The following is a 55,581-nucleotide window of genomic DNA, read 5'->3' as shown; positions in this document are numbered from 1 at the left end:
ACTCGCTCCGCGAGGAGCCGGGCGGCGCATTCAGCTTCGCGGTGCGTCTGGACGACAAGGGCCGCCCTGGCTCTGCCCGTTGAGGTACGCCGTCGCCACCGCGGTGTGCACGGCGGCGCCGACGGCCAGGGCCTGCTCGTCGTACACCACCTGGCTGGAGTGGTTGTCGGGGGCCTGCAGCGGGACCTGGCCGGGCGGGCAGGCACCCAGGAACGCCATGGCGCCGGGAGTGCGCTGCAGGACGTAGGCGAAGTCCTCGGCGCCCATGATCGGGTGGTGCAGAGGGTGCACACGCTCGGGGCCGAGGAGCCGTGCGGCGGTCCGCGAGACGAAGTCGGCGAAACCGGGGTCGTTGGACACCACCGGTGTGATCTCCGTGAGTTCGAGTTCCGCGGTCATGCCATGGGCCGCCGCGACGCCGTTGGCCACGCGCATGATGCCGTCGCGTACGGCCTTGCGGCTGCTGTCGGACAGGCTGCGGAAGGTTCCGGAGATCTGTGCCGTTTCGGGGATGACATTGAGCGCGCTGCCGGCCGCCACCTGGGTCACGGTCAGGACGGCCGGGTCGAAGACGCTGACCGTACGCGTCATCATCGTCTGCAACGCCTGGACGATCTCGCACGCCACCGGGACCGGGTCCAGCCCCCGGTGCGGGGCCGCGGCGTGCGCGCCCCGCCCCCGGACGGTGATCCGCAGGGTGTCGGCCGCCGCCGACTGCGGGCCCGGCCTGAGGTGGACCGTGCCCGAGGTGTGCCGGGTGGTGATGTGCAGCGCGAAGGCCGCACCGACCGCGGCGCCGTCGTCGGTGTCCAGCACCCCTTCGTCGATCATGCGCTGGGCACCGCCGCAGATCTCTTCGGCGGGCTGGAACATGAACACCACCCGGCCCGACAGCTTTGCCCTGCGTGCGGCCAGGAGCCGGGCCGCGCCGACGAGCATCGCGGTATGGGTGTCGTGCCCGCAGGCGTGCATGACGCCGGGAATGCGCGAGGCGAACTCCAGTCCGGTGTTCTCCTGCTGCGGGAGGGCGTCCATGTCGGCACGCAGCAGGATGGCAGGACCCGGCGCCGAACCGTTCAACACCGCCACTACGGAGGAGAGTTGGCGCCCGGTGGTCACCTTCAGCCCCAGGCCGGACAGCGCCTGCAGGACGGAACGCTGGGTGCGGGGGAGGCCCGTGCCGAGCTCGGGATCGCGGTGCAGGGAGCGCCGTAACGCGATCATCTCCGGCAGGAGCCGCCGAGCGTCTTCGAGCAGCGCACTGTCATATTCCATGCCCCCATGATGAGATCGCGCCTCCCGCGCGGCCAGGGGTAGGGCACTTCGCCGCCCTGAGTCCCGGCCGTCCTGCGCACTGGCCGCGCCGCGTCCCGGCCAGGGCGCGGCCGGGACGCTGATGGCGCTGCCCCGCTGCTCTCAGCGCACCGTACGGAAGAAGGCCCGGATATCCGCGACGAGCAGTTCGGGAGCCTGAAGTGACGCGAAGTGGCCGCCGGTGTCGAACTCCGACCAGTGCGTGATGTGGTGCGACAGCGCCGCCAGCCCGGGAATGGCCCGGTCGCCGAGGAAGTTGGCCACCCCGGTGGCCACGCCCGACGGGGCGGGACGCTCGCCCCAGCCGTCCGCGCCGGCTTCGAAGTAGAGGCGCGCGGCCGACCCGGCGGTGGAGGTGAGCCAGAGCGTGGTGACATTGGCCAGCACCGCGTCGCGGGCGGCCGACGGCTGCTTGGTCTGTGTGGGGTCGTGGTCGACGAACCACTCCAGATTCCAGGCGAGTTGCCCGGTGGGGGAGTCGTTGAGGGCGTAGGCCAGGGTCTGCGGGCGGGTCGCCATCTGCGTGGCGTAACCACTGTGCCCGTACCACCACATCTCGTTCTCCTGCGCCTGCTCGCGCTCGGCCGCGGAGAGAAGGTCCAGCTCGTGCGGACCGCTGGCGGTCGCCGCATTGGCCAGCGCGTTCACGTGTACGCCGATGACGTTGTCCGGGCACACGCGGCCGACTTCGGGAGAGACGATGGCACCGAAGTCGCCGCCCTGGACGCCGTACCGCTGATATCCGAGACGCTGCATCAACTCGGCCCAGGCGCGGGCGATACGGTTCGTTCCCCAGCCCTTCTCCCGGGTGGGCCCGGAAAAGGCGAATCCCGGGACGGACGGCGCGACGACATGGAATGCGTCGGCCGGATCTCCCCCGTACGAACGCGGGTCGGTCAGCGGACCGAGAATCTCCAGGAAGTCGCTGACCGTACTGGGCCAGCCGTGCGTGATCAGCAGCGGGGTGGCTTCCGGCTCGGGGGAGCGCACATGCAGGAAGTGCACCTTCTGCCCGTCGATGACGGTGGTGAACTGCGGGACCTCATTGAGCCGCGCCTCGTGTGCCCGCCAGTCGAACTCCTCGGCCCAGTACGCGACCAGCTCCTTGAGATACGGCAGGGCGACACCGTAATCCCACCCCGCCCCCGGAAGCTCATCGGGCCACCGCGTGCGGACCAGCCGCTCCCGCAGATCATCCAGATCGCCCTGCGCGATATCGATCCGAAAGGGGGTGATGTCCGTGCTTGCTGCGCTGTGTTCCATGCACCGCACGCTAGAAGCCCTTGCGGTCAACGAGCGACCGCAATCCGCCGCCCGCCCAATCTTTCCCCCGACGCCACTCCTCCGCGGCTACCGGCCCTGGTCACTCGCCCGCAGCATCCGGAGCTGACCGATCTCCGCGGCATTCTTCATCAGCTCGGAGTTCACCCAGCCGACCATATGGGCGACCGTGTGCTCGGAATCGACCGGCCAGGGAAAGGGGGCCGCGGCGTCCAGATCGGCATCGGTGAGCCGCTCCAGCACCGCCAGCCACTCCTCACGCAGCCCCCGCAGCCATGCGATGGCCGCATTTCCCTCCCCTGGCCAGGTGACCTCACTGCGCTCCGGAGGCGTCCGCCCCTGCGCGTGATCGACGGCCGCCCCCCACCACCAGCCGATATGCCAGCTCACCCAGCCGATCGTGGGCACCGGAACGGGGTCGGGCTCGGAGTCCGCCCAGTCCGGCACCCACCTCCCGTCCGCATCCGGCCGCACCGTCCAACTGTGGGACGAGGCCTCCCACAAAAAGTCCTCGGGTCCGAGCCGCTCCAGGTGGTACTCGAACAACGACCAGGTCAACTCGAACTGCCAGCGCAACAATTCACCACGGGATACATGCACCGGGCGACCTTGGCACACCACCACCCCCGCCCCAAAACACTTATCTGCCGCCCCCGGACTCAGGGCCGGAGCGCCGCCAGCAGATCGACCACATAGACCTCCTCGACCGTCCCGCCGGGGAAGGCTTCGTACAGACGAGCGCGTTCGTCGGCGAGAAAGGCCTGGGGTCTGGTTTCGCCGAGAAAAGGACGAGCGGCACGTCGGGAAGGGCGCGGCGGCACTGCGCCGCCATGCGCTCGCCCGGTTCGATCGCGATCACGTCGGCTCCGCGTTCGTACAGCAGGGCGGTGGCGATTCCGGTACCGGCACCGACGTCGGCGACCCTGGCGCCCGCGAGGGGGCGTCCTGCGCATTCCTCGACGGCGTCGAGGAGTTCGGGCGGGTACGAGGGACGGCCGGCGGCGTACTGGGCGGCGGCCGTTTGGAACACGTGGGCGCGTGACGTAGCGGTCATCCGCCCATCCTCGGCTATCGATGCGCCTGTGCTCCGCCGATGCACGGGCAGGAGAATTCCGCCGGCCACAGCCAGGAGAATTCCGTCGGCCGTCAGGCGTCGAGCCATGCCGCGATGCCGTCGAGCAGATAGTCCAGGCCGGTGTTGAAGGCGGATTCCGCGTCGGTGTCGGCGGCGTTCTGGATGACCTCGGCGAGGGTGGGATAGCGGCCGGTGGCGAGCATGCGGTCGAGGTAGGGGCGGGAGGCGGACTGCCACTGCTGTTCGTTCAGACCGGTGGTCCGTTCGGCGCGCAGCTCGGTGATTTCCTTCCTGATCGCCCCGACCAGAAAGGAGTTGACCGCATCGGCGGCGCCCAGAACGATGTCGATATCGGAGAATCCGGGTGCGCGGCGCAGCGCGGCGAGTGACATTTCGAGGTGGGCCAGCGCATGAGGGCCGAGATGCGGCCGGCCGCCCAGCAGGTCGGGGAACCACTGGTGGCGGAGCGCGGCCTGGCGGGTGGCGTGGGCCAGGGAACGCAGGGCGCCGCGCCAGTCCCCGTCGGTGGGCTCGGGCGCGGAGATCTCGCCGTACACCGCGTCCACCATCAGGTCCAGCAGCTCCTCTTTAGTGGACACATAGCGGTACAGCCGCATCGGACCCGCGTCCAGCGCCGCGGCGACCTTGCGCAGCGACACCGACTCCAGCCCGTCCGCGTCCGCGAGCTCGATCGCGGCCCGCACGATCCGGTCCCTGCTCAGCGGGCTCGGCGCCGGCCGGCTCGCCGGCTCGGGCCGCTCCCACACGAGCGTCGGCTCGCCGCCCTCGGCCTCTCCTCGTACCGCCATCACGCCTCGTCTCTCGCCGGTCACCGCATTGGGGAATCCAGGAATCCAGGAACCCGGGGTCCCGGGGTCCCGGGGGTCCCGGGGGTCCCGGAAAAACTGACTTAACGATACGCCGTGCTGTTCGATACGTTGTATCGACGGATACGCCGTATCGCTCTCGGTGATCCCGCAGCGCGCGCAAGCGACGGAGGCCATGGCAGCCGCAGGCAGCGCGACCGGCGCGGGATCACGGGGACAGAGCACCACGGAGAAAGCGACAGAACATGCCCAGTACCTCAAGCAGCACACGTACACCGCGCATCGCCATCGTCGGCGCCGGTCCCGGCGGTCTGACCCTGGCCCGCATCCTGCACATCCACGGCATCGACGCCGTCGTCTACGAGCGCGAGGCCTCCCGCGCCGCGCGCACCCAGGGCGGCATGCTCGACCTGCATGCGGAGAGCGGACAGCGGGCCCTGCGCGAGGCCGGTCTGGAGGCCGAGTTCCTCGCCGTCGCCCGCCGCGAGGGGCAGGACATGCGCCTGCTCGACCCCGCCGGCACCCTGCTGTTCCGGCACGACACCCCCGATGACGCCCCGATGGACCGCCCCGAGGTCGACCGCGCCGACCTGCGCAACCTCCTGCTCGACTCCCTTCCCGAGCGGGCCGTCGTCTGGGGACGCGCATTCCAGTACGCGAGCCCCGAGGGCGACGGCTACCGACTCCACTTCGACGACGGCACCACCGCCGAGTGCGATCTGCTCGTCGGCGCGGACGGCGCCCGCTCGCGCGTGCGCCCCCTGCTCACCGACGCCGAGCCCTCCCACATCGGCGTCAACTCGGTGGAATGCGGCATACCCGATATCGACCGCACCCACCCCGACCTGGCGGCCATGGTCGGACGGGGCAACTACTGGGCCATCGGCGACAACCAGGCGCTGGCGGCTCAGCGCAACGGCGACGGCCGCGTCCGTATTCATCTCAGCTTCCGTAACGGCGAGGACTGGCTCAGCACTTGTGGCATTCCCTTCGAGGACCCCGACCGCGCCCGCGCGGCGCTGAGGGAGCTGTTCGCCGACTGGGCCCCGCAGTTCGACGCCCTGATCCAGGCCTGCGACGGCACCTTCGTGCCGCGCCCGACCACCGTGCTGCCCATCGGCCTGACCTGGCCCAGCAAGCCGGGCGTCACGCTCCTCGGCGACGCCGCCCACCTGATGCCGCCCGTCGGCGAGGGCGCCAACATGGCCATGCTCGACGCCGCCGAACTCGCCCAGGCCCTCGTCGCCGCCCCCGGCGACCTGGACACCGCCATCAGCACCTACGAAGCGGCGATGTTCGGCCGCGGCGCCGCCGCCGCGAAAATGTCCGCGGAGATCATGGACACCGTCCTCTCCCCGGAGGGAGCACAGGGGCTGCTGCGGTTCTTCCAGGGCGAGGGCGAGGGCGAGGGTGCCGGTGACGGCGAGGCGCCCGCCCAGTGACCCCGCCCCCGGCCGGGAATGCGCCGGGCCCCGGCCGCTGTTGGGCCGGAGCCACGTCGTGATCACGCCCCTGGAGGGAACCCGATGACTGTCCTGGTCACCACGCCGAACGGTGCCGTGGGGCGCTATCTGACCGAAGCGCTGCGGGGCCGGAGCGATGTGCGGTTTCTCGTACGTTCCGAGGCGAGATCTTCCGTGGCGATGCCACCGACGCGGCGGACGTACGGGCCGCGGTCGCCGGCGTGGACCGGCTCTACCTCGCGCACCCCTTCGCCGAAGACCAGACAGTCGCCGAGGCGAACCTCGGCGTCGCCGCCATCGAGGCCGGTGCGCGCCGGATCGTCAAACTTGGCGCCCGGGCGTTCACCGGCGAGGGGTTCGTCCCGGACGGTGTCACTGGGGCGCATGACGTCATCGCCGACCGGCTGCGCAGCGCCGGTGTACCGGAGTTGACCGTCCTGCGGCCCGACCGATTCCTGCAGAACTTCCTCCCGTCGGCCGCTGCGATCGCCGAGGGCACGCTGGCCGATCCGGCAGGCCCCGGCGCCCGGGGTTATGTGGACGTACGGGACATCGCGGAGGTCGCGGTCGCCGAGCTCCTCGCGGAGCGCCCGGTCGGCGGCGACATAGAGATCAGCGGCCCGAAGTCGCTGACGCTGCCGGAGCTCGCCGACTGCTTCGGCGCCGCTCTGGGCAGGCCGGTCCGGTACGTCGACATCCCGCTCGACGCCGCCTGGCGGGCCGAGTTGGCGGACCGCGGAGTCCCGCCGCGGGTCATCGAGGGTCTGCACGACCTGTACGCGAACTACCGCCACGAGGGCGTGGCCGGTCTCGGCGACGGCGTCCAGCGCGTCCTCGGCCGCTCGCCACGCTCGGCCGAGGACTTCGCTGCCGAGCTGCTCGTACCCGCCGTATCCGGGGCATAGGGCAGGGAAGAGGGAAGGGGGCGGGACGGTTCGCCACCGGCTCCTCCCTGCGCCGGCATCTGTTCGCCGTGACCGGCATCTCGCCGTCGGCCTACCGCCGGACCTTCCGTGCCACCGCGCGTACGGGCCCACGGGCGCGACACTGACATCTGCGCCCGGCGCCCACTACTGTCGCGCGATGGACAACCGCCGGATTCCGCTCCTGTGGCTCTGCGGCCCGCCGGGAGTCGGCAAGTCGACCGTCGCGTTCGAGGTCTTCTGCCGGCTCAGCCGGTCCGGAATCCGGGCTGCCTATCTCGACACGGACCAGATCGCGCTCTGCTATCCCTCGCCGTTGGAGGAATCGCACCCGCTCAGGGCCCGTGGCCTGAGCGCCCTCTGGCCGAACTTTTGGGCCGCCGGGGCCCAGTGCCTGATCGTGTCCGGAAACGTGTCGACGCCCGAAGAGGCCCGCGCGTACGCCGACGCGCTCCCCGACACCGCGGTGACACTGTGCCGGTTGCGCGTTGGCAGAAGCGAACTCGCCAAGCGGTTCACCGACCGGGGATGGCACACCGAGAGGGTGGCGGAGGCGCTGGCCGAGGCCGACGCACTGGACCGGGGCGCCTTCGTAGACCTGTGCGCGGACACCGACGGACTGCCCGTGGCCGACGTGGCCCGGACGGTGTGCGAACGGACCGGCCGGCCGGGCGCCCCGCGGGACACGGGCCCCGTCGCGCCCGTACCGCCACCCGCCACCGCGCTCCTTCCGCCTTCCCCGCACCGGTGTTGTGGATCTGCGGCCCCACCGGAGTCGGCAAGTCCACGGTCGCTTTCGAGGCCTTCACACGGACCTTCCGCGCCGGAGTCACAGCGGCCTGCATCGATCTGCAGCAGATCGGCTTCCTAGAGGAGGCGTGACGGGCGTCGGTCGGTGCTCGCAGCCGTACTAAGCAGCGCGTGTATACGTCCCTTGTATACCCGGCATGTATAGTCCCGGCATGATCACTTCCCTTCCACGACCGACCGCCGTCTCCCCGGCCCGGCCGCCGCGCGCAGGCCGGCGCTGGGACCGACTCGCGCTGGCGGGGAGCGCGGTGGCCGCGCTCGCGGTGGGGCTGTCGTCTCCCCCCAACTCATCGCAGCAGGCGTGGGGTCTGGCCGCCGCGCTCGGGTACGGCTGCGCCGCCGTGATCGCGGCGAGGTCGGCCACGCCTTGGGCCCGTACCCCCGCCGTGACCGCGGTCATCGGCGCGGCCGTCATCCCCCTGCTGTACCTGACGGTGATCGGTAAGGCGCAGATGGAGGTCGGCGTCGTCGAGCGTTCGGCGGACCTGCTGTTCTCCTCCGGCACTCCGTACAACGCCCAGCCGCACGCCGTGCCGGATTTCAACCCCTACCTCCCCGGCATGGCGCTCTTCGGGATACCGCACCTGCTGCTGGGCGATACCCCCTTCGCGGGCGCCCGGTTGTGGTTTCTCCTCGGCTTCCTCGCGGCAGTGATCGCAGCCGTACGCGTCCTCGCCAAGAGCCCGGTCGCCGCACCGGGCCGCATCCCGAGCGGCAGCACCGGCGCGACCGGGGTTCTGTGGCTGATCGCCTGCCCGGTCGTCGCCCTGCCGCTCGCCATCGGTGGCGTGGACCCGCCCGTCATCGGGCTGATGTGCCTGGCGCTGGCCTTCGCCCAGCGGGGCGACGCGGGGCGCGCGGGCCTGGTCCTGGGAGCGGCGGCCGCGCTGAAGTGGACCGCCTGGCCCGCCATCCCCGTGCTCATCGCCCTGCTCGCGGTGACCCGCGGAAAGCGCGCGGCGTACGCAGGCGCGGCAGGAGCCCTCGGGGTCGCGGTGCTCTGTGCCCTGCCCGTGGCACTGGTGGACAGTGGAGCGTTCTACCAGAACGTCGTCCTCTACCCCCTCGGCCTCGGCCCCACGGCGTCATCCGCCCAGAGCCCCTTGCTCGGCCACCTGATCGTCTCGCTCGTACCCCACGGCAAGGCGGTCACCGTGGCCCTCATCGCGCTGAGCGCCCTGGCCGTAGGGGCATCCCTGCTGATCCGCCCGCCGCGGAGCGCCGTCGCCGCCGCCGACCGGCTGGCGCTCGGACTACTCCTGGCGATAGCTCTCTCCCCGGCGACCCGCATCGGTTACGCCATCTACCCCGTCGTCCTCCTCACCTGGCCCCGCTTCGCGCAAGCCCTGACGACGGACAGCCCCAGCCCTGCCGCTCACACACCCCAACCGGCCGCAGCACAGCGCACCTTGGAAAGCGCCGGAGCTTCACCCTCGTGAGTTCAGGCGCTTCACTCTCCTGAGTTCAGCGAAATCCGCCTGCGGATCGCACAGCCGGGGACCGGGGGTGTCATCACTTCTCCTCGGTCCTGCCGTCGCCCTTTTCGTGCTGGAACAGTTGCTCCACGATGCCCAGTACCGCGACCCGGGCCTCGGCGGAAAGCTGCCCCGCTCGCATGGCGATCTCCCTGACCCCGTGCTCTTCCTGAAGGCGGCGCCACAGTTCGTCATCGGCGTCCATGCCACAGGGAGCCCCAGCTTTGTGAGCCTCCTGCGATGAGGACTGGGTGCCGTCCTCATCGCTCTCCGCCCCCTGGAGGCGGTTGAGGCGCTTTTCGACGGCGAGCACCGCGGGATGGTTGTCCGGTTTGAGAAAGTAATCCACGTGCCCGATCCCGAACAGCTCGGCCAGGCTCTGTGCCTTCTCCACCGAGGGGACGGAGCCTCCGTTGCGCAGTCTGCGGATGTACTGCGCGGTGACACCGACGTGGGCGGCGATCTCGGCGTCCGTGTACGACCGCCGGCCCGCGGGATGGACGGCATCCACCAGTCGTTGCAGCCGACGCCCGAACAACCTGGCAGTTTCGGCACCTTGCGAGGGCGTCGTGGTCGGTTCGGGCCGGTGGGTGGTCATGGGTGTCGATCGTAGGCGGCGGCGTCCGGCTCCAGAACCCGAGGGGGGCCACGACTTACCAGGCCCGGCGCCAACCGTAAAAACTCGGCCATTTCTGCGTCGCGCCTCGGCCCCTGAACTTCCGCCCCAACCAAGGAAATAGGGGCCGATGGATACGTAACCGTGCCATAGCCGCAGTATGGGATATGGTGCGGCCACCGCCGCGTGAATGAGGAGTACGCGAACGCCCGCGACCAGTGGTCCACGGGAGGGACGACGTGAAAGAACGCGAGTTACGCAGGCGCTGTAAGCGCATATTACGGGCCCTGGACATCCAGCCGCCGCTGCAAGTGGACGTGCTCTGCCAGCACTTGGGAGAACGCCGGGGCCGCCCGATTCAGCTGGTCGCCCAACCGCTCCCCATCCCCGGCCCCTTCGGCCTATGGGTGGCCACTCAGACGACCGACTACATCCTGTATCAGCAAGAAACCAGCAAAATCCATCAGGACCACATCATCCTGCACGAGGTGGGACACATCCTGGCGGACCATCAGAGCGACGGAATAGGCGACGATCTCGAGCACCAGGACATTCCGGGGATCGCGCAGGGAATCATCAAGCGGGCGCTTCGCCGCACGTCGTACGACGAGGAGTACGAGCGCGAGGCGGAGCTGGTGGCCACCATCATCCTGGAGTGGGCGTCCGTGCTGGACCGGGTGGCTCCCCGCACCGCGAAGAGCCCTTCCGTACAGCGGGTGCAAGCCGCACTGGGCGATCGGCAGGGGTGGCTGTAACCATGCTGATGGCCGTACTCGGCGTGGTCCTCGTCCTGGCGCTCGGCTGGAAGTTCTACCAGGTCTTCAGAGCGCCGCACGACCGACCGCTGCGCGCGGTGACCCTCTGCATCACCTGCGCAGCCATTTCCTTCCCGTTCGGACTCCGGGCCGGCGCGCAGGCCTTTGACTCCCTGGCCGGTGACGGGGCGGCCAAACTCCTGCAGAACGCACTGCTGCTCGGCACCGTCTACTGGCTGATGTGCTTCTATCTGTATTCGGCCGCGGACGGCGAAAGGGGGCGAATCCGAGCCCGCAAAGAGGCCGTCGTCCTCGCTCTCGCCGTCGGCATCATCACCCTCGCCACCGTGGTGACTCCGCCCGTCGAACGCAGCCACACCTACTCCACGGCCAACATGCAGTCCACCGCGGTCGCCGCCTTCTACCTGGCCGCCGGACTCTATTTGGTCTATGCCCTCGCCATGGCGCTGCGGTGGACCTGGCGCTATGCCCGGGTATCGCAACGCCCGTTGTCGACCGGCCTGTGGCTCGCGGCCCTCGCCATGGCAGCCATGGTGTTGGCCGGCACGGCCCGCGCCGTACTCATCGTCATCCGCTGGTACGGCGCCGGCGTCCCACCGGTGCTGATCATTGGCGCGAAACTGCTTCTCGACATTGCCATCCCCGTCTTCGTCGTCGGTGTGAGCTATCCCGGTGTGGCCACGCGCCTGGCCGCGCTCCGTGTCTGGTGGCACCACCGCCGGATGTACCGGCGCCTGCATCCCCTGTGGTCGGCACTGCACCAGGCATTCCCCGAGGACGCACTGAACCGCGTCCCGTCCGGCCGCTGGAGCGAGGCCCTGCGGATACGAGGCGTGCACCGCCGCTATTACCGCCGTGTCATCGAGTGCCGCGACGGACTGGTGCGGGTGAGCCCCTACCTCGTACAACCGGATTTCGAGGCCGGTGCCATTGCCACCGCTTCCCCGGAAACGCTGGCCGACCGTATACGGACCGCCTTGCGCGCACATGCGCAAGGCGCTCCCGCGCCGTCACAAGCGGTCCCCGTAGCATTGCCGACCGAGGACAACCTCGATGCCGATGTACGTCAACTCGCGGAGATATCGGATGCGTTACGCACCGCCTGACGCGAGCGGCGGCATACGGAGAATCCCCCTACGGCAATCCCCTCACGAAACAGGAGCTATCGGCACATGGAGTGTGTGATCACGGCAGGGCAGGTGCTCGTCGGCCCCAACGGCGACGGTGTCGCGGACGGCGCCGTGCTCGTCAAGGACGACACCATCGTGGCCGCCGGGCCGCGGGCCAAGGTCGAGGCCCTCGCTCCGCAGGGCGTGGCCAGGGCCTCCTTCCCGGACGCCACCGTGGCCCCGGGGCTGATCGACTGCCATGTGCACCTCGCCCTGGACGCCGGTACGGACCCCGTGGGCGAGCTGCAGAACACCGACGACGCCGGACTGCTCCTGGGCATGGCGGGCAGAGCACGGCAGCTCCTGAACAGCGGTGTCACCACCGTCCGCGACCTGGGCGACCGCAACGGCCTCGCCATACGCCTGCGCAACGCCATCGCCGACGGCGCCCTGCCGGGGCCGCGCATCCTGGCCGCCGGTACACCCCTGACCGCGCCCGGCGGTCACTGCTGGTTCATGGGCGGCGAAGTCGCGGGCGAGGACGCCATTCGCGACCTGGTGCGGCGCAATGTGGCCGACGGCGCCGAAGTCATCAAGGTGATGGCCACCGGCGGCGGGATCACCCGCGGCGGGCCCGCGATCTGGGAATGCCAGTTCACTCCCGACGAACTGCGCGTTGTCGTGGAAGAGGCCCGCGCGGCCGGACTGCCCGTGGCCGCACACGCGCACGGCACGGACGGAATCGCCGCCGCGGCGGCCGCAGGGGTCGACACGATCGAACACTGCACCTGGATGGCCAAGGACGGCTTCGACGTACGGGACGACCTCGTCGCCGACATCGCGGCCAAAGGCATCCGGGTCTGCCCGGCGGCCAGCCCCAACTGGCGCGGCTTCGCCGAGCGATTCGGCCCGGAGCGCGCCAAGGAACTCTTCGCCCGTGTGCGCTCGATGAGCGACCGGGGCGTACGCCTCATCGCGGGTACGGACGCGGGAGTCTCGCACGCCGTCTTCAACGACTTCGTCTCCAGCCTGGAATTCTTCCAGCACATCGGATTCAGCCCCGCCCAGATCATGGACATGGCCACCGTCGAAGCGGCACGCGCCCTGCGGATCGACGAACAGACCGGCCGGCTCGCGGCCGGCTATCGCGCCGACCTCCTTGTGGTGAACGGCAACCCGCTCGAAGACCTGCAATCGCTGCGCGACGTACGCCTGGTGATGAGCGGAGGACGGCCCCACATCCCCGAGAGCGCCGCACTCCGTCCCGGCGGAAGCAACTGACACCCGCCGACGAGCGAATTCCCGGACTCGACGAGCCCCTGCTATCCGCGGATTGGTCGCTTTTGTGTTCGCCACCTGCGCAGAGTGCCGGGCGCGCACGGCATAGTGGGCGATCCCCAACATGTCCCGAGAGGGTCAAAACGCTCACATCGGACAATGCCAACGACCGTGGCTTTGAGGTCTGCCCTGATGCATGTGGCACGAGTTAAAGAATCAACCCGGATAGATTGCGGCGATGCAGGGCAGGCTCAAGAGACAGCCGCTGTAGGGGGATCGGGGCGCGTTCATTCCAACGCGCTACGCCTGCAGCGGTAGTTAGTGCACGGTCGCCTGGGCGCATCCCGCTCAGCGGGTCGCTCTCTTCAGGGGCCGCGCACACCAACGCAGGCCATGGGACGGAGCCTTGCCCTGTCCCCTGAACTCAATGAATGTGCACGAGAGAGTGAGAATTTCCTCTGCGTGGTGTACGTGTCCCAATCCGAGCCGTATCATTCGGACCATGGCACAGAAGATCGTAACCCTCTACATCGACGACCTCACCGGCGAAGAAGCTGAGGAGGCAACCACTCACACTTTCTCGCTCGACGGTGTGGCATACGAGATCGACCTCGGCCCGGACAGCTACGAGCAGCTGCTCCAGGCATTCGGTCCTTTCGTCAAGGCCGCACGCAAGACGGGCCGCATCAAGGGTGCGTCCGGCGCCCGTAAGGTCAAGGCTGGAGGCAGCGACGACACCGCAAAGATCCGAGCTTGGGCCAAGGCGAACGGCTACAGCATCAACGACCGCGGGCGTGTGCCTGCCGATATTCGCGAGGCATACGCCAAGGCCAGCTGAACACCTGAGAACGATCGACAGTCCCTCGCCACGGTGAGGGACTGTTTTGTCGTCCGGGCGCCGGTCGTCACGGCCGCCCACGAGCCGGAGTTCCGGCCGCCCGTGATTCCGGCATATGCGATCATGACGAATTCAACGCCTCAATCGGACGCCGAACGTCGCGCTCTCTCGGGAAAGGCGCCACCGGCGATTTAACGGCCCCCGTAGAGACGGAGGGAGTCTCCTCCAACTCGTGGCACCTGACGGCGTCGCACCGGGGCCGGATCTTCGCCCCCGGTGCGACGGAACACGGGCGGAACGCGATGGCGCTACGGCCGCTTGCCGCAGAACTCCGCTTCGAAGACGTCCTGGTAGAGCTGGCCGTCCTCCAGCCAGTCGCCGTTGATGTGGAAGGTGAGGCTGTGCGATCCGTCGGCGGTGGTGGCCGAGCTGGTCAGGGAACCCCAGACGATGCCGTCGTGGCCGTACACCTTCTTGCCGCAGGAGAGGGTGCGCACGATCAGACCGAGTCCGTAGTCGTAGAAAGTGCCCGTCTTGACGGTGGTCACAAGCTCCTTCTGCTGCGCGGGCCGGAGCAACTTGCCCTGCATCAGCGCGCTGTAGAAGCGGTTGAGGTCACCGGTGGTACTGATGACCTCGCCGGTGGCACCGGACCAGGCGGGGTTGTACTCCGTGGCGTCGTAGATTTCCGGACCGGGGTCGGTGGCGTACAGCTTGGAGTAGCCGATCGCATGCGGCTTGGGCAGCTTCGGATTGGTACCGGGGAAGGATGTCTCACTCAGGCCGAGGCGGTTGATGATGCGCCGTGTGGCCTCGGCGCCATAGGACGTGCCGGTGGCCTTCTCGATGACCATGCCGGCCAGGACGAAATTGGTGTTGGAGTAGTTCCAGCCCGTGCCCGGTTCGAAATCGGGCCGGTACTTGAGCGCCATGTCGACGATCTGCTGGGGCGTACGCGTCTCATAGCGGTGGGCCAGGAAGCCCGGACCGTTCATGTACGCGTGCCACTCCGGCGTGGACACCATGTCATGGATTCCGCTGGTGTGGTTCAGCAGCTGACGAATCGTGACCTTGTTGCCGTCGTAGCCATTCCCCTTGAGGACGCCGGGCAGCCATCGCTCCACGGAATCGTCCAGACTCAGCTTCCCCTCGCCCTCCAGCTGGAGCAGTACGACGGTGACGAAGGTCTTGGTCAGGCTGCCCGCGCGAAGGTGGTCAGCGGCCGAGCGCTTGCGCTTGCTCGCGGTGTCGGCATATCCGGCCGAGCCGAACCAGCTGCCCTCGGCGGACTTCGTCTGCCCCGCAATCCCGGGCATACCGCCCTTTGCGCGCAGGGCGTCGAGAGCGGCTTGCGTGGCGGAGTGCGTCTGGTGCGGCTCCGCGGCGACGGCCGCGCCGGGCGCACACGTCAGTACGGAAACGGCAGCGGCAATTGCGGCCGCGGCGCGCAGCCCGGCGGCGGATATGCGTGAAGGGCGCCGCGACGGCGTTCTGGTGCGCGCGGTGGCCGGGATCGGTTCGTGAACGGTCATTGCAGTCAGCGCTTTCGGTTCGTCGGTCGTGGATCGCGGCCGTCGGCCGCCGAGATACGGGAGAGCGGCCGCTCAGTGCAGCCGAATCCCTCCGTTGCCATTGATGATCACGTCGTAGTCGCCCTTCAGGCCACCCTTGCCGACATGGCACTGGTACCCGGTCGGCTTGTCGACCGGAACCAGACGGGCCTCGGGAATGTCATCGCAGGTCAGCGACTTCCTGACCGTTTCCCCGATGGTGGCGTACCGCTGCCACGCCGTGGCGTGCACGCCTTCGCGAGTGACCACACCGCCCTTGGTCGGAGTGGCGGTGTACTGCATCAAGATGAATCCGCCCTTCGTTTCCACGCGGAAGGGCACCTCGACTCCCATGTACTTGACGGTGCACATGAAGGTCTGAGGCTTGTCGCCGACCTCCTTGGTGTCGCAGGTACTGCTCGTCGGCTTCGCGACGCCGCCCATGGCGAGCACCCGCGTTTCGAGGCTGTACTTGATCTGCTCCAGCGCCGGCGCCTTGTCTCCGGGCGCGGGACGCTGCGCCGTGGCCTTCTCACCCGCTGCCGCCGTCGGGCTGGCCACCGGCACACCCTTGACCGGCTCCGCCTTCGACCCACAGGCGCTCACCCCCGCGACCGCCAGCACAACCGCCGCCGCCGTACGCACCCACGTCTTGCAACTCACTGCTGCTTCCCCGTTTCACACTGCTGATGGAACGGTTGATCATAGATACGCCAGGGCCGGACCCCTCAATCGGCACCATCACACCCCCGTACCGGCGACGCCCCGCTACAGGACCCCACCTCTGAACCGGACTCCAGCGGCAGCTCAATGCAAACAAAGTGTTCACAATGGATAGTTGACGCCAACTCGTGTGCTGACCCATCCTGATCACATGGCATCGACTTCCGACCAGACCGCGGACCCCTTCACGCCCCCGAACCCGGACCAAGCGCGAGCACAACGCGTCTACGCGTCCCTGTTCCGCATCGCCGAGCGGCATGCCGCCACCGACGCCCAGCGGCAGCGCCAGGTCCACCCCACCGTCATAGCGCCGCACGAGGCCATCCGGCTCGTGTCGTTCCTGCTCAGCGGAGCCGCACGGCCCGAGGAGGGCGAGCCCGAGGTGGACCAGGCGGACATCACCGCCGCACTGAGCCTCGTGCCGCGCGCCCGCGGAGAGATGGACGAACTGGAGGCCGGTCTTCTCCAGATGGCGCGTGGCCGCGGCATGACCTGGCCGGAGATCGCTTTCGGGCTCGGGCTCGGCACCCCGCAGGCCGCCCGACAGCGCTACGAAAGGCTGGTCGGCCGTACCGCCGTCGACGCGGAGCAGGACCGGGAGTAGAGCAGCGCCGTCGTGACGGGCCGGGGTACGACGAGCAGCGAACCCCGCATCCCCACCGCGGATTCCAGGGGAGCGATGCTCTTGGAGCGGCGCTACAGTCACCCTCGCCGTACCCCTGTAGCGTGAAAGAGGAGCGAGTCCCCATGCGCATCGTCATCAGCGAGTTCATGAGCCTGGACGGCGTCGTACAGGCGCCGGGCGGAGCGGAAGAGGACACCGACGGCGGCTTCGCCCACGGTGGCTGGTCGCACCCGTTCTTCGATCCGGAGGTAGTGGGCGGCGCATTCGACGACGCGATGTCGACGGCCGAGGCGCTGCTGTTCGGGCGCCGTACGTGGCAGACGATGGCCGGGGCATGGCCGGAGCGGGCCGGAGACCCCTTCGCCGACAGGATGAATTCCATCCGGAAGTACGTCGTGTCCGGGACGCTGAACGACGACCAGCTCACCTGGAACAACACCACGCTCATCCCCGGAGACCAGGCCGTCGCCCGCATCCGGGAACTGCGCGGGACCGGTGACGGCGACCTGTTGGTCATGGGGAGCCCCTCCCTCGCGCGCACTCTCCTGAGCGAGGGCCTGGTCGACGAACTCCGCCTCATGATCATGCCGGTGCTGCTCGGCGGCGGTAAGTCGATCTTCCCCGCCGACGCCGCACTGCGCACGCTCGAATTGGTCTCCAGCGTCACCAGCAGCGCGGGCGTGAACGTGTGCACCTACCGAACGGTTGACAAGGCATAAGGGACGGGGCAGGGGGGCAGGACGGGCCGGATCGAAGGAACCGGCCCCTTGGCCTGATCGCGAATCAAAAACGGCGAAGGCCCCCGCCTCGTAAGAGTGCGGGGGCCTTGCTTGCCATGGAGCGCCCGGCAGGCCTTGCACCTGCATTTCCCACCGGTTGGTGGACGTCTTTCCTTGGACCACAGACGCGTGACTCCCGTGCGGTGCACCGAAGTTACCTCCAGAATCATACAGGGCCCGCGGCGTCGCGATGACCACGCAGGCCTCGTACGCACCGGCTGCACTCGCCACCGCCCATGCGCCGACCGGTCATCTCCGCTGCGCCTCCCGCCCTGCCAACGGCTCATCCTCGTCACGGCGTCGCCCGCGGTGCCGCGCCACGGCGTCATTGTTGGCGCAGCGCACCGAACAGTAGACGCGCCTGCCGTTGCGGGACGTGTCGACGAACGCCAGGCCGCAGCCGTGACGCGCACAGCGCCCCAGCCGGTCGGCTCCCGCGAAGCACACCATGTACGCGAGTCCGGCCGCGGTGACGGCCCGGATATGGGCGGCGGCGTCCGCATCCGCGGCGCTGTAGTGGAGATGCGGCCGGCCGTCGTGCAGTGAGATCTGGGGCGTACTGGAGGCGTCGGCGAGCAGCGCGTTGACCAACTGGCATCGCTCTTCGAGGCCTTGCGGCCCGAAGCACCCGGACAGGCGCCGGCTCCACCTCCAGATCTCGTCGGCCTGTGCGGTGGTGAGTACGCGGCGAACGATGCCGTGCGCGGCGAGTACCGGTTCGAGGCTCTGCGGCCCTGGTGGCTCGGTCAGGTTGACCAGGTCCGTGGCCAGCCGGGCGGCTTCCCCTCCGTAATGGTTGAAATGCATAAGGCGATTACAGCACCGTGTGGGGACGCCGAGTCCCTACGGGGCCTCCCGGCAGGCGTAATCGACCGCACGTCCTGTCACCGGAGAACGCTGAGAGGACCGGAAGGGACGGGAGAAACGTGAGGGTGCACAAGCCCAGCCGACTGCAAGGCGCCACCGCAGCACCGGCGTTGATGCTGGCTCAGATCGTCAGCCTCCAAGCGGGCTCGGCAGTGGCCAAAGACGCGTACGAGACCGTCGGCCCCACAGCACTGGCGGGTATGCGGCTGCTCTTCTCCGCCGCGATCCTCTGGTCGCTGGTCCGTCCTCGGCTGCGAGCGATCACCACCGGGCAATGGCGGGCGGCGATCGCCCTCGGCCTCATCATCGCGGCCATGAACCTGGCGTACTTCCAGGCCATCGGCCACCTGCCGATCGGCGTCGCCGCCACCTTGGAACTCCTCGGCCCACTCGCCTTGTCCATCGCCCTCTCCCGCCGACTGGAACACCTCGCAGTGGCGGCGGTGGCGCTCATCGGCGTGATCCTCCTGGCCGCCCCGGGCGCCTCACTTCCCGTCACCGGACTTGTGCTCGGCGGCGCGGCCGCACTGTGCCGGGCCGCCTATGTGCTGCTGAGCCGCCGCGTCGGCCACCTCTTCTCCGACTGGACGGGCCTGGCCCTGGCCCTGGCCTGCGGCGCCTGCCTGCTGACACCGATCGCCGCCGCCCAGAGCGGCGACGCGATAGCCGCCCACCCCACCGCCCTCGGCACCGGCCTCCTGGTCGCCGTACTGTCCTCCCTGATCCCGTACCTACTGGACATGACGGTCCTCAGGCGCATCGACACCCGCGCCTTCGGAGTCCTGCTCGCACTCAGCCCGGCCGTGGGCGCGCTCGTCGGCTACGTCCTCCTGCACGAGCAGTTGACGGCACGCCAGCTGTGCGCCTTGGCGCTGGTCGTTCTCGCGGGCGCGTGGTCGGTACGCCGCACGAACCGTACGGACGTACCTGCCGACAGCACCGACACACCCGCCGTCCGCAATGGAGTCGGACCCAAGCGCCGTACACGACACCTGAGTTGAAGTCCGTGCGCCAGAGCCATCGCCCCCGGCCGCAGCGCCATGCCCCACCCCCGCGGAACATCCCGCAACGAGATTGTCAGTGGCATGGTGCACGATCAGTGCATCGACGTTTCGAAGGAGATGGGGCCCGCGATGGCGATCACCAACCAGCAGGTGGCGCAGCACAAGTTCCTGCAGCAGCTGTACGCGGACGAGTACTTCCCGGACCACGTCCTGGACAAGGGCACAGCGATCCTGCTGAGACTGTGCGAGCGCATCGAAGCCGACCAGCCGTCGGACCTGGCCGCGCTGTACGCGCTCACCGAGGCGGCGACGGAGGAATTCAACCTGCTGGAGACCGAGTTCGAGGAGGAGGGGAGCGAGATCGAAACCGTCGCGCGCGAGGAGATAGCCGAGGACTTCTGGTTCGTGGCGTCGGCGTACGGCTTCACGGACGCGGACGTGGAAGAGCTGATCGCCGCTCGGGAGTGGTGACCAGCTGTCGGTGGGGCGGGACAGACGGCGGAACGGCGAGGTTCAGGAGCACCTGAGGTTCCGCGAGCTGGAATTCGACTGACCAGCCCGCGAACAGCTGCACGCGAACCTCAGCCCTCTCCCAACACCGCCCTAATCACATGCCGGGCATTGCGCGCCATCGCCGGGTTCGTGCTCCGGTAATACGGCAGCGCGATCAGGGCCTGCGAGAGCGTTCGCCCCCGGCCGCGGCTCCACGTCGCGTCGTCCACGCCGAGAGCCTCGCGGAAGACCTCTCTCGCATGGGCCGGCAGCAGATTCCATGCCGGGAACAGGTCGCAGGCCGGATCGCCCACCCCCATGCACCCGAAGTCGATCACCGCGGTCAGCCGGCCGACGTCCACCAGCACGTTGCCCGGCATCAGGTCACCGTGCAGCCATACCGGCGGCCCGCCCCAGCCCGGTGCCCGCAGCGCGTCCTCCCATACGGCGGTCACAGCATCGCAGTCGACGCCCTCCTGCGGGATGCCGCGCAGTTCCTCGATCGCCGCCCGGGTCGCCACGTCGAGCGAGGCGACCGGCCCGCCGCGGTAGGCCTCCGGCGCCCCCGGCAGGCTGACGCTCCGCATCGCCGCCACGAACTCGGCCAGATCCTTGGCCAGCAGTACGGGCTCGCTCAGCACGCCCGCCTCCGGATTCTCCCCTCCCAGCCACCGGTACACCGACCACGGCCACGGATACCCCTCCGCGGGCTCCCCGGCCCCGAGCACCTCAGGGACAGCCGTGGGCAGCAGGGCCGCGAGGCGCGGCAGCCACTCCCGCTCCATCGACACATCCTCGACCCCGCCCTTCATCAGCGGCAGCCGCACAACCATGCCGTCACCCAGCCGGTACATGGCATTGACCGTGCCACCGGACGGAAACTGCTCCACCGCCAGCCCCGCCCACTGCGGAAACTGCCCAGCAACCAGCCGCCGCACAAGATCTTCACCCATGGGATGCAACCCGCGCTGCATCTGTCCTGCACTCATAAGCCACCATCCGATCGCCGACCCTCGTCAGACGTCAAAGACTTTTCCGACTGGCAATGCACCGCACGTGCTGTAGCGGTGCGATGGGTAGTCCGGGAACTCGACGATCGGCGGACGGCTCGTACGATCGCGCCCGCACTGCTGGACGTCGGCTTCGACAACCGCCCGCCAAGAACATCCCCGGCGGCATGGGAACTGCCTGCGTCATCGGCTTTCGCGACCGTCTCAAGCGCTGCGTACAGACCATCACTGACCGCGGAATGCGGGCCTTCGCCCCGTGTGGCTTTGCCATGCCGCACACGTACGACGAGCATTCAGGGCAGGCCTGGACGCGGCGCCGCGACCTCTACCTTGTCCACGACACGGCGTCCCAGCTCTCAGTGCTGCGGCAGAAGATGATCGCCCAGGCCTGTCCCCATGGCCGATCTCGCCGGGCATGGGCGGCGGACGTCGCGGAAGCGTGTCAGTGCTCCGTAATGCGATCGCCGACGGCGTCGAGCAACCGCTCCAACTCGGCGACGATAACCTCGGGTTCGGTTATCGGAACCATGTGGTCGGCCTTGTGCGCGTAGACGTGCCTCCCGTGTGATGACTGCTGTGCCCGGTGTATGTGGGACGCATTCACGGACTCGCGCGCCTCTGCGCTCATTCCTGTGGTGGGGCGGGTGGCGGAGATGACCGTGAAAGGGATATCGCCGAGTGCGGGCGTACGGTCGCGCAAGGCACGCAAGTCGGCTTCGATGGAAGCTTGTTCGGCGCCCATGGTGTGCATAGCAGAGACAGTGAAGGCCTCGGCGCGCATATCGGAGGCCGCCTCGGGCGGCAGGGCGGCGGTCACTTTACGGAAGAGAAGGGGGAACACCCCGAGTCGCGCCAGCAGCACACTGATGCGGTAGCGGTTCTTCTCCAGCCTGCGGATGGACTGGTCGAAGAGCAGATCGCAGGCCTCGTCCGTTGGATCGACCAGTACGAGTCCCGCGATCCGCTCGGGCCGGGCCGCCGCGGCCAGACGTACGATCGGGCCGCCCCAGCTGTGGCCGACCAGGACGAAGGGGCCCGGCCCCAGGTGGTCGAGCAGATCGCCCAGGTCGTCGGCGAGCCGGGCGAGGCGGCGCGAGCCGGAGGGATCGGGAGCGCTGCGGCCGAGCCCGCTGCGGTCATAGACCACCGTCCGGGCCGCTCCCGCCACGGCCTGCTGGGCGAGCGCCCAATAGGAACGGGTCGACGCCAGCCCACCCTCGAAGACCACGGTCGCCGGTCCGCCCGCGGCAGGTCCCGCGTGCTCCATATAGAACAGCTCGCGTCCGTCTCGCGTCCGCGCGGTCCCGGGTATGCCCTGGCTGTGTGGTTGCTTCATCGTGACCGTCCTCGTCAGCGGGTTCGGCCCAGCAGGCCGACCGAAGGCGGACTTAGGTTAGCCTAAGTTCCCCGCGTGGTGTTCAAGATGCCGGTGCACCGCCCAATCTGAGAGTTGCCCCTCAAGTCCCCAGCGCAATACGGCGATCGCCAACCGCCACTCCTCGCGGCGACGCACACCACTCGTCCGCACGGGAACTCTGGACCGGCACCGGCACCGGTACCGGCATCAGACATCGGACCGGCCGCTGGCGCCCGGCAGGTGCTGCGGTCGGCGAAGGGCCGACTGCCCCACTCCAGCCCGCTCGTCATTGGGGCTGAGAGTGGACGTGGGCCTGTCCATTGCCCACGGCGAGGCAGCTGCGCTCCCCAAGGGCCCTTTCTCAATCAAGCCTGCCGTCTCCGCCGGCGCCCGCGACAGTGCCCAGTACGCGGAGCACCTGCACGACCTGGCCGTACGGCATATCACCGCGCTGCACGCAGCCGGGACGACCGCGATGGTGCAGCCGTACCTTGCCCGGATCGATGGGGGCGAGCGGGCTCTCGTCTTCTTGGGCGGGACGCTCAGCCATGCGGTCCGCAACGGGCCGGGCCTGGCCGATATGGAGATGGAACTCGTCGAACCGAAGTCGGGCAGGACGGAACGGGGGCCTCGGACGTGCGGCGCGCAGACCGAAATCCGGTGTGGGCCGGGTGAATTCACGCCGTCGGGATAGGGCGGGAGGCAGCCCTGCAGCCGGGCTCCTGCCATTCCGGAATGCCATCCGGGAATTAGGCAAAGTAATTGCAAAAACGGCCTGGTAATGTCATGGGTCTGCCCGAAAGGCCCGCCCAAAGGACTGTGCATGACCATACCCACCCCGCCCGACGGCCAGAAGGCTGTGGAGCAGCCGCCGGAAGCCCACAACCCATGGGCTCCGCCGTCACCGGAATCGGCCGCTGCCCACGTCGCGCCGCCGTTCCCGCTGCCGGTGGCACAGGCCCGCAATGGCATGGGAATCGCTGCCCTGGTGCTCGGCATCATCAGCGTCGTCCTCGGCCTGTTCGTCATCCTGTTCTGGGTGACATGGCTTCCGGCCCTGCTGGCCGTGGTCTTCGGTCTCATCGGCATGAGCTATGCGCGCAAGGATCTGGTGACGAGCAAGGCCATGGCGCTGACCGGCGTGATCCTTGGCGTGGCCGGCCTGGTGATCGCGGTCGGCGGGGGAGTGCTCACTGTCACGGCGGTGAAGACGGCCGTCGATGACGCCCGTGCCAAGGTCGAGGAAGAGAAGGCGGCGGAAGCGTCGGCGTCCGCCTCGGCCTCCGCCGCCGAAAAGGCCCGGCATCTGTCGTTCGGCCAGACGTACACCTTCGAGAACGGCCTGAAGGTCACGGTCGCCAAGCCGAAGCCCTTTATCCCGGACGACTTCGTCCTGGGCCATGAGAAGGGAAACAAGGCCGTTCAGATCACGGTGACCGTGGTCAACACCGGCAACCAGCGGATCCCGGTCGAGACCGGCCTGCCGGATGTCAATGACGCCGACGGGGCCTCCGCGGAGCTGGTGATCGACGGAAGCGGGCGGCAGAAGGTCATCACCGGCTACGTCCTCCCGGGAAAGCAAGCTGTCGGAAAGTACGCGTTCTCGCTTCCGCCCGACGCGGCGGACAAGATCGAGGTTGAGTTCAGCCCCGACGCGAAGAAGTGGAAGGACGCTTACTGGAGCGGCCCCACCAATTGACGAGAGGCTGGACGATCGGTGGGGCGAGCGGCGCGTGAGTCGGCCGCCCTGCCCATGCAGGCTGAGGCGATCAGCCCGTCGGCCGCGCAGGTGATCCGGCGCGAGGCGAAAACAGGAGGCGGGAGCCAGCACGTCCCTGTCAGGATGGCTGCGCTTCCGCCCGACTTCCGTCCGATGTGAAAGGACCCGAACGACCATGGCCCGTGCCATCACATTGATTCGTTCCGCTTCCCTGTCCGACGTCGCCGAGTACGCCTACGCAGCCACGGCACCGGCCGATGCACGCCTTATATTCCTCGCCGGATCGTGCCCACTGAACGAGGACGGCTCCACGGCAGCGGTCGGTGACTACGCGGGCCAGGCAGCGAAAGCCGTCGAGAATATGAAGCTCGCTCTCACCGCCTCCGGGGCCTCATTGCAGGATGTCATCAGCACGAGGGTTCTCGTCGCGTCCACCCGGCGGGAGGATCTGGTAACTGCTTGGGAAGTAGTCCGGGACGCGTTCGGCGACCACGATGTCCCCAGCACTTTGATGGGCGTCACCGTGCTCGGCTACGACGACCAACTCGTCGAGATCGAAGCCGTCGCCGCCGTCCTTGATTCCTGAGACCTGTTGCGGGATGCGTCCCCTGGCGGGTGAGACCGTCGCCCGCCGCAAGGCCAGCAGACTCCCAACACATTAAACGGAGAGCCCCTCCGCTATGGTGGTCGACGTACTCGTGAAGGCTTCGTCGACCGTGCCACCAAGGGGGACGGATGATTCTCGTGACGGGCGCGACCGGCAGCATCGGGCACCATCTCGTGCGCGCGCACTGGGAAATCGAGCGCCACCTCAAGTCGTCCGGCCTGGAGTGGGCGCTGCTGCAGCCGACCGGATACATGCAGAACTTCTTCACGGGAGAGGGTGGCTTCACCCATACAAGCGCCTTGGCGGGCCCGTACGGAACGGGCAAGGTGGCGTACATCGACGCTTACGACGTCGCAGCCTGCGCCGCCACCCTGCTGACGGGCTCGCAAGGTGCTGGCAAAACCTATCCACTCACCGGCCCCGAAGCGCTCACGCATGACGAGATCGCCGCCAAGCTCGCCGTCCCTTTCCGTGATCTGCCGCCCCATGAGGCCGTTGCGGAACTGCGGTCGCAGGGGCTGCCCGGCTGGTTCGTCGATGACCTTCTATGGCTCTATGCGGATATGGCGTCCGGGGCGATGTTCGAAGTGACGTCGGCTGTACGGGATTTGACCGGGCGTGCGCCGCGTACCTTCGATGAATTCCTGGCAGCGGAGGGAGAGGCGCAGTGCCTCCAGGGCGAGTGAGCACGGACGAGCTGCTGGCTACCGCCGCCTACGCCGTGCCGCCCGAACGGCATGGCACCGCGCGAGAAGCCATCCCCCGCCTGAAGTTCCGGGCGAGCCGCGCCACGCATCCCGCTAGTATGTAACACATGCAATCCATGAACGACCCTTACGAGTTGCGCGCGGGTGTGCCGTCCGTTGAAGTTTTCCGTCGTCTGCGGACCGACGCCGGCCTCTCCGACAAGACTCCTGAGGCGGTGGCGATTGCTCTGCCGAACACGTGGTACGGCGTGGTGCTCCACCACGAGGGTGAGCCCATCGGCATGGGGCGGATCATCGGTGACGGCGGAACCGCGTTCCAGATCGTCGACATCTGTGTGCACCCCGCACATCAGGGGCGAGGTCTCGGCAAGCGCATCATGGCCGCGCTCACCGAGGAGTTGGAGCGCCGGGCGCCTGCGACCGCGTACGTCTCGCTGATTGCGGACGGCCCCGCGCGTTTTCTCTACGAGAAGTTCGGCTTTGCGGACACCGCCACGCACGACTCGATCGGCATGTATCGCTTCATGCCGTGACCTTCCCGGACCACCTTCAGGCTCTGGCAACGCAAGCGATCTCGTCCATCACCGACTCCACAACGGATGACATCTACGCCATCTCATTCTTCATCGAGAACGAGCACGACGATCCGCGTCAGCCGACTCTGACGATCGACTACAACACGGAAACTCAGGTTCAACGGAGCATCCAGGACGCGTCCGACCGAGCGGAAGCCCGCTGGAACTACGCCTTCCGGACCCAGAATCAACTGACTGTGGTCGGCGACCTCATCAGAGGTCCATCGGCAAGCCCGCGCCAGTGATCGTCCACGAGCTGGCGTACTACGACGGGATCGCCCGTAGGACCGAACTGGCCAACCCTCCGGTCCTTGCCGATGAATTCATTGCCTGGGTCCGCGATTCCTGAGGCGTGCAGCTCGACATGTCTACGCCTGCGTACGGTCCACTCGGCGTGCGGTCGAGCGAATTACGGACGCATACGGCAGCGGGCGGCACTGAGCCGAGACCACCCCGACGCGGACGGTCGCCCCGGCGCTCGGCACGGGGCAACCAGGCGGCAGGTCTTAGATGTTGAAGCCGGTGACCTTCTGCGGTGTGACCCGGACGATCAGCCGGAGCACATCGTCCGACTCTGCCGGCGGGTTCTGGCCGCGGTACTTGTGGGAGAGCGTGTGGGGCAGTGACTTCTCAGGGTCTTCGATCAGCTCGACGGTTCCGCGGATGTCCACGGACCGGTACGGGTTTTCGATGTCGAAGACCGTGAGGCTGACCCGTGGGTCCCGGGCCAGATTCTTGGCCTTCAGGCGCCCTGCTGTGGTGGAGAAGAGCACCGCATCTCCATCTCTTGCGATCCAGACCAGCGACGTCTGCGGCCCGCCGTCCTTGTTCAGCGTCGCGACGGTGGCGAAGTTCCGCCCGTCCAGCAGATTGCGCGTCTCCTCGTTGAAAGTTACCGACACAGTCTCATCTCTCCATTCAGCGCCTTGAGTTCACTGCCTTTGTGTAACAGGGGAGAGGGCTGAATCCTTCCCGTCGCGGGGAGAGAAGCTGTTGCTCGCGGATGATGAAGGGCGAACTGGATAGCGACCTGCGCCCCCATGTCGCCTGTCGCCGCTGACATAGCCGAGTTGTCGCCCCCATGCCGAACTGGCCGTCCAGCCAGGCGCCGGCCATTCCCCCTGGCTTGATGGCCCCGCCCACTTCGCACGCACCGTGGCGCGCTTCTCGCCCGAGGATGTGTCCAACAGGTCAGGCAGCCCGTAGCCCTGGAGTGGCGGTGTCGTCTGGCTCGGACGGCATTCTCTGACTAGAGTCAGAGAATGGATGCGGAGCAGATCGAGCAGGTGCGGCGGTTCAACCGCACGGTCACTGAGCGCGTGGGTGTGCTTCACGACCGCTATCTGGGCCGCGACCGGCCCATCGGCGAAGCCCGGCTGCTCTGGGAGATCGGTGAGCGGGGGCAGGACGTACGGCGACTGCGTGAACGGCTCGGGCTCGACTCCGGGTACGTGAGCCGTCTGCTGCGTGCCCTGGAGGCCGACGGGCTGGTGACGGTGGAGCCGCAGCCCCGGGATCGGCGGGTGCGTACCGTACGGCTCACCGACGCGGGCCGTACGGAGCGTGCCCTGCTGGACGACCGCAGCGACGAGCTGGCCGGCTCGCTGCTGGACCCGCTCAACTCCGACCAGCGCGCCCGCCTGGTCGCCGCCATGGCCGAGGTCGACCGGCTGCTGACGGCTGCGACGGTCGCCTTGGACGTCGTCGACCCGGACCACCCCGACGCCTTGCTCTGTTTGCGGTCGTACTTTGCCGAACTTCAGGAACGCTTCGACACGGGCTTCGATCCGGCGCGCAGCCTGCTGCCCGACGCGGGCGAACTGAGGCCGCCGCGCGGCCTGTTCCTGGTCGCCCGGATGCACGGCGAGCCCGTCGGCTGCGCCGGCCTGAAGCTGCCGGCCGACGCCCCGGCCGAGATCAAACGCATGTGGGTCGCGCCCCGCACCCGGGGGCTTGGCCTCGGCCGCCGCTTCCTGGCCGAGCTGGAGGCGCGAGCCGTCCGGCACGGCTGCGACGTGCTGCGCTTGGACACCAACAAGGCGCTCAGCCCCGCGATCGGCTTGTACCACTCCTGCGGCTTCCAGGAGGTCCCGGCCTTCAACGACGAGCCGTACGCCCACCACTGGTTCGAGAAGCGGATCGCCGCCCCGCTGCCGGAGTGAGGATTCCGAAGGGCTGCGCTGGCTCCCTGGCTCATGGCCGAGGGCGGGCCCCTGCCGAGGGCGCCCGTCAAACGCGATGCACATCCGCGTCAAATAATGATCGTTGGTCAATTGCCGCAGTGAATCGAATACTTGCTGTCACAGGCCGACGAGGTCTGGTGCCGCCGGGTAGGCCGTACGTGCCGAACGCCGGCCGATTACCAGCCGACAGGAGTTCACATGAGTCAGGACATCGACTACCACTCGATCTCGATAAAGACCCCTGAGCAGATCGCCATGCTGCGTGCCGCCGGAAGTATCGCCGCTCAGGTCCTGCAGGATCTCTCGCCGTTCGTGCAGCCCGGAGTGACCTCGAAGAGGATCAATGATGTCGCGTATGACCTCATCGTCAACAAGTACGGTGCGGAGATCGACCGTGAAGATCTTTCGGGCTACGACTCCAGTGAGTACGCGAGTATCTCGATCGCCCATAACGAGATTGCCTTCAGTGGTGAACCCAGCGAAATTCCGCTGAAGAAGGGCGATCTGTTTGGAGTGGACGTCAGCCTCAAGAAGGACGGCTGGTGCGGTGATACCCAGCGTATGTGGATCGTGGGCGAGGACACCTCGGCCGAGGCCCGGCTGCTGTCCACCGTCGGCTACCAGGCCATGTGCCTGGGAATTGGCCTGGTCCGCCCGGGTGTCGAACTCCAGTCGATCGCCGAACAGGTTGAGGCGTATGTGGAGTCCTACGGATTCTCGATGCTGCGGGTGGCCAGCGCCACCGGGCACTCGATCGGACAGGTGCACGCCGACGGTTGGCTGATCCCGTACTACAAGGACGAGCGCAACGAGGGCCGAGTCCTGGAAAAGGGCATGGTCATCACCGTGGAGCCGTTCATCTGTGCCGGGTCCGGGGAGGGCATCCGGCTGTCCAATCCGACGCGCTCGGCCGTCACCGCGGACAAGTCGCCGGCGGCCTACTGGGAGCATGTGGTCGCGGTGACCGAGACCGGCTGCGAGGTGCTCGACCTGCGCGAAGGGGAGGACGTGACGTTCTACGATCACCGCGTTCGGGCCTGAGAGCGGTGCTCCCCGCATTGCCTGCGGCGGGAGCGGGAAAGGCGTGCTCAGGCCTTAGGCCTCACTGGCCGCCGTCGTGTCCAGACGGTCCTGAAGCCACTGGTAGAAAGAGGCAATGGCGGCTTCACGGCGGTGGCCCTCCTGCCAGCTGATGAAGTAATCGAGATAGGCGGGGATATCGGTTGCGCCGATCTGTACCAGGGCGCCGTCGCGTATGTAGGGAGCGGCCATCTGCCTGCGCACCATGGCCGCTCCCTGCCCGGCCAATGCGGCGGTGAGCAGGGCACCCGCGTCGGTGAAAATGACCCCGTGCGGTGGTTCGTCCGCATTCACCTCCGCGGACTCGAAGAACTCTTTCCATGAACGCAGGCCGAAGCGCAGCAGGGGCACTCGCGGGAGATCCTCGGTCGTCAGCTCCGGATAGCGGGCTTTGAATGAGGGACTGCAGACGGCAATGACGCGATCCTGCGGCAGGCGGAGCGAGCGAAAGCCGTGGGCATCGATACGCCGGTGCCAGATACCCAGGTCGACGGAGCGCGGATCGGGCGGATCGACTGCCGTATGGATCGTCAGCGACAGACCTATGTGCGGATGGGCCCGGCTGAAATCGTCGAGATGGCGTATCAGCCATACCTGCGCGAAGTCGGCCATCACGCTCAGCTGCAAAGGCGGCATCTCCGCTGCATCATCAGCGGCGGCTTCGCGCAGGGCATCGCCGATATCGCCGAGGCTTTGCCGCAGCCGCAAGGCCAGGCGCTCGCAGGCAGCGGTCGGCAGCATCTGCGGGCCGGAACGAACGAATAGGGCCGCCCCCAAGTGCTTCTCCAGCAGCCGGATTTGATGGCTTACCGCGCTGTGCGTCACATACAGTTCCTCTGCCGCCAGGGTGTAACTGCGGCGGCGCGCTGCGGCCTCGACGGCACGCAGAGCAGCGAGGCTGATACGGGTCTCCATGACAGTGGTACGTACTCCTTGCTCGTCATCCTCACGCAGCCCTTCGCCGGCGCAACCGTCCAGATGCGCTTCGCCAGCGTCCGTACCGTCACCCGGCCGGGGCCGGGCCGGTCACGGCGTCCTACCCGACGCGGCGGTAGACCGAGCGCAGCAGCTGTTCCTTGGCCGGGCCGGTGACGTGCCAGCGCAGGTGCCACTCATCGGCCGAGACGACGGTGAACTCGCCCTCGTACCGGTCGGCGGCGCAGGGGTGGCGGGCAGTCCAGTGGCCGGAGCGCAGATCCAGGTCATGGAAGGGCCTGCCGTCGGCGAAGGCGACCTGCGCCGTGCCGTCCGGGCGGGGGAGAAGACGCAGCGTACGCGAGGCGGGGCCGGTGAAGCCGTTCCACCGCAGCTCGCCCTCCTCGATGTGGAGAAGATGCGCGGAGCCTTCGTCGCCGTCCCCAGAAGGGCGCCGGAATTCCGCCGTACCGCGAAAGGTCCCCGTCGCCCCGGCGCGGACATCGACCAGTTCCCGCTCCACCGACCACCGCCCGGTCAGGTAGGCAGCCGCGTCGGGAACCGTGTACGTGCGGCATCCTCCGGCAAGCGGTGCTGGAGCGGGGGCCTGGTTGCGGGCGGAGGAGGGGACCATCTCTCCATTGTGAGGCCTGACCGGCGCTCTTGTGAGGCCTGCCCGGCGCTCCGCCCGGATAGGGGGTGGGTGGACCTCGGGCCAGAGCTCGGCCCGTACGGCCAGGTCGCAGGCGAGCCAGCCGCCCAAGGAGCCCCGACCCCATGGCCGCGTCGCCCCCGAGCCCCGCCCCCTTACAGCGCGTGCCCGCCCGCTACTTGGAGGACCTGGCCGGTGATCCAGCGCGCCTGTGCCGAGGCGAGAAAGACCGCGGCATCGGCGATGTCCTGCGGCTCGCCGACCCGGCGCAGGGGGATCGTGGGCCGTACCTCCTCGATCAGCTCCTGGGATATCCAGCCGGTCTGCACCGGCCCCGGCGCGATGGCGTTGACGCGTACGCCAAGGGGGCCCAGCTCGATCGCGGCGGCACGGGTGTACGCCTCCAGTGCCGCCTTGGACGTCCCGTAGGCGATCTGGCCGGGGAACGCCCGGGCCGCGTCCGTCGAGATATTGATGACGCACGCGGGGTCGGCCGGGCGCTTCCTGCGGACGAGTTCACCGGCGAGCAGGGCCGGCGCGTAGACGTTGACGCGGTAGGTGCGGTGCAGCCCGTCGGCGGTCACCGAGCGGGCGCTGTCCGGGTGTTCACAGTGTGCGGCGTTGTTCACCAGGACATCGATGGAGCCGAAGCGCGCCTCGACGGCGTCGAAGAGCTGCCGCGCCGCCGCGTCGGCCTGCTCCGGTCGGCTGCCGCCGAGGTCGGCAGGAACGGCCAGAGCGTCTGGAGCGCCACGTTCCTTGAGGTGGCGGAGGGTTTGCTGGGCGAGCGCAGGGTCGTCGGCCACGGTGTGCTCGTACGAGATGCCGTGCGGCGGCTGATCACCGCCGGTGAAGTAGTGGATCGCCGTACGCGCGCCCTGCGCCGCGAAGGCGTCGGCGATCGCCGCCCCGATCCCGTGGTGGGCGCCGGTGACGAGAACGGCTTTTCCGGCCAGTCCTGTTTCGATCATCGTTCCAGCGTGGCAGCGCCGTGCGGAACGGGACAACGGGATTAGCGCCCCCCCGGCTGTCCCCGAAAGTGCCGACGAGGCCGGCTGCTCCGGCGGCGGGAACGGCGAAGGCCCCCGCCTCGTAAGAGCGCGGGGGCCTTGCTCGCTATGGAGCGCCCGGCAGGCCTTGCAGCTGCATTTCCCACCGGTTGGTGGACGTCTTTCCTTGGACCACAGACGCGTGACTCCCGTGCGCCGCACCGGAGTTGCGTAAACGATCATACAGGGTCCGCGGGGCCCGCTCGACCATGTCGCAGGGCGGGCGACCGCTGCGCGCGGCGGCGATCAGTCCGTATCCGTGGCGGCCAGTACGGCGAGCCGCCGCCGTCCTGGCGCGACAGCGGCCAACCCGATGTCCCAGGCCACCTGCTGGAACCACCGTGTAGCGGCTTCGAAGCCGTACCAGGCACACTCGCGGGCCTGCCGTTCCACCTCCTCGGGCGAGGCGCCCTCGGCGGCGCCCGAGAGCGCGGCGAGCGAACGCCAGGCGGCCAGCCGCCCGTAGGCGCCGTACAGGCCCAGGTTGTACGCCCCGCCGGCCGACGCCGCGGCGAAGAGGATGCGCCACACCCGGCTTGCCGAGCAGGAGGCGAGCGAGAACCGTTTGCGCGGGCCCAGCTCCTGCAGGCACTCCAGCCCCAGTGACACCAGCGTGTCCGGGACGCTGTCGCCGTCGAGCGGTTCGGCGAGGTCGTACGTCCTGGCTTCGGCCTGTCCGTTGGACTCCTCGACCCAGTTGGCCACGGCGGCTGCGATCGCCGCCGCTGCCGCCTCGGTGGTCGTCTCGGTCGCCGGTGGAGTACGCGTGACACGGCCGAGCGGCGCTCCGGGCCCTTTGTCCGGCCCGTACGGAATCGACTGGCTCTCGCCGCGAAGCGAGTAACTCGGCAGCGCGGGTGCCTCCTCCAGGGCGGACAGCGACAGCGGCAGTCGGCCCAGCGGATGGTGGCGCCAATGCGGTGACCGCGCCCATGCCGCGATCCCCGGCACGTCGCAGACCGCAACGTGCCTGAGCACCAGCTCGTGGACCAGGCACGCGCGGAGTTCTTCGCAGGCACCCGCGTGCGAACCGCCACCGGCAAAGACAGTCACGAGGTCGTCGGGAGTCTGCCCGGCGGCGAGCAAGGACGCCGCGTATCGAGCCTGCTTCCGGTCGGCACGTGCGGCAACGGCCACCAGACGAAGGGCCTGCCGGGTGTGCTGCCCGCCGGGGGTAAGCGCCAGGAGCCGCAACAGGTGGTCGAAAGCGCCGCGGTACTGAGGGAGTTGGGCGGTCTCGGCACCGTACGCCTTCGTCAGGGCGATTCCGAGATCGGCCACGAAGGCGGCGTCGCCCTCGGCGAGGCTGCGCTCAGCCGTCTCCCAGACCTCCGTCAGGTCCACCATGCGGGGCAGCCGCCGCACGATCTGTTGTATCCGGTCGCTCACCCCGCGAGCCTACGGGCAGGGCGTGCGGCCGTTTCCCGGGCGTCGTGCCTCGCCTGAGGTGAGTCGTACCTCACCCGAGGTGAACTGACGGATTAGGGGCCGGGTTGAGCCCGTCGACCGCACAGCCTTCCCGTCTGTGCGACCGTCGAGCCATGAGTACGGTGCCGAAGAACAGCCGGGCAGAGCTGGTCAACCAGGACCCGCACACCGTCACTGTGTGGTCGGACATCGGCTGCCCCTGGGCAGCGCTGGCCCTGCACACGCTGCGCGCGGAGATCGGTCGTACGGGGAGCCGGCTGCTGATCGACCACCGGGCCTTCCCCCTGGAGCTGTTCAATCGCAGCTCCACGCCGAAGGACATCGTCGACACCGAGGTCGCCGCCCTTGGGGCGATCGCTCCTCAGCTCGGCTGGGAGCCGTGGCGGGGAAGGGAATTCACTTATCCGGTCACCACGCTGCTGGCTTTGGAGGCCATTCAGGCAGCAAAGGCCCCGGAGGTCGGCGGGCTGCCGGCCAGCGAAGAACTCGACCGGGTGCTGCGGGACGCGTTCTTCCGCGAGGACTACTGCATCAGCATTCACCACCACATTCTGGCGCTCGCCGAAGAATGCCCGTCGGTGAAGGTGGCGGCACTGGCCGACCGTCTGGAGTCGGGAGCGGCGCGTAAAACGGTATTCGAGCAGTGGCGTATCGCTTCGGGCGATGCCGTACAGGGCAGTCCACACCTGTTCACCGCTGGTGGTTATGACGTGCACAATCCCGGTACGCGGTATCACACGATCGGTGAGATGGAGCGAGGATTTCTCCGGGTGGAATCACTCACGTATTCCTGGGCGGAAGAGCTCGTCGAGGGCCTTGAGCGGGGTTCCGCATAGGAAGGGCAGGCGCCGGGACCCACACCGGGGCCGTTCTCGACGCCTGCGCCATGAAGTCCTTCATCTGCGCCGGGTCACGACAGCGCTGTGTCGCGTTACGACAGCGCTGTGTCGCATTGCGACCGTGCCGTGCCGCGTTACGACAGCGCGTCCGCAGCCGTGGTCAGCCAGTACGTCACCCGCAGCGAGCTGTCGATGTACACGCCCTTGGCCGGGAGGGCGGCCTTGGCCATCTTGTCGCTGCCCTCGAAGCCGACCTCCAGGGTCCGGGCCGTGTAGCCCTCGCCGGCGCTGCCGTCACCCGCGGACAGGATCACACCGGCGTAACCCTTCTCGCCCGGCGCGATGGAGGTGACCGCCTGCGGCTTGCTCTCCTCCATGACCGGCGGTACGGACTGGGCGCCCTCGAACTTGACGATCGGATAGCCCGGCAGATCACACATCTTGCTGCCGGTGTTGGTGACCGTGATCAGCATGTGGTTGAGCGGGCGGGACACCGGGACGGCGGTGACCTTGGTGTTGGCGGCCGTGCAGCGCACGCGGTTCGCCGGAGCGTTCGGGTCGGAGCTCGCAGCGGAGGAGCCGCCCTTGGAACGGCTGCCGCTGCCCTTGGAGGCGTTCGCGTCCTGGTTGCCGCCCTTGCCGTCGGAGGCGGAACCGGTCGACGGGGAGGGCTTCTGCGCAGGGGCGTCCTTCGACACCGTCTGTGTGGCCGGAGTGGCGGCACCCTCCGAGCGCACGCCCTCCTCGCTGCTGCACGCCGTCAGCGTCAGTGCGGTGAGCGCGAAGGTGGCGGCGGCGAACAGAGGGGCGCGAGGGCGGCGGATGGAGACGGGCATGCCTGATCTCATTCCTTGCGGAGGGGTGTGACAGAGCACCGCTCGACCGGTTCCGGGAGCGGCGTGCTTGGATGACTTCAGCTTGTGCGACGTACCGCATGCCAGGCCAGCGAGATCGGCCAATTCGGGACGCTGGAACGTTCGTACCGGCTCTGACCTGGGGGGATGATGATTCCCTGGAACGCGGACATGGGATGAGGGAACGGCGTGGGGGCGGGTGGCCTGGCCGAGTTGCTGCGGTCTTTGAAGGAACGGTCGGGGCTGAGTTACGGGGTGCTGGCCAAGAGGCTGCACGTCAGCACCTCGACGCTGCACCGGTACTGCAACGGCTCCGCCGTACCGACGGAGTTCGCTCCGGTGGAGCGGCTGGCTCGCCTGTGCAAGGCGACACCGGAGGAGTTGGTGGAGGTCCACCGACAGTGGATCATCGCCGACGCGGCGCGTGGCCGTAAGGCGGCGGGCGGCGGCAACTCCGCGGTGGGGGGCGCGTCGGCCGGCTCCGGTGAACCGGAGCCTTCGGTTCCTCCGACGTCTTCGGTTCCTCCGGCCTCTTCGGCTCCTCCGACGTCTTTGGCTCCTTCGGCCTCTTCGGCTCCTCCGACGTCTTTGGCTCCTTCGGACCCTTCCACTCCGTCAGAAGACAGCGCGGCCCCGCCTGTACGGGGCCCGGAGCCGCGGACCGCGCCTGCTCGTACCGACTCGGCGTCAGATGCCAGCGAGCAGCCGTCCCCCGCCCGTCCCGACTCCGCGCCGCCCACGAGCGAGCAGCCCTCCGCCGCCCTCCCGGACGAACGCCGACAGCCGGCGCGCCGCCCCCGCAAGGCGCTGCTGGCCGCCATAGCCGTCGTCTGCGTGGCAGGGTCCGCCGCACTCGCCGTCGGCCTCACCGCCGGTGACGCCGACGGCGACGGGACGAAGCGGCCCCCGCAGGCCGCCTCTCCTCGGGCCCCGGAGGCCGCCGCGCCCGGGAAGTCCCGTACGGACAGCCCCTCCGGCACGCCGTCCGCCACCCGGCAGGAGGGAAAGAACAGCGCTTCCCCCGAGCCCACCGCACCCGATGGCACCGGCTCCACCCCCTCCGACCAGCGGGTCGGCGACGACAACAAGAAGGGCGCCGATGACGGCAAGGGTGACGAGAGCGGCGCGCCCCTCCGCGTCAGCGCCCGCCCTTACGCCTTCGAAGGTCCCTGCACCCAGCACTACCTGATCGACCGGCCGCCGGGGAAGGTGTCGCCGCCCCCTTCGGAACAGGACGCTCCCGGCTGGGTGTCCACCTTCGGCGGGGTCGCCGCCGACGAGCAGTTCATCGAGGTCACCCTCCAGGGCACCGGCAAGGACACCGTCGTACTGGAAGGCCTGCACGTACGGGTGGAGGGCGTCAGAGCGCCGCTCGCCTGGAACAACTACGCCATGGGCGTGGGCTGCGGCGGCGAGGTGAACACGCGGTCCTTCGGCGTCGACCTCGACTCCGCGCGGCCCGTCGTCACGCCGCGCGCCGGGCAGCGCGACTTCCCGTACAAGGTGAGCGAGAGCGACCCCGAGGTCTTCTACATCAAGGCCAACGCCAAGCAGCACGACGTGAAGTGGCATCTGGAACTGCGGTGGTCCAGCGGCGGCCGCAGCGGAATCCTGCGGATCGACGACCAGGACAAGCCATTCCGTACCAGCGGCGCCGAGGGCAGGCCCGCCTACCAGCGGCCACCGAGCGCGCCGCGCTGGGACCCGGTCCCGGAGGACTGACCCCGCTCGGCCGCCCGGACTGCTCACGCACACAGGTGCGCGAGCAGTCCGGCCCCGGCGGGGTACGGGCGTTCCGCGGGCAGCAGCTCTCCGGCAGCGGCCAGGTCTCCGTCCCGTACGAGGGCATGTACGCGCTGTGCGAGGGGAGTCACGTCGGTGATGGAGACCGTCCACTGGTCCGCGTAACGCTCCGCGGCCTCGCCCGAGAGACCGAGCTGGAGCGAGCGGTGGGGGAGCGGCTGCAGGTGCAGATCGCGCTCGGGATCCCACTGCACCCGCGCCGGGGCCCGCTTCAACTGGCGCTTCCAGGTGGCGCGATCGGGGTGCAGCCCGCGCTCGTAGTGGGACAGGCAGGAGCGTTCCAGCGCCCACTCGAAGCCTTCGCGAGTGATCTCGATGGCGAGAACGGTCTGCTGGCCTTCCTTGGTGCCCCATCCGCAGCGATACATCATCCACAGGAAGGACGGTTTGATCCAGGTCATCCGCTCGCGCTTCCAGGCCGCCGGAAAACGGCCCTCGCGCGCCGCGGGCAGGCCGATTTCGGGTGCGTACGCCTGGTAGACGGTGACCGTGGAAGCCGTGTGGAGGGCGCGGATCTGATGTGGGGGAGGTGTCATGGGATCAGGGTGCTGCTTTCGCTGCGGTGAGGAGAGCGACCGTTTCGAGATGGGAGCCGTGCCCGAGGGGTGGCGCCTTCACTGTCCCTTCGCTCAGGGTCGGCTCCGGCCCGCAGAATTGCCGTCACGCGGGCGGTGTCATTCGACGGAATCGCGTCGAAGAGTTTCCGGGAAAGTTTCTTCCGCTGCCGCTGGTTCATGAGGGCTGAGGTTAGCGACCGGGTACGCGGCGGGGCCAGTCATCTCCGCTCGTCGCCGGCGGCGAACGGCATTGCTGTGTCGGCACTGCTGCGGCAGCGCTGCCCGCAGTGGGGCCGGGGCCATGATGACGACTGCGCGTGCCATCACCTGCCCCTCCAGCGCGTGCGGTCGGCCCGCCTCTCCGCCTTGATAGCCCCTGGTTATAAGGCGTATCGGAACTGTGACTTGGACGGCCCGACGGCCCCGTTGCTGCAATCGGACGCATGACGAACCACCGCACCGACTCGCGCCCCGAGTTCACCGGCAAGCTCTTCGATCTCGCGTGAGCAACCGCGATCGGTGCGCCCTGCGCTGAACCCCTCGCTCTCGGGCACCACCCGAGCCGCGCCGTCCTGCTCACCGGCCCGATTCATGAGGCAGCCAGATCGGCCGAGCCGCCCCGCTGCACTCGTTTCTCGACGAGGAGAACGCCATGGCAGCACCCCAGCCCACAGCCCCCACCCAGCCCGAACAACCGGCCGGCGCTTCCCGGCCCTGGTACCGGCAGCTGTACTTCTGGGTCCTTACCGCGATCGTTTCCGGCGTTCTCACCGGCTGGCTGTGGCCGACGACCGGCGCCGCCCTGGAACCGGTCGGCACCACCTTCGTGGCCGCCATCAAAATGCTCATCGCCCCGATCGTGTTCCTGACCATCGTGGCGGGCATCGGCAGCGTCGACAGCCTGGGACGCGTCGGCCGGGTCGGGCTGAAGTCGCTCGCCTACTTCCAGGCAGGCACGCTGGTCGCCCTCCTCGTGGGCCTGATCGCGGTCAATGTCTTCCAGCCCGGCGCCGGGGTGCATGCCCGCCCCGGCGATCTCCACCTGGCGGGCAGCGCCGCCCAGTACGTCAAACAGGGCGAGGGCCAGAGCTGGTGGCACTTCCTCACCGACATCGTCCCCACCAGCGCCGTCGGCGCCTTTGCCGAGGGCAACGTCCTCCAGGTCATCTTCTTCGCGGTGCTCTTCGGCATCGCCCTCAAGGCGGTGGGCCCCGTCGGTCGGCCGATCGTCGACGGCGTGAGCAGGCTCACCGCCGTGATCTTCAAGATCCTGCATTACGTGATGCTCGCCGCGCCCGTCGGTGCGTTCGGCGCGATGGCCTTCACCATCGGCAAATACGGCATCGGCACCCTCGCCAGCCTCGGCCAGCTCATCGCCCTCTTCTACGGCACCTCGCTCTTCTTCATCATCGTCATCCTCGGTGGCGTCACCGCCCTCCTCAGGATCAACATATTTCTACTGCTGCGCTACCTGCGCGAGGAGTTCCTGCTCGTACTGGGAACCTCCTCCTCCGAAAGCGCCCTGCCCCGCCTCATGACCAAACTCGAAGGGCTCGGAATCCGCCGTGACATCGTCGGCCTGACCGTCCCCACCGGCTACTCCTTCAACCTCGACGGCAGCTCCATCTACCTCTCCCTGGCCGCCGTCTACATCGCCCAGGCCACCGACACCCCGCTGACCATCGGCCAGCAACTGGGCCTGCTCGCCGTCATGATCCTCACCTCCAAGGGGTCCGGCGGCGTCACCGGCGCCGGCTTCATCGCCCTGGCCGCCACCCTGACCACCGTCGGTACGCTCCCCGCCGCCGGCATCATGCTGATCTTCGGCATCGACAAGTTCATGTCCGAGTGCCGCGCCCTGACCAACCTCGCCGGCAACAGCGTCGCCACCCTCGTCGTCGCCCGCTGGGAACACGCCCTCGACACCACCCGCGTCAACCACACCCTGCGTACCGGCATCCCCGTACCCCCGACGACGCAACCACCCAAAGCGGACGCGGCGCCCACCATCCACCAGGACGCGATCCGCCCGAAGAGCCTCGGCCCCGACCGGCCCGACAGCGGTCCGCACCATCACGCGACGAGCGAGGCCGGTCCCTGAGGGGTACGAGGGCAGTCGCCCAGTCGCCGTGCGCTGTACGACACATGCGGCCCTGAACTCTCTCCTCAGCAGCGGGAGTTCAGGGCCTTCCAGCGCGTCGGGGTGGCTCAGCGCCGGGGTGGCTCAGCGCCGGGGCGGCTCAGCGTCGGGGTGCCTCAGAGAACCGTCTGCGTCGCCTCAAGACGGGCGATGGCCTTGCGACATGCGGCGGTGAAGTTCCGGAACTTCTCGTTGGTGGTGTCGGGGCGTCCGGGCCGGGTGAAGACGTCGAACATGTTCTTGCGGAGTTCCGTGGTCAGTTCCAGCTGGCCGCCCATCCCGAGCATGGTGCGGTTGCACGGGTTCTTCTCGTGGTCACCGTTGAGGTCGGGGAAATTCGCCCCGTCCACGGTCTGGAAGCCGGCGCTCTTCAGCTCCTCGGTGAGATAGCGCCGGAATGCGGCATTACGCCCACCGATAACCACGCCTTCGGGACGGGACGCCGGCAGACCCGCCTGGTCGGCCCGGCAGCCGTGCAGACTCAGCACGTTGAGGCTGGACGCGGCCATGGACAGCGCCACATGGTCGTCACAGTTCTTCGCGGTGACGTGCAGCTCGCGATTCGACCCCGTACCGTCCTCCACGCTCGATCCGCTGCGGAGCCCTTCGAACATCCAGTAGTCGTGGACGGGGCCGTCTGCGGGAGTGGGCTCGAAGGTGCCCGGGTGGTATCCGGCAATTCCCAGGCACAGCTCCGAAGTTCCGGGTTCGATGCCTCCGCCGTGCATGGCCATGATGGTCGTACGGATGACGGGGTACTTCTCGCCGAGGCTGGAGTCGAGCATTTCGTGCCGCTTGTAACGACGGGCGAAGTCGACCCCCTCCTTGCCCGCCAGCTTGGTGTACAGCTCCGTATTGGAGCGGTACGTGTCTCCGATCCCGGAGGCGTAGGCGGGCGCCGTGCTCAGCGCGGAGAGCAGGGAAGATCCGGCCGCCGCGGCGGCAACACCGAACAGCACGGTCCGGCGGCTGGCATGGAACTGAGGCACAGAAGTCTCCTTCGTCCGACCGATTGCATTGAGCTGGCTCCACTGGTTCACGCGGCGGGAAGAACGTGGTTCACGCGGCAGGAGGCACCGGCGGGTATCGCGTACACCTGTGGCCGAGCGCGCGAAAACACCGGACCGGTGCCGGAACGAGTAGGAGGACGGCCCCCACGGAATGGGCAGATGGCATGCGGGCCATGGCTTCCCCCTGAAGCGCGAATTCCGATCGCCATGCGACGGCAGACAGAGTAATCGATCGCCGTTCGAAGTCTCCTTCTCCTGCAGTCGCCTTCGCGCGCCAAGGAGCCGACCCCGCCACTGGCCTATGATCCGACCGTCCCGCACTGAAAGGTGGCCCACCATGTCCGTGCCGAGTCTGCTCGCGGTCTTCGCCCACCCCGACGACGAGTCATTGGCGGCGGGCGGAGTGCTCGCCCGGCACGCGGCCGCGGGAGCGCGCACCGCAGTCGTCACGACAACGTGGGCCGCGGACACCCAGCGCGCCGCGGAGCTTGCCGAGGCGCTGCGCATCCTCGGCGCCGGCAAGCCGCGGCTGCTCGGCTACGCCGATCTGCGCGTACCGGAATCAGCCCCGGGCTGCGCACGGTTCTGCGACGCGCCGCTCGACGAGTCGGTACGGCGCCTGGTGGCGCACATCCGGGAATTCCGCCCGGAGATCGTGGTCACCCATGACGCCTACGGCGGGCTGAGCGGCCATCCGGACCACGTACACACCCACCGGGTGACCGTGCTCGCTGCCCACGCAGCCGGACTCGACCTTCTCTACCCGGACGCCGGCGCTCCCTGGCAACCCCGCGCCCTCTACCTGGCCACCCACCCACACTCTGCCGCGCAGGCGCTGCGCGACGTGGTCGGCGCCCGCAAGACGGCCTACAGCGTTCCGGACGAACAGATCACCGCAACCATCGACGTCGCCCCCTGGCTGGAGCAGAAGGTCGCCGCCGTACTGGCACACCGCACCGAGGTGACCCGCGGAGCCGTACCCGGCCTGATCGCCAACCTCCCACCGGACACCCGGGAGCGATTCCTCTCCACCGAGTGGTACACCCGCCACCCCCTCGCCGCTGCAGCAGCACCCCAGACAGAACTAACCACACTCGCCACACTCACCACCTGACCGACGAGAACGAGCCGGCGTGACATGTACCCCGAGAGGAACAATGCCGTCGCTCAAGCAGACGCCGTGATCCGCGTCAGCCGGGACCCGGAAGGAGCATGGTGCAGATGAGACCAAAGAGTTGCCTCCTATTACTGATCGCAATCGTGATCGCGGGAGTCATCATCGGACTCAACGAACACACCCCCTGATCAGCGCAGCCCCGAAACGCACCCACACAGATGGCTCGCAACTCCCCGCCTGGGCCATCACGTACGCGCCGCGTAAGGATGGGTGAATGGTGCAAAGCGAAGCGAATCTCATGACGTTGCTGCGTCGTCTTGATGATCCGGAGTGGCTGGAGTGGCCCCGTGGATATGACCGTCGGAGCGCTGGGGCGCGCCTCGATCGCTTGGTTTCCAGGCTGGGAAGCGACTTCGCGACCCGCTGCACGGACGAGCGCGATACCCAGGACTCGGAGACCTTGCCAAGGTGGAACAAGCCCTCATCGACTTGGACTACAGGGTGGTTCCCGAAGAGCTCCTGACGACTTCTTACGACGGCCCCGGTCTGCTGCGATCACATGGCAGGTCGCAGTTGGACTGGTGGGACCGCTTCTTCGGCACCATCTAGATCTGCGACTGGGTTCGCGAGTGACCAGACTGCGTACGAAGGTGAAGGTCATGTAGGGCCGTCGCCTCCGCGGAGACGGCGTGCACGACTTGATGACCAGGGTCGCCCGGCGGCAGGCCGCGCCTGGCAGTGATCAGCGGCGAGGAACGCCAAGCTTTCCCTGCATTTCCACCGTATATCAGGTGGGGGGCCTTGCCGCAAGGCCCTATATCAGGGGCAGAATCGCTTCTCGTGTGCCGAAAAGTTCAGGGCTAGGGGGAGCAATATGCGTTTTCTGTTGTCCACGATCGGGTCGCGTGGCGAAGTCCAGCCAGTTGTGGCGCTGGCCATGATGCTGAGGGAAATGGGTGAGGAGGCTGTGGTGTGCGCGCCTCCTGACTTTCGGGAATGGGCTGAGTCGCTGGGAGTTACGTACGTGCCCGTCGGCCCCGAGCTGCGCGGGACGGCAAAAGGAAGCGCCACGACCATCCCCACGCCGGAGCAGCGTCGCCAGATGATCGAGGGCACGGTCGCCGCGCAGTTCGAGGCGGTCAGCGCGGCCGCCGAGGGCTGTGACGTCATCGTGGGCGGTGGCGGGCTGGCCGTCGCCGCTCACTCGGTGGCCGAGCAGCGCGGCATCGAATACGTCTACGCCGCATTCGCCCCGGTCACGCTGCCGTCCACGCACCACGCACCACCCGTCTTCGGAATGCTGGGACAAAAGCCGGCGGACGGGACGATCGACAACACCACCCTCTGGGCCAAGGACGCCGAACGCTGGAACACTCTCTTTCGTACGGCGCTCAACACACGGCGCACAGCCGTCGGACTGCCGCCGATCGATGACATGCGCAGCCACATCTTCACCCGCACCCCGTGGCTGGCCGCAGACCCGACCCTGGCACCCTGGCCGCAGCCATCCGAGCTCAGCGTGTTCCAGACCGGCGCGTGGCTCCTCCCGGACACCCGACCGCTGTCTCCTGAGGTGGAAGCGTTCCTGGACGCCGGCGAACCGCCCGTCTACTGCGGCTTCGGCAGCATCCGCGCGCCCGAGGGCGTCGCCAGGACCGTGATCGATACGGCTCGCGCGCTCGGGCGCCGTGTGATCCTCTCCACCGGCTGGGCCGATCTGTCACTCGTGGATGACAAACCCGACTGTTTGGCGATCGGCGAGGTGAACCAGCAAGCCCTGTTCCGGCGCGTCGCCGCAGTGGTACACCACGGCGGCGCCGGCACCACCACAGCCGCAGCGGCATCCGGAGCACCGCAGGTGATCGTCCCGCAGATGTTCGACCAGTTCTACTTCGCCCACCGCGTCGACCAACTCGGCATCGGCAACGCACACCCCTCCAGCGAACCCACCTCCCCTTCACTGCGCGCCGCCCTCTGCCATGCCCTCGACGAAGAGGCGGTTGAACGCGCCCAGGCCGTCGCCGACGAAGTGCGCACCGACGGGACGCTGACCGCCGCCCGACGACTGATCGAAATGAAGTAGCCGAACCTCTCCGTCCGCTCTCGCCAGGGAGATTGTTCATACGCGTGCCGCTTGCTCGACGGCCTCGCCCGCGAAGTCGGCGAGGCCGTCGGGTACTTGCGCCGTCGGGCACGGATCACTGCCCCCTGCACGTCGACGAGCCGGCAAGCCGCTGCGGGCGCTCGAAACTGTCTATTCCATTCGTGGCAGAGGCAGAGGCAGAGGCAGTGGCAGTGGCAGGGTCGGGCGAGGTCTGCCTGGCCGTACAAAGGGCAAGGAACGATTGCCAGATCGAGCGTACGAGACCGAATGCGGCTGTCACACAGGTGGGGGAGAGCAGCATGCTTCCGATTCGCGACAACGCGTTGGGCCCGCGTTGTCGGATTGAGCCTGATGTGATCCGATGCTCACTCCGTGAGGCCGGAGCATTTGTCCTCACGACGCCCCTGCTAGGAATACGGGCTCACTCGGCCGATGCCGTCAGGCGAAATCCCACACCGATCGCCGCCAGGTCCTTTTCATAGGCACCGTGCCGACGGGCGCATCGGGCCAGATCTCGGTCGTGGCGGAATGCGCCGCCCCGGGTGACGTGCGGATCGAAGGCCCAGTCCTCGGTACGCGGCACGTCGGCGGGAGCGCCGGGGTAGGGGGCGTAAACAGTAGAGGTCCACTCGTCGGCGTTGCCCGTCATATCCAGCACACCGAACGGGCTGGCGCCCTCGGGGAAGGAGCCGACCGGCATCGTGGTGCCGATGCCCAGATCCACCAGGTTGGCCAGGCCCGTACGGTACTGCGCACCCCACGGGAATTCCCGGCCGTCATCGCCCCGGGCAGCGCGCTCCCACTCGTCCTCGGTGGGCAGCCGCACGTCCAGACCGCCGAGTTGTTCCCCGATCCACCGACAGTAGGCCGTCGCCTCGTCCCAGGTGATCCCGATAACCGGGTGGTCCGTCGGCGCCTGGGGTACCTGTTTGCCGGTGGCCGCCGCGAATAGCGCCCACTGCCCAACGGTCACCTGCGTGCGGGAGATCCGAAATGCCGGCAGGTGGATCTCCGTACGCGGAACTTCCTTCAAGTACCACTCCACCGGCACCCCGGTATCGGCGTAGCGGTCGGCCACCTGCGCCACCTCGTCCAGTGCCGTACCGCGCCGCAACAGCCCGGCCGGGACCTCCACCCAATCCACCTGTTCCACCCGCAAGGTTCCTCCTCAGCCCGAGCCAATGGCCCTCATCATCACCGCGATGCCTGCGGCGGGGATCGGCCGAAGGGCTCACCTAGACAGCGACTTTGGAACCAGGGCCTCGGGCACCTGATCCGGCTGCGCTTCAACTTAGCGACCTGCACTCGCGTTCGCGTACACCGGGCTGAACACTGTCATGTGTGCCGACACCAAGTGTGCCGACAGGCGACGGTGAAACGCGCGCCTAAGCCGCACGTATCCCTGGCCCGGGGCGTTGATGAACCGGTTGGCACCGGTAAGAACACATAGTCCGCAGGCCTTAGGGCAGGTCACTGCGACGTGGTTTGCAGAGCGGGGCGGACGGGGATGGCCGTGATTCCCGGTTGGCGAGCGAAGGAAGCGGCGATCTGCGGGGAGTGAAACGTCGGCGGGCGGGCCCGCAATGAGGTGACGGTCCTCACCGCCGTGAGGTATGGGCGGCTGTGGCAGTTCCGCGATCGCACGGCATCATGTACGTCATGAGGACGCGGAGTTCCGACTGGGTCACTGTCGCCGCCTACGAGAATCTGCCGGGATGCCTCCGGCCGATGGCGGCCGTGCGCGCTTGACTGCGCGATCGCGGTATCGACTGGATGCCCTTCGATCCGGACGAGGTCCGTTGTGACCTCGCTTGCGGCATCGGCTCCGACGGCCGATGGCACGGCTGGTTCGACGTCAGGGTCCAGCCCGGCGCATTGCGTCGGCTGGGTCTGCACCCTGACCAGCCAACCTCGCACGTGACCGTGCCCTCGCCGCCTGGATGGTGGCATGCCGCCGCAGAACGTAACGCCCACTAGAACGTACTGCTGTGAGGTCGTATCGAGAGAGCCCCGCTGCTCCGCCCCGCCCCAGATTCGCTGGGGCTGGTGCTGCGTACCGGATGCCCGCAGTGGAGCGAGGCGGCCGTACACTTTCCGATGGGAAAGTACATGACCGACGGTAAGGAGCAGTCGGTCAGAGCGTTGGTGGGAAGGGCTGGAGCGCGTGATGGAGCAGCACACCGGTGGCGATGGATCGCGGGATGTCGCTTTGTCGGCTGAAGCTGCGACGGGTGTGCTGCGGGACGTCGAGGTCGGCCGGGCTCGGGCGCGGCTTCAGGGGCGGATCGTGCCTGCTTGGTACGGGCCGACGGGCGGGGCCCTCCTCGCCGTCTACATCGTCGTCGCGCAGCGGCTCATAGAGGCAGACAAGGTCATCGTTCAGCAGTGGGTCGTGTGGCCATTGGTGGGGCTGATGGTGTTTGTGCTGAGGCGGGCCGCGCGGCGGAGCAGGGGGGTGACGCAGCCCAGGTCCGCGTACCCCGTGGCCGAGCGCAGGCAACGGATCCTCTCGGTGCTGGCTCCTGCCGTCGCCGCTGCCGTTGTGGTGGGGGCGGGATGCTGGGCACTCGGAGGCGACGCACACGCGAACGTCGCCGCCCTGGCGGTCGCTCTGGGTCTCGGCCTCTGGGCAGGCTTTGCGCGGCGCAACCTCGTGATCAGGCGGCAACTGCGGGAACTGGCATGAACGCCGCATCGCCCGAGCCGCACAGGCCCGCCCTCGATGACATGCTCCACAATCCTGCCCGGCTGGCCATCGTGGCGTTCCTTTCCGCTTGTGACGAAGCGGAGTTCGCGAGGGTCCGTGACCACTGCGGGGTGTCCGACTCGGTCTTGAGCAAGGCCGCCTCCGCCTTGGAGGCCGCCGGATATATCAAGATCCGCAAGGGCTATGTCGGTAGGCGGCCCCGGACCTGGTTCTCGCTCACCCCTGCTGGAGACCTCTCGCTGACCCAACACGTCGCGGCATTGCAGGAGATCGTCTCCACTGCTCGAAACGCCGCCGCGAGCGCGGATGCCCAACCGGATGGGGCATCATCCCGTCTGCCCTGATCCGGGGGCGCATGCCTCCGCAGTTGCGCATGCCGGAAGGGTGCGCCCAAGGGACCTTATACGAACGACAGTTGTCACTCCTGCTCCTTGGCCGACGGCGCACCTCGGCCACGCAGCCAGGCCACCACTTCGGTGTGACCGCCGCGTACGGCAGCATCCAGCGCAGTGAGGTCGTCGTAGCCGACCCAAGCGAGGTCCCCGCCGCGCTCCAGCAGATACTCGGCGGTCCTCACCTGCCCGCCGTGGCAAGCACACCACAGCGCGTTGGTGACCTCGTCGGGGTCGGGCGGTGGGCTGCCGCCGGTGAAATAGGAGGTGAGCCTGTCGAGTTCGCCCAGAGCGCCAGCTTGCCACAGTGTGGTGTGTGCCCCTCGCTCCAGGAGCCGACGAGCCGCCTTCCATTGGCCGAATGCCACGGCGTCGGCCATCGGCGCGCCACCGTCGATGACCGCGCCGCCGGCTTCCAGGTCGGCCCCGAGGTCGAGCAGGGCGTCCAGTGCGGGAACGTCGTCGTTGCTGGCTGCCCAGTGCAGTGGGGTCTCGGCGTGCGGGCCGGTGAACCGGCCGTTCACGTCCGCTCCCGCTCGTACCAGAGCGGTCACGATGGCCGGGCCATTCGGATAGTGCCCCGGCCAGTCGGTGGCCACATGCAGCAGCGTACGTGCCAGCGCCGCATCGCCCAGCCGCGCCCCGGCCAAGCCCGGGTGCCGCGCCAGCAACGCTTCCAGCGCCGGGACATCTCCGGTACGGATCGCCTCCACCGCCGCAGCCGCCAACGGATCGTTCGTATCGATCAGCATGGAGCCCGCCTTCCCTCGTGCCTCTTGGCTACCACGGTTCGACCGCTGAGGGAGGTGGTCGTACTCCGGCCCGCCGTAGACGCGGGGTGGACATGGTGCGAGCGGCGCGTCCACCCCGTGCTCAGGTACGGGCCCCTGCGGATGCCGGAAACGTCACGCGGACCTCATCCGGCTCTGCCGCCGCGCACGCCCTCCGCTAAGACAGCGAGTCGACGACCACAGATGCTGCCTCCGCGATCAGTTTGTTGTCGTACTCGGCGTCTTTCTTATGGCGGTTGGACAGGATTGCCACGACGATGGGGGCGGAGTCAGGGGGCCACACTACGGCGATGTCGTTGCGCCCGCCGTAGTAGCTGCCGGATCCGGTCTTGTCGCCGACCGTCCAGCCCTTGGGTACCCCGGCCCTGATGAGCTCGTCCCCGGTGGTGTTGGTCCGCAGCCACTTCGTGAGCTGCTCGCGCTCGCCCTTGCCGAGAGCGTCCCCGAGGACGAACGCACGCAGGTCCTTGGCCAACGCCCGCGGAGTGGTCGTGTCCCGCAGCTCGCCGGGGACCCAACGGCTCAGCTCCGGCTCGCGGCGATCCATCCGCGTGACGTCGTCGCCGATCTCCTTGAGCGTGGCGTTCAGGCCCTTGGGCCCGCCGAGTTCCTTGAAGAGCAGGTTGGCGGCGGCGTTGTCGCTGTAGCGGACAGCGGCGTCGCACAGTTCGCCCAAGGTCATCCCGGTCTTCACGTGTTTCTCGGTCACGGGGGAGTTGGCGATCAGATCGTCCTTGGAGTACTTGATCACTCGGTCCAGCCCGCTCAGGGAGTACTTGCGCAGTACGGCTCCGGCGGCCAGTGCCTTGAAGGTGGAGTTGTAGGCGAACCGCTCGCCGTCGTTGTAGGCCACCTCGCGCCCGCTCCCGGTGTCGATGGCATAGACACCGAGCCGCGCGTCGAACTTGCGCTCAAGATCCTTGAACTCGGCGGCGAACGGCTTGGCGGCCGCGCCCGGCTTTTTCGCCTCGGCGGACGGCGACGACTTGGCCGGGGAGGCGTCGGCGCCGCAGGCCGCGATCGGGACGAGGATGAGTGTGGCAAGCGCGCCGAGAACGGCGCGCCGGGCACGGGTGTGCTGCATGGTCCAAACCTCCCAGGCGCCCCGTACGCAGAGCGCATCGGGGACGGGTGACGACGGGGCGAGACGGCCCCGCCCCGGTACGTGGTCATGAATGCCGGGACCACCCTCACCTCCGGGCAGTCATGCGGTCCAATACGCTCACGGGCAGTTTCATGCCGATCTGGCATAGAGTGCGGACCGTGGATCTCGTGGGAGCGTGTCGCGCGTTCGTCAGCGTCAGTGAGCAGGGCAGTTTCACCGTCGGCGCGGCCGTGGCCCGGATGTCCCAGTCGGTGGCCAGCCGCCGTGTCGCCGCTCTGGAGGAACACTTCGGTGAGCAGCTTTTCGAGCGCACATCACGGCGGGCCGTCCTGACCCCCTTCGGCCGGGACGTGCTGCCGACGGCCCGGCAGCTCGTACAGGCAGCCGAGGCGCTGCTGCACGAGGCGGAAGCCGCCAAGCGCAAGCCGTGGCGGCTCGCGGTGCCCGGCATCTGCTCCACGGCCGCTCTCGCCCGCCTCGTCGCCGAGGCGAAAGGGCACGATGTCACCCTCGACCTCCGCGTCGCGGCGCCGGACCGGCGCAGGGAGCTGATCCACACACAGCAGGTACGTGCCGCCCTGCTCGCGGTGCCGCCGGACGAGGCGGCCTGGTCCGCGCCGCTCGGCCTCGCCGGCGTTCGGGATCCCGGCCCCGGCATCAAGCGGGTCTACCTCGAAACGCTGCGGATGGGACGAGCCTCCTCCGGCCCGGCCCGCCGTATCTGGATCCAGCCGGAAGATGACGTGCCGCACATCCGCGACCCCCTGACACGTCTGCGCGACGCGCTGGGCCTGCGGCCCGCACAGCTCGTCGCCGCGGCCGACCTGACGACCGCCGCCGCCGAGGTCCTGTGCACCCGCGACCTGCTGCTGTGCTCCCCTGCGCAGGCTGCGGAACTCGCCCTGCACTGGCGGCCGATCGGTGAGGTCGCGCTCAGCCGGGGGTACGCGCTCGTCGCGTCCGCGGACGGCAATCCTCAGCACATCGAAGCGCGCCTGGGTGAGGCCATCGCCCGCTGTCTTGGCGCGGCCGCCCAGGCGGGCTCCGAAGGGGGGACGGCGGCGTGAGCACCGAGGCACTCCTGCGCGAGATGCGCCAACAGCTGTACGACGGCGGCCTGCACGGCTGCCTGCTCGTACGGGATCTGCACACGGGAGAGGAGCTGGGAATCGAGCCGGACACCCAGCTGCCTGCCGCTTCCCTGGTCAAGATTCCGCTCGCGCTGGCGACGATGGAGCGGATCCGGCGCGGTGAGCTCGACGGGGCGGCGGTGCTCGACGTACAGCCCGGTCTGATCAGCACGCCCGGTCCAGCCGGGCTGAGCCGGTTTCGTCATCCCGCCCGGATCGCGGTCGATGATCTGCTCTACCTGAGCACCTGCGTGAGCGATGGAACGGCTGCAGACGCGCTGTTCGGCCTCACGCCTCCCGCTCAGGTCGCGGCCATCCTCCAGGAGCTCGGCCTCCGTGGCATCACTGTCCGCCATGGCATGCGCGAACTGTCCCAAACCCCTGTGGAACGCTTCGACGCCGGCCAGGCCCATCTCGCCCACGCCCTCGCCATCGATGCCGGCACCAGCGGCCGCGGACACCGGGTGCCGCAGCTGGACACGACCCGCGCCAACACCGGCAGCGCACGCGCCTGGGTCGAACTGCTCCAAGCCCTGTGGACGCCCTCGAAGGTCCACCCTGAAGTGGCCGAGAGCCTGCGCGGCCTCATGGCCCACAACCTGCTCCGCCACCGCCTCACCCCGGACTTCAGCTCCGACGCCACCACCTGGTCCTCCAAGACCGGCACCCTGCTCAACCTCCGCCACGAAATCGGCGTCGTCGAGCATGCCGACGGCCAGGCCTTCGCTATCGCCGTCCTCACCGAATCGCTCGTTCCGGCCGGCACGCAGCCCGGCGCCGAAGCCCTCATGGCCCAGGTCGCCCGTACGCTGCGTGATCACCTTCGGCAGCTCTAGGGGTACTGCTGCGAGCCGCTTCGGACGAGGAGATGCTCGCCGACGGGGTGTCCGCCAACGGCGCACCAGGCCATGCGATCGGAGGAGCCGAACGCCCCGCCCCTGACCTCGCCCCTCATCCCGGCGTACGGGATCCCTCACTTCGGGATCAGGGCTGTCCCTGATCCCTGACTCCCCACTCACTGCCTACCGTTGACTCATGACCCGACATGCCACCAAGAATGCTTCAGCCAACGGGGGTTGGTGGAAGTCCTGGCCCCGAAGGGCCACCGCCGCGGGTGCGTCCGCGGCGCTCGTAGCACTCGCTGCCGCACCCGCGGTGGCCATCACGCCGACCGCCCCGCAGATCACCGCCGCGACGCCGTCGTCCTCAGTCGACCAGGAGCGCGGCAGGCTGCTGTCCGTCACACCGCTCGGCGGGCAGGACCGCGAACAGATCGTCGCCGCGGCGAAGAAGGTGGGATTCACCGGGAGCGTGGGGGAGTGGAGGCGAGTCGTACGGCATGACGTGACCGCGTACCGCCTCACCTATCGCACCATCACGCCCACCGGTCACACCACCACCGCTTCCGGACTGCTCGTCCTTCCCCGGGGTGCCGCGCACCGGCTGCCGACCGTCGTCCAGACCCACGGCACCATGACTCACCGCAACCGCGCCCCCTCGGTCCATGACACCGGCCCGGACCGCATCGCCTCCCTCGTCTACGCCGCCGGAGGCCGGGCGGCCGTCGCCCCTGACTACCTGGGACTCGGTCTCGGCCCGGGCACGCACCCCTTCATGGACACCAGGTCCTCGGTCTCGGCCACGCTTGACATGCTGCGGGCCGCTGACGCCGCCGCGGGCGGAGGCCAGCTCCTCGGCGGGCTCCAGGCCCCACGCCTCAAGACGGCGCCCGGGACCCTCAGCCGGGACATCCATGTCACCGGAGGCTCGCAGGGCGGCCAGGTCGCCATGGGCTTCGGCCGCGCTCTGGACTCCGGCGCCGACCCGCGCTTCCGGCTCCGCGGACTGACCCCGGTCAGCGGACCGTACGACATCGAACACGCCGAACTCCCCGGGATGTTCGACGGCCAAGTGGACGCCGCCGGCGCCGCCTTCTACATCGCCTACCTCCTGGTGGTCCAGAACCGGCTGCACTCCCTCTACACCGACCCCCACGACGTCTTCCGTACTCCGTACGCCGACACCATCGAGTCCCTCTTCGACGGCGAGCACTCCCAGGAAGAGGTGGTCGAGCACCTTCCGGGCACGCTGCGCGAACTCCTGACCCCCAAGTGGTACGAGAAACTGCGCCACCCCTCCGGCACTCTGCTGGAGGTGATCCGGGCCAATGACACCACCTGCTCCTGGGCCCCGCCCGTCCCCGTGACCCTCTACGCCGCAACCGGCGACCGCGACATACCCATCGCCAACACCCTCAACTGCGCCCGGCAGTTGAGGGAGCGAGGCAGCACCGCCACGGTCGTGGACCTCGGCGGTGCCGACCACTACGGAAGTCTGCTGCGATCGATACTGCCCATCGCACGCTCCCTTTCGACCGACAACGGCCCGCAGGGGAAGCGTTAGTTGGCGGAAATTGACTAAGAGGTGGCCGCGACCGCCTCGACGATGGAGGGGAAGGCGGCGGTGGGCAGGATGCGGGTGCGGCGGAGTCCCGCTTGCGCGAAGAGAGCGTCCAGTTCGGCCGGGCCGCGTTCCTTGCCGGGCACGATGGTCATCATCGCCACGTCCAGCGCCTTGCCCGGGTGCGGGTCGTTGCCGGGCGGCAGTACGGCATCGATGACCAGGACCTTGCCGCCGGGAGCCATTGCATCGCGGCAGCCGCGCAGGATGCGGGCCGCGTCCTCGTCGCCCCAGTCGTGCACCACGTGCTTGAGGAGGTAGATGTCGCCACCGGAAGGGATGGAGGCGAAGAAGTCACCCGGCTCGGCCTGCCAGCGCCCCGCCAGCTCGGGGGTGTCCAGGACGTGATCGCGCAGCGCGGGTGCCTGGTCGACGAGCACTCCGGTCAGTTCCGGGTGCCGTATCAGGACGCTGCGCAGCAGGCCGCCGCGCCCGCCGCCGACGTCGACGACCGTGCCCCGGTCGGGAAAGGGGTAGCCGGCGGCCACCACGTCATTGAGGGGCTCGGAGAACGCCGCCATGCCGGAGTCGAAGAGCGCGCGCAGTGCGGGGTCGGTCTGGAGGCGCTCGAAGAAGGACGCACCGAAGACCGCGGGGAAGGCCGGTTCGCCGTTGCGAACGGTCTCGTGGAGGCCCGACGAGGAGCGGGTGAAAACCTCGTCGGTGAGCATGTCGACGGTGGCGTGCAGAGAACCGGGCACATCGGTGCGCAGAAACTCTGCGGCAGGAGTGAGGTGATAGGCGCCGTGTTCGTCCTCGCGGAAAATCTCCCGTCCGGCCAGGTAGCGCAGCATGCGCCGAAGCGCATCCGGGTCGCTGCCGGTGGCGTGGGCCAGCTCGGCCGGGGTGCGAGGGCCGGCGGCGAGCTGGTCTGCCAGGCGAAGCCGGGCAGCGGTGCGCAGGGCCGCGGAGTACAGGTGCCCCAGCGTCTGCTCCATCAGGTGCGCGGCCGCTGCTGCGGCCTGCGCGCCCGAGGGCGAGTCCGGGGGGACGGTCAACGACGAGGACGGGGGCGGGGTGGCCAACGTCAGCCTCCAGCATTCTACTTGAGCAGCTGTGCGAGCCATGCGCCCGCCCGCCCACCCTCGCACCCCACCCCACCTGCCGTTACCGTCTCTGTACGGAGATCCAACTCAGCCTTCAGCCCTACTCCTCCAGTAGCGGTTCTTCGCCACAGCGGATCGGTGCACTGCTCCTGAGGACTGTGGATTGGCTCCGTCCACCGTGGAAGCCAGCCGCCGCAGGCAGGCGTACAGGGCCCCGGTCCATGCGAGTTGTGGCTCAGTTGGAGTGGGGAGGTGTGTTGCAGTATTCGGCGTTCAGGATGGTGGTCATGGATGTGTCGTCCCAGTCGCCGTTGTAGCTGTAGGCGAGTTGGTGGCGGCCGTCGGTGGTGGTGACGGCCAGGGAGAGCCATCCCACCATGCCTCCGCCGTGGCCCCAGAGCGTTGTGCCGCAGCTGGTTTTGAGCTTGGTGAGGCCGAGCCCGTAGGACATGTAGGGGGTATCGGAGGCAGGGACGGTGGTTTTCATTGCTTTGAGCTGTTTACGTGGGAGAAGTTTGCCGGTCAGCAGGGCTTTGTAGAAGCGATTCAGATCGCCGGTGGTGAAGATGATGTCGCCGTCGGCCCAGCCCTGGGAGCCGTTCATCTCGGTGATGTCGTCGATCCGGTCGGGTGCCGACTCGAACAGCTTGGAGTAGCCGCGGCTGCTGGGCTGGGGAAGGCGAATGCTGTTGCCGGGATGGGAAGTGGCCTTCAGCCCCAGTGGCTTGATGATGCGGTCGTGGACCTCCGCCTCGTACGTCCTCCCGCCGACCTTCTCGATGATCAGGCCGGCCAGGACGTAATTGGTGTTGGAGTACGAGTGCTTTTCGCCGGGCTGGAACAGGGGCTTGTGAGCGAGAGCTACCTTGATGTGCTTTTGGGGCGGGAGGGTGTCGTAGCGGTGCTTGAGATATCCGTCTCCCTCCATATACGTCTTGCTGTACTCCTCGTCGGCCAGGTAGTCGAACAGCCCGCTGGTGTGGTTGAGAAGCTGCCGTACGGTGATTTTGTGACCGTCGTTGCCATGTCCCCGTACCACGCCGGGAAGATGACGTTCCACGGTGTCGTCGAGATCGAGTCTCCCCTCCGCCTCCATCTGGAGCAGGACGGTCGCCACGAACGTCTTGGGCGCCGTTGGAGACGCTGATGAGAGGTCCGACTACCGCCCTGCCGAGCGCAATGCCCGGCCGTACGCGGGCGGCAGGTCTGCATAACGTGGATGCGCGCACGACGCCAACGCCCCGGCCGGCACCGCACGATCCGTTCGGGAGGACGGCTTGATGGAGTACGACGAGATAGGCGTCTTCCTGGGCCTGGACGTCGGCAAGAGCGCCCACCACGGCCACGGGCTGACCTCGGCCGGCAAGAAGGTCTTCGACAAGCGACTGCCCAACTCCGAACCGAAGCTGCGGGCCGTCTTCGACAAGCTCCGCGACAAGTTCGGCACCGTCCTGGTCATCGTGGACCAGCCCGCCTCGATCGGCGCCCTGCCTCTGACCGTCGCCCGCGACGCGGGCTGCAAGGTCGCCTACCTGCCGGGCCTGTCGATGCGCCGGATCGCCGACCTCTACCCCGGCGAGGCGAAGACCGACGCCCGCGACGCCGCAGTGATCGCGGACGCGGCCCGCACCATGCCGCACACGCTGCGTTCGCTGGAGCTCACCGACGAGATCACCACCGAACTGACCGTCCTGGCCGGCTTCGACCAGGGCCTCGCAGCCGAGGCCATCCGCACCAGCAACCGGATCCGCGGCCTGCTCACCCAGTTCCACCCGTCCCTGGAACGCGTCCTCGGCCCCCGGCTCGACCACCAGGCCGTGACCTGGCTGCTGGAACGCTACGGCTCCCCGGCCGCGCTGAGAAAAGCCGGACGGCGCAAGCTCGTCGAGGTGATCCGGCCCAAGGCGCCCCGGATGGCGAAGCGGCTGATCGACGACGTCTTCACCGCGCTCGACGAACAGACTGTCGTGGTCCCAGGCACGGGCACCCTCGACATCGTGATCCCATCGCTGGCCCGCTCGCTCGGCGCCGTCCACGAACAACGCCAGGCAACAGAAGCGCAGATCAGCGCCCTGCTGGAGGCACACCCTCTTTCCCAGGTCCTGACGTCGCTGCCCGGCGTCGGCGTCAGGACCGCCGCCACCTTGCTGGTCACCGTTGGCGACGGCAGTGCCTTCCCCACTTCCGCCCACCTGGCTTCCTGCGCCGGACTCGCCCCGACCACCAAGGCGTCGGGCACCTCGATCCACGGCGAACACGCACCACGCGGCGGCAACCGAGTCCTCAAACGCGCGATGTTCCTGTCCGCGTTCGCCGCCCTGCACGACCCCGCCTCCCGCACTTAGACGTCGTCTCATTTGGTGAGTCTGCGGTAGCAGATGAGGCTGCAGGCGATGGCGGTGAAGGCCAGGAAGTGCT

53 protein-coding genes and 3 pseudogenes are annotated in these 55,581 nt (G+C 68.5%); 32 read left to right on the top strand and 24 right to left on the bottom strand.

Annotated features, from left to right (window positions below):
* Nucleotides 1-30: 30 nt before the first annotated feature.
* The 5 genes and pseudogenes from AC4IJH_RS18750 to AC4IJH_RS18730 all read right to left on the bottom strand — a co-directional run bounded on the left by AC4IJH_RS18750 (nt 31) and on the right by AC4IJH_RS18730 (nt 4,479).
* The gene (locus AC4IJH_RS18750) at nt 31-1,275 is read right to left on the bottom strand and encodes a M20 metallopeptidase family protein (RefSeq protein WP_490852896.1); all 1,245 of its coding nucleotides are present in this window, start codon (nt 1,273-1,275) and stop codon (nt 31-33) included.
* A gap of 141 nt (nt 1,276-1,416) precedes the next feature.
* Entirely contained in the window at nt 1,417-2,577 is a 1,161-nt protein-coding gene (locus AC4IJH_RS18745) for an epoxide hydrolase family protein (protein WP_490852895.1), read from the bottom strand.
* A gap of 87 nt (nt 2,578-2,664) precedes the next feature.
* Nucleotides 2,665-3,195 (bottom strand): DinB family protein, encoded by a 531-nt coding sequence (locus tag AC4IJH_RS18740; RefSeq protein WP_490852894.1) that lies wholly within the window; start codon nt 3,193-3,195, stop codon nt 2,665-2,667.
* 187 nt (nt 3,196-3,382) lie between these two features.
* Nucleotides 3,383-3,649 (bottom strand): annotated as a pseudogene (locus tag AC4IJH_RS18735) (class I SAM-dependent methyltransferase); the annotation flags it as partial.
* A gap of 92 nt (nt 3,650-3,741) precedes the next feature.
* Nucleotides 3,742-4,479, bottom strand: a complete 738-nt coding sequence (locus tag AC4IJH_RS18730) for a TetR/AcrR family transcriptional regulator (protein ID WP_490852893.1) — start codon at nt 4,477-4,479, stop codon at nt 3,742-3,744.
* A 263-nt stretch (nt 4,480-4,742) separates the two neighbouring features.
* Between AC4IJH_RS18730 and AC4IJH_RS18725 the strand changes: the two genes are divergently transcribed.
* The 3 genes from AC4IJH_RS18725 to AC4IJH_RS18715 all read left to right on the top strand — a co-directional run bounded on the left by AC4IJH_RS18725 (nt 4,743) and on the right by AC4IJH_RS18715 (nt 9,132).
* The gene (locus AC4IJH_RS18725; RefSeq protein ID WP_490852892.1) at nt 4,743-5,939 is read left to right on the top strand and encodes an FAD-dependent oxidoreductase; all 1,197 of its coding nucleotides are present in this window, start codon (nt 4,743-4,745) and stop codon (nt 5,937-5,939) included.
* 242 nt (nt 5,940-6,181) lie between these two features.
* Nucleotides 6,182-6,865: a Rossmann-fold NAD(P)-binding domain-containing protein gene (locus AC4IJH_RS18720; protein WP_490852891.1), complete on the top strand. Its 684-nt coding sequence runs from the start codon at nt 6,182-6,184 to the stop codon at nt 6,863-6,865.
* Nucleotides 6,866-7,845: 980 nt separating this feature from the next.
* Entirely contained in the window at nt 7,846-9,132 is a 1,287-nt protein-coding gene (locus AC4IJH_RS18715) for a glycosyltransferase 87 family protein (RefSeq protein ID WP_490852890.1), read from the top strand.
* Nucleotides 9,133-9,205: 73 nt separating this feature from the next.
* Here the strand turns inward: AC4IJH_RS18715 and AC4IJH_RS18710 are convergent, their stop codons facing one another.
* Nucleotides 9,206-9,766, bottom strand: coding sequence for a helix-turn-helix domain-containing protein (locus tag AC4IJH_RS18710; protein WP_490852889.1), 561 nt, complete (start codon nt 9,764-9,766; stop codon nt 9,206-9,208).
* A 257-nt stretch (nt 9,767-10,023) separates the two neighbouring features.
* Here AC4IJH_RS18710 and AC4IJH_RS18705 point away from each other — a divergent pair, with 257 nt between their 5' ends.
* From AC4IJH_RS18705 to AC4IJH_RS18690, 4 genes are all read left to right on the top strand, one after another.
* Nucleotides 10,024-10,539 (top strand): hypothetical protein, encoded by a 516-nt coding sequence (locus tag AC4IJH_RS18705; protein WP_490852888.1) that lies wholly within the window; start codon nt 10,024-10,026, stop codon nt 10,537-10,539.
* 2 nt (nt 10,540-10,541) lie between these two features.
* The gene (locus tag AC4IJH_RS18700) at nt 10,542-11,666 is read left to right on the top strand and encodes an MAB_1171c family putative transporter (RefSeq protein ID WP_490852887.1); all 1,125 of its coding nucleotides are present in this window, start codon (nt 10,542-10,544) and stop codon (nt 11,664-11,666) included.
* Nucleotides 11,667-11,732: 66 nt separating this feature from the next.
* Nucleotides 11,733-12,950, top strand: a complete 1,218-nt coding sequence (locus tag AC4IJH_RS18695) for an amidohydrolase family protein (protein ID WP_490852886.1) — start codon at nt 11,733-11,735, stop codon at nt 12,948-12,950.
* 499 nt (nt 12,951-13,449) lie between these two features.
* Entirely contained in the window at nt 13,450-13,785 is a 336-nt protein-coding gene (locus AC4IJH_RS18690; protein ID WP_490852885.1) for a histone-like nucleoid-structuring protein Lsr2, read from the top strand.
* A 308-nt stretch (nt 13,786-14,093) separates the two neighbouring features.
* On the opposite strand, the gene AC4IJH_RS18685 is transcribed toward AC4IJH_RS18690, so the two are convergent.
* Together AC4IJH_RS18685 and AC4IJH_RS18680 are read right to left on the bottom strand one after the other, a co-directional pair.
* Nucleotides 14,094-15,317 (bottom strand): serine hydrolase domain-containing protein, encoded by a 1,224-nt coding sequence (locus tag AC4IJH_RS18685; protein WP_490852884.1) that lies wholly within the window; start codon nt 15,315-15,317, stop codon nt 14,094-14,096.
* 72 nt (nt 15,318-15,389) lie between these two features.
* Nucleotides 15,390-15,998, bottom strand: a complete 609-nt coding sequence (locus tag AC4IJH_RS18680) for a hypothetical protein (RefSeq protein WP_490852883.1) — start codon at nt 15,996-15,998, stop codon at nt 15,390-15,392.
* Nucleotides 15,999-16,209: 211 nt separating this feature from the next.
* Here AC4IJH_RS18680 and AC4IJH_RS18675 point away from each other — a divergent pair, with 211 nt between their 5' ends.
* Both AC4IJH_RS18675 and AC4IJH_RS18670 read left to right on the top strand, forming a co-directional pair.
* On the top strand, nt 16,210-16,662 hold the full coding sequence (locus AC4IJH_RS18675; protein ID WP_490852882.1) for a DNA-binding protein: 453 nt from the start codon (nt 16,210-16,212) through the stop codon (nt 16,660-16,662).
* A gap of 143 nt (nt 16,663-16,805) precedes the next feature.
* Nucleotides 16,806-17,402, top strand: coding sequence for a dihydrofolate reductase family protein (locus tag AC4IJH_RS18670; protein ID WP_490852881.1), 597 nt, complete (start codon nt 16,806-16,808; stop codon nt 17,400-17,402).
* 309 nt (nt 17,403-17,711) lie between these two features.
* Here AC4IJH_RS18670 and AC4IJH_RS18665 read toward each other — a convergent pair whose 3' ends face one another.
* On the bottom strand, nt 17,712-18,269 hold the full coding sequence (locus AC4IJH_RS18665; RefSeq protein ID WP_490852880.1) for a CGNR zinc finger domain-containing protein: 558 nt from the start codon (nt 18,267-18,269) through the stop codon (nt 17,712-17,714).
* Nucleotides 18,270-18,388: 119 nt separating this feature from the next.
* Here AC4IJH_RS18665 and AC4IJH_RS18660 point away from each other — a divergent pair, with 119 nt between their 5' ends.
* On the top strand, nt 18,389-19,330 hold the full coding sequence (locus AC4IJH_RS18660; protein WP_490852879.1) for an EamA family transporter: 942 nt from the start codon (nt 18,389-18,391) through the stop codon (nt 19,328-19,330).
* Nucleotides 19,331-19,462: 132 nt separating this feature from the next.
* Entirely contained in the window at nt 19,463-19,804 is a 342-nt protein-coding gene (locus AC4IJH_RS18655) for a DUF5713 family protein (protein WP_490852911.1), read from the top strand.
* A gap of 110 nt (nt 19,805-19,914) precedes the next feature.
* Here the strand turns inward: AC4IJH_RS18655 and AC4IJH_RS18650 are convergent, their stop codons facing one another.
* On the bottom strand, nt 19,915-20,814 hold the full coding sequence (locus tag AC4IJH_RS18650; RefSeq protein WP_490852878.1) for an aminoglycoside phosphotransferase family protein: 900 nt from the start codon (nt 20,812-20,814) through the stop codon (nt 19,915-19,917).
* Nucleotides 20,815-21,277: 463 nt separating this feature from the next.
* The gene (locus tag AC4IJH_RS18645; RefSeq protein WP_490852877.1) at nt 21,278-22,171 is read right to left on the bottom strand and encodes an alpha/beta fold hydrolase; all 894 of its coding nucleotides are present in this window, start codon (nt 22,169-22,171) and stop codon (nt 21,278-21,280) included.
* Between the two features lie 322 nt (nt 22,172-22,493).
* Here AC4IJH_RS18645 and AC4IJH_RS18640 point away from each other — a divergent pair, with 322 nt between their 5' ends.
* The 6 genes from AC4IJH_RS18640 (at nt 22,494) to AC4IJH_RS18615 (ending at nt 26,046) form a co-directional block, all read left to right on the top strand.
* Entirely contained in the window at nt 22,494-22,886 is a 393-nt protein-coding gene (locus AC4IJH_RS18640; protein WP_490852876.1) for a hypothetical protein, read from the top strand.
* Nucleotides 22,887-23,015: 129 nt separating this feature from the next.
* The gene (locus AC4IJH_RS18635) at nt 23,016-23,891 is read left to right on the top strand and encodes a DUF4190 domain-containing protein (RefSeq protein ID WP_490852875.1); all 876 of its coding nucleotides are present in this window, start codon (nt 23,016-23,018) and stop codon (nt 23,889-23,891) included.
* Between the two features lie 196 nt (nt 23,892-24,087).
* Nucleotides 24,088-24,498 carry a RidA family protein gene (locus tag AC4IJH_RS18630; protein WP_490852874.1) on the top strand — a complete coding sequence of 137 codons (411 nt, stop codon included), beginning with the start codon at nt 24,088-24,090 and terminating at the stop codon, nt 24,496-24,498.
* A gap of 149 nt (nt 24,499-24,647) precedes the next feature.
* The gene (locus tag AC4IJH_RS18625) at nt 24,648-25,205 is read left to right on the top strand and encodes a Rossmann-fold NAD(P)-binding domain-containing protein (protein WP_490852873.1); all 558 of its coding nucleotides are present in this window, start codon (nt 24,648-24,650) and stop codon (nt 25,203-25,205) included.
* Between the two features lie 128 nt (nt 25,206-25,333).
* The gene (locus tag AC4IJH_RS18620) at nt 25,334-25,759 is read left to right on the top strand and encodes a GNAT family N-acetyltransferase (protein WP_490852872.1); all 426 of its coding nucleotides are present in this window, start codon (nt 25,334-25,336) and stop codon (nt 25,757-25,759) included.
* Complete coding sequence (locus AC4IJH_RS18615) at nt 25,756-26,046, top strand: hypothetical protein (RefSeq protein WP_490852871.1); 291 nt, start codon at nt 25,756-25,758, stop codon at nt 26,044-26,046. Before AC4IJH_RS18620 ends, AC4IJH_RS18615 begins: the two co-directional genes overlap by 4 nt.
* A 261-nt stretch (nt 26,047-26,307) precedes the next feature.
* Here the strand turns inward: AC4IJH_RS18615 and AC4IJH_RS18610 are convergent, their stop codons facing one another.
* Nucleotides 26,308-26,703, bottom strand: coding sequence for a PPOX class F420-dependent oxidoreductase (locus AC4IJH_RS18610; RefSeq protein ID WP_490852870.1), 396 nt, complete (start codon nt 26,701-26,703; stop codon nt 26,308-26,310).
* 360 nt (nt 26,704-27,063) lie between these two features.
* Here AC4IJH_RS18610 and AC4IJH_RS18605 point away from each other — a divergent pair, with 360 nt between their 5' ends.
* Nucleotides 27,064-27,963 carry a bifunctional helix-turn-helix transcriptional regulator/GNAT family N-acetyltransferase gene (locus AC4IJH_RS18605; protein WP_490852869.1) on the top strand — a complete coding sequence of 300 codons (900 nt, stop codon included), beginning with the start codon at nt 27,064-27,066 and terminating at the stop codon, nt 27,961-27,963.
* A 219-nt stretch (nt 27,964-28,182) separates the two neighbouring features.
* A complete protein-coding gene (locus tag AC4IJH_RS18600) occupies nt 28,183-29,025 on the top strand; it encodes a M24 family metallopeptidase (RefSeq protein ID WP_490852868.1) in 843 nt (280 codons plus the stop codon).
* A gap of 54 nt (nt 29,026-29,079) precedes the next feature.
* Here the strand turns inward: AC4IJH_RS18600 and AC4IJH_RS18595 are convergent, their stop codons facing one another.
* The 4 genes from AC4IJH_RS18595 to AC4IJH_RS18580 form a co-directional block, all read right to left on the bottom strand.
* Complete coding sequence (locus AC4IJH_RS18595; RefSeq protein WP_490852867.1) at nt 29,080-29,979, bottom strand: LysR substrate-binding domain-containing protein; 900 nt, start codon at nt 29,977-29,979, stop codon at nt 29,080-29,082.
* 121 nt (nt 29,980-30,100) lie between these two features.
* Nucleotides 30,101-30,613 (bottom strand): DUF6314 family protein, encoded by a 513-nt coding sequence (locus tag AC4IJH_RS18590; protein WP_490852866.1) that lies wholly within the window; start codon nt 30,611-30,613, stop codon nt 30,101-30,103.
* A 173-nt stretch (nt 30,614-30,786) separates the two neighbouring features.
* Nucleotides 30,787-31,602, bottom strand: a complete 816-nt coding sequence (locus AC4IJH_RS18585) for an SDR family NAD(P)-dependent oxidoreductase (protein ID WP_490852865.1) — start codon at nt 31,600-31,602, stop codon at nt 30,787-30,789.
* 324 nt (nt 31,603-31,926) lie between these two features.
* Nucleotides 31,927-33,069, bottom strand: coding sequence for a DUF6183 family protein (locus AC4IJH_RS18580; RefSeq protein ID WP_490852864.1), 1,143 nt, complete (start codon nt 33,067-33,069; stop codon nt 31,927-31,929).
* Between the two features lie 152 nt (nt 33,070-33,221).
* Here AC4IJH_RS18580 and AC4IJH_RS18575 point away from each other — a divergent pair, with 152 nt between their 5' ends.
* Nucleotides 33,222-33,944 (top strand): DsbA family oxidoreductase, encoded by a 723-nt coding sequence (locus tag AC4IJH_RS18575; protein WP_490852863.1) that lies wholly within the window; start codon nt 33,222-33,224, stop codon nt 33,942-33,944.
* 137 nt (nt 33,945-34,081) lie between these two features.
* Here the strand turns inward: AC4IJH_RS18575 and AC4IJH_RS18570 are convergent, their stop codons facing one another.
* The gene (locus tag AC4IJH_RS18570; protein WP_490852862.1) at nt 34,082-34,783 is read right to left on the bottom strand and encodes a DUF4232 domain-containing protein; all 702 of its coding nucleotides are present in this window, start codon (nt 34,781-34,783) and stop codon (nt 34,082-34,084) included.
* Nucleotides 34,784-34,990: 207 nt separating this feature from the next.
* Between AC4IJH_RS18570 and AC4IJH_RS18565 the strand changes: the two are divergent.
* A pseudogene (locus tag AC4IJH_RS18565) lies at nt 34,991-35,173 on the top strand (helix-turn-helix domain-containing protein); the annotation flags it as partial.
* A gap of 462 nt (nt 35,174-35,635) precedes the next feature.
* Nucleotides 35,636-36,523, top strand: a complete 888-nt coding sequence (locus tag AC4IJH_RS18560) for a hypothetical protein (RefSeq protein WP_490852914.1) — start codon at nt 35,636-35,638, stop codon at nt 36,521-36,523.
* Between the two features lie 23 nt (nt 36,524-36,546).
* Here AC4IJH_RS18560 and AC4IJH_RS18555 read toward each other — a convergent pair whose 3' ends face one another.
* Nucleotides 36,547-37,140 (bottom strand): DUF4291 domain-containing protein, encoded by a 594-nt coding sequence (locus tag AC4IJH_RS18555; protein ID WP_490852861.1) that lies wholly within the window; start codon nt 37,138-37,140, stop codon nt 36,547-36,549.
* A gap of 673 nt (nt 37,141-37,813) precedes the next feature.
* Here AC4IJH_RS18555 and dctA point away from each other — a divergent pair.
* On the top strand, nt 37,814-39,262 hold the full coding sequence (gene dctA / locus AC4IJH_RS18550; protein ID WP_490852860.1) for a C4-dicarboxylate transporter DctA: 1,449 nt from the start codon (nt 37,814-37,816) through the stop codon (nt 39,260-39,262).
* Between the two features lie 155 nt (nt 39,263-39,417).
* Here dctA and AC4IJH_RS18545 read toward each other — a convergent pair whose 3' ends face one another.
* Nucleotides 39,418-40,290: a poly-gamma-glutamate hydrolase family protein gene (locus AC4IJH_RS18545; RefSeq protein ID WP_490852859.1), complete on the bottom strand. Its 873-nt coding sequence runs from the start codon at nt 40,288-40,290 to the stop codon at nt 39,418-39,420.
* 358 nt (nt 40,291-40,648) lie between these two features.
* Between AC4IJH_RS18545 and AC4IJH_RS18540 the strand changes: the two genes are divergently transcribed.
* The gene (locus tag AC4IJH_RS18540) at nt 40,649-41,425 is read left to right on the top strand and encodes a PIG-L family deacetylase (RefSeq protein WP_490852858.1); all 777 of its coding nucleotides are present in this window, start codon (nt 40,649-40,651) and stop codon (nt 41,423-41,425) included.
* Between the two features lie 877 nt (nt 41,426-42,302).
* A complete protein-coding gene (locus AC4IJH_RS18535; protein ID WP_490852857.1) occupies nt 42,303-43,511 on the top strand; it encodes a glycosyltransferase in 1,209 nt (402 codons plus the stop codon).
* A gap of 442 nt (nt 43,512-43,953) precedes the next feature.
* On the opposite strand, the gene AC4IJH_RS18530 is transcribed toward AC4IJH_RS18535, so the two are convergent.
* Entirely contained in the window at nt 43,954-44,691 is a 738-nt protein-coding gene (locus AC4IJH_RS18530) for a formylglycine-generating enzyme family protein (protein ID WP_490852856.1), read from the bottom strand.
* A gap of 614 nt (nt 44,692-45,305) precedes the next feature.
* Between AC4IJH_RS18530 and AC4IJH_RS18525 the strand changes: the two genes are divergently transcribed.
* The 3 genes from AC4IJH_RS18525 to AC4IJH_RS18515 all read left to right on the top strand — a co-directional run bounded on the left by AC4IJH_RS18525 (nt 45,306) and on the right by AC4IJH_RS18515 (nt 46,583).
* Nucleotides 45,306-45,509: a hypothetical protein gene (locus AC4IJH_RS18525; RefSeq protein WP_490852855.1), complete on the top strand. Its 204-nt coding sequence runs from the start codon at nt 45,306-45,308 to the stop codon at nt 45,507-45,509.
* Between the two features lie 190 nt (nt 45,510-45,699).
* Entirely contained in the window at nt 45,700-46,218 is a 519-nt protein-coding gene (locus AC4IJH_RS18520) for a hypothetical protein (RefSeq protein ID WP_490852854.1), read from the top strand.
* The gene (locus tag AC4IJH_RS18515) at nt 46,215-46,583 is read left to right on the top strand and encodes a winged helix-turn-helix domain-containing protein (protein WP_490852853.1); all 369 of its coding nucleotides are present in this window, start codon (nt 46,215-46,217) and stop codon (nt 46,581-46,583) included. The genes AC4IJH_RS18520 and AC4IJH_RS18515 overlap by 4 nt, the downstream gene beginning before the upstream one ends.
* A 74-nt stretch (nt 46,584-46,657) precedes the next feature.
* Here the strand turns inward: AC4IJH_RS18515 and AC4IJH_RS18510 are convergent, their stop codons facing one another.
* Nucleotides 46,658-47,383: an ankyrin repeat domain-containing protein gene (locus tag AC4IJH_RS18510; RefSeq protein ID WP_490852852.1), complete on the bottom strand. Its 726-nt coding sequence runs from the start codon at nt 47,381-47,383 to the stop codon at nt 46,658-46,660.
* A gap of 196 nt (nt 47,384-47,579) precedes the next feature.
* Nucleotides 47,580-48,506: a class A beta-lactamase gene (bla, locus tag AC4IJH_RS18505; protein WP_490852851.1), complete on the bottom strand. Its 927-nt coding sequence runs from the start codon at nt 48,504-48,506 to the stop codon at nt 47,580-47,582.
* 179 nt (nt 48,507-48,685) lie between these two features.
* On the opposite strand from bla, the gene AC4IJH_RS18500 reads away from it, so the two are divergent.
* From AC4IJH_RS18500 to AC4IJH_RS18490, 3 genes are all read left to right on the top strand, one after another.
* On the top strand, nt 48,686-49,594 hold the full coding sequence (locus tag AC4IJH_RS18500) for a LysR family transcriptional regulator (protein WP_490852850.1): 909 nt from the start codon (nt 48,686-48,688) through the stop codon (nt 49,592-49,594).
* The gene (locus AC4IJH_RS18495; RefSeq protein WP_490852849.1) at nt 49,591-50,493 is read left to right on the top strand and encodes a serine hydrolase; all 903 of its coding nucleotides are present in this window, start codon (nt 49,591-49,593) and stop codon (nt 50,491-50,493) included. Before AC4IJH_RS18500 ends, AC4IJH_RS18495 begins: the two co-directional genes overlap by 4 nt.
* A gap of 199 nt (nt 50,494-50,692) precedes the next feature.
* Complete coding sequence (locus tag AC4IJH_RS18490; protein ID WP_490852848.1) at nt 50,693-52,060, top strand: alpha/beta hydrolase; 1,368 nt, start codon at nt 50,693-50,695, stop codon at nt 52,058-52,060.
* A 14-nt stretch (nt 52,061-52,074) separates the two neighbouring features.
* Here the strand turns inward: AC4IJH_RS18490 and AC4IJH_RS18485 are convergent, their stop codons facing one another.
* The gene (locus tag AC4IJH_RS18485; protein WP_490852847.1) at nt 52,075-53,142 is read right to left on the bottom strand and encodes a methyltransferase; all 1,068 of its coding nucleotides are present in this window, start codon (nt 53,140-53,142) and stop codon (nt 52,075-52,077) included.
* Nucleotides 53,143-53,398: 256 nt separating this feature from the next.
* On the bottom strand, nt 53,399-54,280 hold the full coding sequence (locus AC4IJH_RS18480) for a serine hydrolase domain-containing protein (protein WP_490852846.1): 882 nt from the start codon (nt 54,278-54,280) through the stop codon (nt 53,399-53,401).
* A 163-nt stretch (nt 54,281-54,443) separates the two neighbouring features.
* Between AC4IJH_RS18480 and AC4IJH_RS18475 the strand changes: the two are divergent.
* A pseudogene (locus AC4IJH_RS18475) lies at nt 54,444-55,505 on the top strand (IS110 family RNA-guided transposase); the annotation flags it as partial.
* Nucleotides 55,506-55,581: the final 76 nt, after the last annotated feature.

This window comes from Streptomyces sp. UF-297 (assembly GCF_058245575.1).
Note: the sequence above shows the minus strand (reverse complement) of the source record. Positions and strands in the feature narration are given on the sequence as shown.

Excerpts from the sequence above, each read along its gene's own strand:
- AC4IJH_RS18730 (WP_490852893.1), bottom strand. The coding sequence starts at position 4,479 with ATGGCGGTACGAGGAGAGGCCGAGGGCGGCGAGCCGACGCTCGTGTGG.
- AC4IJH_RS18695 (WP_490852886.1), top strand. The coding sequence starts at position 11,733 with ATGGAGTGTGTGATCACGGCAGGGCAGGTGCTCGTCGGCCCCAACGGC.
- AC4IJH_RS18750 (WP_490852896.1), bottom strand. The coding sequence starts at position 1,275 with ATGGAATATGACAGTGCGCTGCTCGAAGACGCTCGGCGGCTCCTGCCG.
- AC4IJH_RS18535 (WP_490852857.1), top strand. The coding sequence starts at position 42,303 with ATGCGTTTTCTGTTGTCCACGATCGGGTCGCGTGGCGAAGTCCAGCCA.
- AC4IJH_RS18670 (WP_490852881.1), top strand. The coding sequence starts at position 16,806 with ATGCGCATCGTCATCAGCGAGTTCATGAGCCTGGACGGCGTCGTACAG.
- AC4IJH_RS18715 (WP_490852890.1), top strand. The coding sequence starts at position 7,846 with ATGATCACTTCCCTTCCACGACCGACCGCCGTCTCCCCGGCCCGGCCG.
- AC4IJH_RS18655 (WP_490852911.1), top strand. The coding sequence starts at position 19,463 with ATGGCGATCACCAACCAGCAGGTGGCGCAGCACAAGTTCCTGCAGCAG.
- AC4IJH_RS18490 (WP_490852848.1), top strand. The coding sequence starts at position 50,693 with ATGACCCGACATGCCACCAAGAATGCTTCAGCCAACGGGGGTTGGTGG.
- bla (WP_490852851.1), bottom strand. The coding sequence starts at position 48,506 with ATGCAGCACACCCGTGCCCGGCGCGCCGTTCTCGGCGCGCTTGCCACA.
- AC4IJH_RS18605 (WP_490852869.1), top strand. The coding sequence starts at position 27,064 with ATGGATGCGGAGCAGATCGAGCAGGTGCGGCGGTTCAACCGCACGGTC.
- AC4IJH_RS18725 (WP_490852892.1), top strand. The coding sequence starts at position 4,743 with ATGCCCAGTACCTCAAGCAGCACACGTACACCGCGCATCGCCATCGTC.
- AC4IJH_RS18585 (WP_490852865.1), bottom strand. The coding sequence starts at position 31,602 with ATGATCGAAACAGGACTGGCCGGAAAAGCCGTTCTCGTCACCGGCGCC.
- AC4IJH_RS18675 (WP_490852882.1), top strand. The coding sequence starts at position 16,210 with ATGGCATCGACTTCCGACCAGACCGCGGACCCCTTCACGCCCCCGAAC.
- AC4IJH_RS18635 (WP_490852875.1), top strand. The coding sequence starts at position 23,016 with ATGACCATACCCACCCCGCCCGACGGCCAGAAGGCTGTGGAGCAGCCG.
- AC4IJH_RS18630 (WP_490852874.1), top strand. The coding sequence starts at position 24,088 with ATGGCCCGTGCCATCACATTGATTCGTTCCGCTTCCCTGTCCGACGTC.
- AC4IJH_RS18745 (WP_490852895.1), bottom strand. The coding sequence starts at position 2,577 with ATGGAACACAGCGCAGCAAGCACGGACATCACCCCCTTTCGGATCGAT.
- AC4IJH_RS18620 (WP_490852872.1), top strand. The coding sequence starts at position 25,334 with ATGCAATCCATGAACGACCCTTACGAGTTGCGCGCGGGTGTGCCGTCC.
- AC4IJH_RS18645 (WP_490852877.1), bottom strand. The coding sequence starts at position 22,171 with ATGAAGCAACCACACAGCCAGGGCATACCCGGGACCGCGCGGACGCGA.
- AC4IJH_RS18700 (WP_490852887.1), top strand. The coding sequence starts at position 10,542 with ATGCTGATGGCCGTACTCGGCGTGGTCCTCGTCCTGGCGCTCGGCTGG.
- AC4IJH_RS18575 (WP_490852863.1), top strand. The coding sequence starts at position 33,222 with ATGAGTACGGTGCCGAAGAACAGCCGGGCAGAGCTGGTCAACCAGGAC.
- AC4IJH_RS18515 (WP_490852853.1), top strand. The coding sequence starts at position 46,215 with ATGAACGCCGCATCGCCCGAGCCGCACAGGCCCGCCCTCGATGACATG.
- AC4IJH_RS18625 (WP_490852873.1), top strand. The coding sequence starts at position 24,648 with ATGATTCTCGTGACGGGCGCGACCGGCAGCATCGGGCACCATCTCGTG.
- AC4IJH_RS18690 (WP_490852885.1), top strand. The coding sequence starts at position 13,450 with ATGGCACAGAAGATCGTAACCCTCTACATCGACGACCTCACCGGCGAA.
- AC4IJH_RS18665 (WP_490852880.1), bottom strand. The coding sequence starts at position 18,269 with ATGCATTTCAACCATTACGGAGGGGAAGCCGCCCGGCTGGCCACGGAC.
- AC4IJH_RS18510 (WP_490852852.1), bottom strand. The coding sequence starts at position 47,383 with ATGCTGATCGATACGAACGATCCGTTGGCGGCTGCGGCGGTGGAGGCG.
- AC4IJH_RS18650 (WP_490852878.1), bottom strand. The coding sequence starts at position 20,814 with ATGAGTGCAGGACAGATGCAGCGCGGGTTGCATCCCATGGGTGAAGAT.
- AC4IJH_RS18520 (WP_490852854.1), top strand. The coding sequence starts at position 45,700 with ATGGAGCAGCACACCGGTGGCGATGGATCGCGGGATGTCGCTTTGTCG.
- AC4IJH_RS18555 (WP_490852861.1), bottom strand. The coding sequence starts at position 37,140 with ATGACACCTCCCCCACATCAGATCCGCGCCCTCCACACGGCTTCCACG.
- AC4IJH_RS18595 (WP_490852867.1), bottom strand. The coding sequence starts at position 29,979 with ATGGAGACCCGTATCAGCCTCGCTGCTCTGCGTGCCGTCGAGGCCGCA.
- AC4IJH_RS18525 (WP_490852855.1), top strand. The coding sequence starts at position 45,306 with ATGCCCTTCGATCCGGACGAGGTCCGTTGTGACCTCGCTTGCGGCATC.
- AC4IJH_RS18570 (WP_490852862.1), bottom strand. The coding sequence starts at position 34,783 with ATGCCCGTCTCCATCCGCCGCCCTCGCGCCCCTCTGTTCGCCGCCGCC.
- AC4IJH_RS18685 (WP_490852884.1), bottom strand. The coding sequence starts at position 15,317 with ATGACCGTTCACGAACCGATCCCGGCCACCGCGCGCACCAGAACGCCG.
- AC4IJH_RS18600 (WP_490852868.1), top strand. The coding sequence starts at position 28,183 with ATGAGTCAGGACATCGACTACCACTCGATCTCGATAAAGACCCCTGAG.
- AC4IJH_RS18710 (WP_490852889.1), bottom strand. The coding sequence starts at position 9,766 with ATGACCACCCACCGGCCCGAACCGACCACGACGCCCTCGCAAGGTGCC.
- AC4IJH_RS18590 (WP_490852866.1), bottom strand. The coding sequence starts at position 30,613 with ATGGTCCCCTCCTCCGCCCGCAACCAGGCCCCCGCTCCAGCACCGCTT.
- dctA (WP_490852860.1), top strand. The coding sequence starts at position 37,814 with ATGGCAGCACCCCAGCCCACAGCCCCCACCCAGCCCGAACAACCGGCC.
- AC4IJH_RS18540 (WP_490852858.1), top strand. The coding sequence starts at position 40,649 with ATGTCCGTGCCGAGTCTGCTCGCGGTCTTCGCCCACCCCGACGACGAG.